Below are 56410 nucleotides of genomic sequence, written 5' to 3'. Positions count from 1 at the left end.
GCGCCATGTAGAGGACGGTGACGTCCATGGAGAGCAGGAGCGCGGGGAACGCGAGGACGGCGAGACCGATCCACTCGCGGGGGCCTGCGGGGGGCGGGGCGGACGGATCGGGCGCCGCCGAGGCAGGAGAAGCTGAGGAAGTAGACATGCCGTCAGGCTGGGCGGCAGGGGTTCCGGAAAGGTTCTGGAAGGGTTCCGGAGAGGGGCCGGCGGGGTTCCGGTGGAGAGCGGCCGACTCGGAAAGCAGAAATCCCGGAGTGATCAATTCCGGCCAGGCTGGACTACGTTGGGTGGCATGCGCTTCGCGATACTCGGCCCCCTGGAGGTGTGGTCGGCCGACGGCAGGCGGGTCCCCGTACCCGAGGCGAAGGTGCGCGCGCTCCTCGCCGACCTGCTGATCCGCGAGGGCCGCCCCGCCCCGGCCGACCGGCTCGTCGACGACCTCTGGGGCCGGGACCTGCCGGCCCGCCCCACCGGGGTCCTGCGCAGCAAGATCTCCCGCCTCCGCCGCGTCCTCGACGACGCGGAGCCCGGAGCCCGCGCGCTGATCACGCACCAGCCCGCCGGTTACGCCCTGAACGCCGCCCCCGGCACGGTCGACGCCCACCGTTTCCACGTACTGGTGGAGAGGGCGCGCGAGAGCGACGACCCGCGCGTACGCGTGGAGTTGCTGGACGAGGCGCTGGCGCTGTGGCGGGGGCCGGCGTACGCGGACGTGGCGGAGGAGGCGTTCGCCGAGGCCGCGGTCGCGCGCTGGGAGGAGGAGCGGCTGACGGCCTTGGAGGACCGTGCGGAAGCCCGCGCGGAGGCCCGCGCCGAAGAGGGCGACGACCGCAGACTCGCCGGTGACATAGCCGAGTTGGCGGACCTGGTGACACGCCACCCGCTCCGCGAACGCCTCCGTGCCGCACACCTGCGCGCGCTCTACCGCGCGGGCCGCCAGAGCGAGGCACTCGCCGCGTACCGCGAGCTGAGCGACCTGCTGCGGACGGAACTGGGCGTGGACCCGGGCCCGGCCCTGACCGCCCTGCACACGGCGATCCTTAACCACGCCCCGGAGCTGAGTCCGACCCCACCGACTCCACTGGCCGCAGCGGCCCCAGCGGCCCCAGCGGCCCCAGTGACCCCACCAGCCCTACCGGCCCCGTCGCCCCTGCTCACCACACCGATCCCGCCGAGGCGCCGTCGCCGTACCACCAACCTCCCCACCCCCCTCACCGACCTCATCGGCCGCACCCAGGCCGTGGAGGAGGCGCGGACGCACCTCAAGGACGGCCGGCTGCTCACGCTCACGGGCCCGGGCGGCGTCGGCAAGACGCGCCTGGCTCTTGAGGTCGCCGGACGCCTGTTGGACGAGACGGATGAGTACGGGGAGTACGAAGGGGTCCACCTGGTCGAGTTGTCCGCGCGCGGACAGACGCAGGCCGGGATCGTCGAGCTCGTGGCGGCGGCCCTGGACGTCCGCGACGACGTCACGACGACCGCTGCACCGCGGGGGGACCAGGCGACCCCGGCCGGCCTCCTGGACCGCATCACCGCGGCGCTCCGCACCCGCCGCGTCCTGCTCGTGCTCGACAACTGCGAACACGTGGTCGAAGAAGCGGCGGAGGTCGTGCAGTCGCTGCTGACGGCGGCCCCGGACCTGCGGATCCTGGCCACGAGCCGCGAACCACTGGCCGTACCGGGAGAAACCCTCCAGACGGTCCCCCCGCTGCAACTACCGCCACCCGAAGCCGAGCCGACGCCGGAAGAGCTGCAGGCGTCCAGCGCGGTCAGACTGTTCCTCGCCCGGGCCACCGCCACCGCCCCCGGCTTCGCACTCGACGCGGACAACGCCGCCCCGGTCGCGGCGATCTGCCGACGCCTGGACGGCCTGCCACTCGCCCTCGAACTCGCCGCAACGCGCGTCCGCGGCCTCGGCGTCCACGAACTGGCGGCCCGCCTCGACGACCGCTTCCGCGTCCTCACCGCGGGCCACCGCGGCGCCCCGCCCCGCCAGCAGACACTCCGCGCCGTGATCGACTGGAGCTGGGCCCTGCTCACGGAACCCGAACGCGTCGTCCTGCGCCGCCTGGCGGTCCACGCGGACGGCTGCACGCTGCGGGCGGCGGAGGCGGTGTGCGCGGACCCGGACGAGGCGGGACCCCGGGCGGCGGCCGTCCCCGCCGCCGACGTCCCCGACCTAGTCGCCCGCCTCGTCGACCGTTCCCTGGTCGCCACCGTCGACACGGCGGACGGCATCCGCTACCGCCTGCTCGAATCGGTGGCGGCGTACAGCCTGGAGCACCTGCGCGACGCGGGCGAGGACACCGACGTACGAGAACGCCACCGTCGCTACTACACCGACCTCGCCGAAGCGGCCGACCGCGACCTGCGCGGCCCCGCCCAGCGACGCGCCCTGCGCCTCCTGGACGCCGAGTCCGCCAACGTACGCGCGGCCATCCATGACGCGGCCCGGCACGGAGACGCCCACCGCGCGCTGCGCCTGGTCAACGCGACGACCTGGTTCTGCTACCTGCGCGGCCGCCTGGGCGGGGCGCGCCGCGCCCTCGACACGGCCCTGGCCGCGACGGGCGAGGCACCGCGGGGCGTACGCGCCGAGGCGCAGGCCTGGCGGCAGGCGGTCGGCACGCTGACCCGCACGGCGGAGGACGCGGGCCCGGGCACCCCGCCCGGACCACAGACAGCGCACGCCACACAGACCCCACCCACCACCATCGAGGACCCCGTACGACGGGCAAGGGTCCGCTGGTTCCAGGCCGCCGCGCTCCAGGGCTGCGGCGACCTCTCCGCGGGCGAAGACCTGATCACCCCCGTCCTCGCGGAACTGCGCGCCCTGGACGACCGCTGGGGGATCGCCGCCGCGCTCAGCACCCGCGCCCGGCAGGCGGCGACCCTCAGCGACCTGGCGACGCTCGGCGACGCGGGCGCGCAGAGCCTGCGCCTCTTCCGTGAACTGGGCGACGGCTGGGGCCAGTCGCAGGCCATGGCGCTGCTCGCCGTGCACGCCGAGGTCACCGGCGACCCCGAAAGGGCCGGCGCTCTGCACGGCGACGCGCTGCGCATCGCGGAGGACCTGCACCTCTGGATCGACGCCTCCCACGCCCTGTCGGGACTCGGCCGCGTCGCCCTGCTGACCGGCGACCACGACGGCGCCGACGCCCTGAACGAGCGGGCGCGCCGCCTCGCCGTCGAGCAGTCCGACGTCGTCGGCGAGTACTTCGCCGACCTGGGCCTCGGCCGCACGGCCCGCCGCCGGGGCAGGCCGGCAGACGCCGAGGCCCGCCTCCGCCCCTGGCTGGCCTGGACGCGGGCCATGGACTGGGGCCCCAAGACGGCCGCGCTCCTCACCGAGCTCGGCTTCCTCGCCGAGCAGCGGGGCGACGCGGAGGAGGCCCTGAGCCTGCACCGCGCGGGTTACGCGACCGCGCGCGCCACCGACAACCCCGGCTTGATCGCGCTGGCCCTCGAAGGGATGGCGGGCGCCCACACCCGCGCGGGCCGCCCGGCCCAGGCAGCCCACTTGCTCGCGGCCGCGGCCCACCTCCGCGCCACGACGTCCACCCCGATCCCCGCCACCGAACAGGCAGACGTAACACGCATAGAAACGGCGACACATAAGACCCTGAACGCCACATCCCCCGTCGCCCACCGACCGAACGAGGCCCCGCAGCGATGATGACCGTGATAGCGCACCTGAGCGACACCCACATAGACACGCGCGAAGAGGACGACGGCCGCAGCATCGCCCGCACCAAGGCGGTGATGACGTACCTGAACAGCCTTCCGTACGACTTGGACGCCATCATCGCCACCGGCGACATCGCCGACCACGCGACCCCGTCCGAGTACGAGACGGCCCGCAAACTCCTAGCCACCCGGCACCCCCTGCTGACCTGCCCGGGAAACCACGACGAACGCGCGGCGTACCGCGAACACTTCCTGGGCGAGCCCGCGAGCCGGGCACCCCTCAACAGCGCACTTGTCACAGCCCGCTTCACGCTGGCCCTGTGCGACACGTCGGTCCCCGGCGAGGACTACGGCCGCCTGGCGGACGAAACCCTGACGTGGCTGTCCACCCTCCTCGCCGACACCCCGCCCACGCACCCCGTCCTGATCGGCTTCCACCACCCGCCGGTCCCCCTGAACACCCCTTACGTGGACGACATCCGCCAGCACGACGAACACCGCCTGGCCGCCCTGACGTCACGCCACCCGAACATCACGGCCTTCCTCGCAGGCCACGCCCACACCCCCGCGGCCACCACCTTCGCGAACCGCCCCCTCCTGGTGGCCCCGGGCGTGGTCTCCACCCTCCGCCTCCCCTGGGAACCCCAGCCTCACCACGTACACCACGACCTGCCCCCGGCGGTCGCGTTCCACGTCCTGGACCCCACGAACCGCCTGACAACGCACTACCGCCCAATCCCCCTCACCACGTCCTGATCCCCCTACGGGACGCGGTACTGGTCGGCGTACTCCTCTCCGGCCGGGACGACGGTGATGACGTCGATCAACACCCCGTCGGGAGCGGCAACGATGAAGTGCCGCTGCCCGAACTCCTCGGTACGCAGCGGCAGTACCTCACTCAGCCCCGCCTCCACGACGAGTCGCTGATACTCGGAATCCACATCATCCACTTCGAAGTTGAGCAGCAGCCCGCCCCGAAGCGCGGCGCGATGCCCCTCAGGGACGGTCGGATGACCGGACTCCAGAAGAGCCAGCTCGTACTGCGGAGCATCGGCCCGCCGCAGACTGACGTACCAGTCCGCCTCGAAGGTCACCTCGAACCCGAGGTGACGGGTGTAGAAGTCACGGGCAGCGGCGACGTCCAGAGTCGCGAGCACCGGATAGAACCCGCTGAGCTTGGCAGTGGCCATGGCTGCACGTCCGTTCATCACGACGAAACCCCTCCCTCTTCACATACCCGAGGTATGTGAACGTTGGCCGCTAGCATACCCCCGGTACGCGAAATGAGAAGGGGCCAGTACGCCCGAGACGAAAGGACGGTGCGCGCGATGGCGGTCACCAGGGCGGAGCAACGGGCGGCCACGCGGCGGGCGCTGCTGGCCGAGGGGCGCCGCCAGTTCGCGGCGGACGGCTACCACCAGGTGGTCCTGGCCGAAGTGGCGCGGGCCGCCGGGGTCACCAAGGGGGCCGCCTACCACCACTTCGACAGCAAGGCGGGCCTGTTCCGGGCCGTCGTCGCCGAGGTCCAGCAGGAACTGGGCGAGCGGGTCGCGACGGCGGCCGAGCGCCACGAGGACCTCTGGGAGCAGTTCCGGGCCGGCTGCCGGGAGTTCCTCGCAGCGGGAACGGACCCGGCGGTACGCCAGATCCTGCTGGTCGACGGGCCGGCGGTGCTGGGCTGGGACGAATGGCGAACCCTGGACGAACAGTCCTCGGCCCGCCACCTCGCAGAGGCGCTGACAGCCCTCACCACAGCCGGCCTGATCGCCCCCGACCAGCCGGTGGAACCCCTGACCCGCCTCCTCTCGGGAGCAATGAACGAGGCGGCCCTCTGGATCGCCCGAGGCGGCACCCCCCAAACAGCAGAACAAACCCTGGACCGCCTCCTGACGGGCCTACGCGCCGATCCGCCCGCGCCGATGGCCTAGGGCGAATGCGAAGCAGAGCCCCAAGACCTCTGAAAACGAAGAGACCCCCACCTGAACCAGGCGGGGGTCTCTCCGATGCCCTGACGGACGGAATGGTCAGCCGGCGATGACCCCTGCACAGGGGCCACTTCGGCTCGGCCGAGCCGGTTCCTAGATGTCGAAGTAAAGGTCGACATTGCCTCCGACCTGTACGAATGCTCCTCTCAGAATTGTTCGGTGCACAACCGGTGCACTGGTGACATGCAGAGAACATGTGAGAGGTATCGGGCGTTCACTCGTTTTCAGTCCGCGCGGACGGCTCTACGTGAGTTTCACACCTGCAGGCCCTACCAACCGAACGCGCTGCTGCGGGACCGTATCCGACAACTCGAACATGCTCCTGCGAGGTCTCCCGGCATTCATGACCCGTGGGATTGTGCAGCTCGTCGCGTATTCGTCGCCAAGCGAGAATGATTGCAGGAAGCTTCGACAGCACCTCGCCTATTTGTGCCAGTACGAGCGTGAGGCAACCGAAAGAGGCAAGGATGATGAGGCTGAGGTTGTCCCAACTCATGGGGCGCGCTACCCGAACAGAGCCTGGCGAGAGATCCAGTCGAGGGCGTCCACCCCGAGCCGGTCGGGTGCCTCGAGCAAAGCAGCCTCCACCGCCTCGAGGTCCGTGAGCGACTCAGGTACCCCCGAGCGGTCCAGCACGGCGATTCGCTCCATCGCCGTGGCGACGGCATCCGGCCAGCCTGGCATACCGAAGTGATGGAGCGCCTTGAACGTGGCCGAAGCCGCCCTGTGCAGCAGCGCGGCGTGCCAGCCTTGCTCGCGCATCACCTCCGCGGTGAACCAGGTCCGATTGTCGACCTGTCGGACCAACTCCTCAACCAACTCCGACGGCGCCATCCGCAGTGTGAAGCGTGACCCTCCGGCCCAGGGGAGGTCCATGTCGGCGGCGACGCCCACAAACGCGAGCAGCGACTCGGGCCCATCGTCGCGCGAGGCTGTGAGAGCGGTATGGGCCCTGCGATACAGATCGACGCTCTGCGCGAAAATCTCCCCGTCACTCGGCTCGTCGGTCGCCTCGCGGATTTCGTCCAGCGGCCCCTCACGCCAGGTGTCGGCGACCAGACCGACAGCCGCCGCACTCACCAGGGCATCCGTGTCTTCTGCGGAGATACCGAAGTGCGCAAGGACCGCCGGTGCGTGCTCCTCGATGTCCGGGAGTGGTGTCTTCTCCTCGGCCGTGTCCTTCCTCAAGAGGGCGGCAAGACGCGGTGACAGAGGTTCGGGTTCCGGGGGCTCCACGGTGACTCCGTGCTCCGCCAGATCGTCGAAGACAGCGTCAGGGCCGCAGTCGATGTGCGAGGAATCATGGCGCCCTGAACAATCGTCGGCGCATTCCAATTCCCCGCACATATCAGGGTCCTCGGGCTGCGCCTCATTGATCAGGTGGTAGGCGAGCCGTTCCGCCACCGTCTCCCGCGCGGTAATCATGGCCAGGTCGAGCCGGAAAGCCTCGTCCTTCAGCTCCGTATCCGCAGGGTCCGCGGAAGCGGGTGGCTCCGGCGCTTCCGGGACCCAGGCGTACGCCGACTCCAGCGAGATGAGCAGCCAAGCGATGCGGAGAGCCTCGGTGTCCTCGTCTCCGGCCACCTCCGTCACGGCCTCAGCGGCTTCGCGTACACGGTTCAGCCGGGCAAGATGGCACTCACGCACCGGCAACCAAGCCGCGGACTCAGCGCGGGCCCGCTCGGCGTCTTGTGCCAGCGCGGCGTCCCGGGTTCTCCGCGCCCGGGTGACCAACCGGGTCAGGCAGGGGCGGCATCCGAACAGACCGGATGTAGGCGTCGGTCCGAGGGGTATGGCGGCGAGGTCATCCCCGAAGGACCTCCCGCACAGGCGGCACTCCAGGCCGCCCGCCTGCCGAGATGTAGGCACGCCGGATAGTACGGCAGCGCGGATCGTGTCATGGGCGTAGGAAGGGATGTGCATGTTCGGCGACTCCTTGGGCGAAGGCGCTCTGTTGGCGCCGTCTCCATGCTCACTTCGCCGAACGGCCGCGAGTCACGGTTTGGCGGGCGGGGAGGACAACTTGACGAATCCTGTCTCAGCCCTGGCCTGCGACTTCTACCGTATGGGCGGAACTTGACACTACAAGCCGGAGGAATCCCGTTGCCAGCTCCCGCCACCGCTCCTCAGCCCTCTGGCCCGCACAAGGAACTGACCGAAGCTCTGCAGGAACTGCACCGGGCCGCAGGCCGGTTGAGCTTCCGGAAAGTGAGCGAACTCATCGGTCGCCGGGAGGACCGGTTGTCGGCCGCGAGTCATGAGACCGTCCGCTCCGCGGTCAACGGGTTACGCGTGCCGCGCTGGGAGACCGTTCACGACATCGTCCTGGTGCTGGCGGGCCAGTGCAGTCCACCCCGCGACGAGACGTCGGAGACGGCCAGGTTTCTGCCGCTGTGGCGGGCGATCGGCGAAGGGGAGTCCGGAGCCCTGAAGTCGTTTCAGGAACTGCTCAATGGGGGCTGGGGAGGTGAGGACGGCCGCTGGACTCCGGAACTGTTCATGGGAACGCTGATCAACCCCTTCAGCGCCATCGAGATCCACCCCTCGCTGGCTGCACCGCACGAACCGCTGATCTCGGAAGACAACTGGGTCCACGGGATGCTGCGGATCATCGAGGAGCAGGGGGCCGAACACGCACTACGGATTCTGCTGCACCTGCTGAAGGGCGACTACGTCGGGGCGGACGAGGGCTCACCGTATGGATACCGCAACCCCGACCGGGAGGCATTGGAGGCGCAAGCGGCCTTTCAGTACGGCTGCCAGGAGATCCTCCGGCGCCTTAAGCGTGAGCCGAACCTCCTCGCGGAGTCGATCCGCGCGATGCGCGCCGACACGACGATGGACCGGGACGACAGGGCTGAGATGCTGGAGAACGAGTCCGATCCGAGCCTGATGCGCGAGGTGATGATCGTGACCCCCGACACCTGGAACGAGGTCTCAGAAGAGGCTCAGCACATGGTTTTCGGCTACCTGATCCAACAGATCAGCCCCGTACACCCGGTCGGCCCTCCGGGCTCGGACCGGTTCAGGATTGTCTGGAGGATCCCCGAACCGCTTGAAGAGTAGCCCGGCCACGCCGAAGGCCACCACCCTGGAGCAGGGCGGCGGCCTTCGTGCGGAATCCGTGATCTAGATGTCGAAGTAAAGCTCGAACTCGTGCGGGTGGGGGCGGAGCTGGATCGGGGCGATTTCGTTCGTGCGCTTGTAGTCGATCCACGTCTCGATCAGGTCGGACGTGAAGACGCCGCCCGCTTGGAGGTACTCGTTGTCCGCCTCGAGGGCGTCGAGAACCGCGGGGAGGGAGGTCGGGACCTGGGGGACGCCCGCGTGCTCCTCGGGGGCGAGCTCGTAGAGGTCCTTGTCGATCGGCTCGGCCGGCTCGATCTTGTTCTTGACGCCGTCGAGGCCCGCCAGGAGGAGCGCGGAGAAGGCGAGGTACGGGTTCGAGGACGGGTCCGGCGCGCGGAACTCGACGCGCTTGGCCTTCGGGTTCGAGCCCGTGATCGGGATACGCATGGCCGCCGAGCGGTTGCGCTGCGAGTAGACGAGGTTGACCGGGGCCTCGAAGCCGGGGACCAGGCGGTGGTAGGAGTTCACCGTCGGGTTGGTGAAGGCCAGCAGCGACGGGGCGTGCTTGAGGATGCCGCCGATGTAGTAGCGGGCGGTGTCCGAGAGGCCCGCGTAACCCTGCTCGTCGTAGAAGAGCGGGTCGCCGTTCGACCACAGCGACTGGTGGACGTGCATGCCCGAACCGTTGTCACCGAAGATCGGCTTCGGCATGAACGTCGCGGTCTTCTCGTTGCGCCAGGCGACGTTCTTCACGATGTACTTGAAGAGCATCAGGTCGTCAGCCGCCGCGAGCAGCGTGTTGAACTTGTAGTTGATCTCGGCCTGGCCCGCCGTGCCCACCTCGTGGTGCTGGCGCTCGACCTGGAGGCCGTTCTTGTCCAGCTCGAGGGAGATCTCGGCGCGCAGGTCGGCGAAGTGGTCGACCGGCGGGGCCGGGAAGTAACCACCCTTGTAGCGGACCTTGTAGCCGCGGTTGTTCTCGACCGCACCGGTGTTCCAGGCGCCGGCCTCGGAGTCGATGTGGTAGAAGCTCTCGTTCGCCGACGTCTGGAAGCGGACGTTGTCGAAGACGTAGAACTCGGCCTCCGGGCCGAAGTACGCCGTGTCGGCGATGCCGGTCGAGGCGAGGTACGCCTCCGCCTTCTTCGCCACGTTCCGCGGGTCACGGCTGTACTGCTCGCCCGTGATCGGGTCGTGGATGAAGAAGTTGATGTTGACGGTCTTGTCGCGGCGGAAGGGGTCCACGCGAGCCGTCGACAGGTCGGCGCGCAGCGCCATGTCGGACTCGTGGATGGCCTGGAAGCCACGGATCGACGAACCGTCGAAGGCCAGCTCCTCGTCCGGGTCGAACGCCGCCGCCGGGATCGTGAAGTGCTGCATCACACCGGGCAGGTCGCAGAAGCGGACGTCGATGAACTTGACGTCCTCGTCCGCGATGAACTTCTTCGCGTCGTCGGCGTTCTGGAACAACATCCAACTCCTCCTACTCCCGCCCGGGGCGGGACGGGGTTGCAGCTCGGGTTGCAGCTCGTCGTGCGGCCAGTGCGGTGGCACACGCTGGGACCCGACCATAAGGACGGGGGATTTCTCAAGCATGACCCATTTGTTTCGTCGAAGTTAACCGGAGGGCGGGGCATATCTGGCGGGCTCAGCTCCGTGTCCGGCGTATGCGGTCTTGTTTTCGGCCCCGCCCACCTCCGGGGAACACCCCGCCCACCTCCGGGGAACATCCCGCCCGTCCCCGGGGAACACCCCGCCCACCCCCGTGGAACAAGGGGCGCAGTACCTTTGACGGGTGGACAAGAGGCAAGCAATCGGATCGTGGCTGTCCGGCCCCCGCGCGGCCGCCGAGGAAGCCGGTGTCGACTTCGGATACCGGGGTCAGCAACTCGGCCTGCCCGAGGAGGGGCCTGGCTCGATCGCCCGTCCCGGCCGCCGCATCGGCGCCATCGCCGTCGACTGGGGCCTGTGCATGCTCATCGCATACGGTCTGTTCGCCGGCGGTGACCAGCAGGCGCTGGGCAACTGGGCCCTCGGGATCTTCTTCGTCATGAGCGTGCTGACCGTCGCCACGGTCGGCTGCACCCCGGGCAAGGCCCTCTTCCGGCTGCGCGTCATCGCCGAGGGCGGCGGGCGGCTCGCGCCGGGCTGGGTCCTGGTCCGCGGCATCCTGCTCTGCCTCGTCATCCCCGCCCTGATCTGGGACCGCGACGGCCGCGGCCTCCACGACCGCCTCTCCCGCGCCATCCAGATCCGCATCTGATCCAGGACCATCCTTTACGAGTGGTTCGTCCCGTGAAGGAATCGGGCTGCCACCCGTAGGTCTGACACAAGTCCCGCGTACGCCTCGTCCCTGTCCTTCGCGCGGAGCACCGCCGAAGGGTGCACGGTGGCGAGGAGGCGCCGGCCGTCCTCCTCCGCCTCCTCCCCGGCGGCCGCGAGCGGCAACTCCGGCTCCGGCCCCCTGTCCGTCGGAAGGGTGAGCAGCGCTCCCCGCGCCTCTGTCACCTTGAAAGAACTGCCCGGCAAGGACTTGCCCGCCGTCGCGCCGAGCGCCACGACCAGTTCCGGGTCCACCCGCCGCAGCTCGGCCGCCAGCCACGGGCGGCACGCGGTCAGCTCGCCGAGGCTGGGCGCCTTGTGGATACGGCGTTTGCGGCCCTTGGTGACCGGCGCGAACTTGAAGTGCTTGACCGCGTTGGTGAGGTACGCCTGGTCCTCCTCGATCCCCGCCTCGCCCAGCGCCGAACGGAGCAGGCGCCCGGCCGGGCCCACGAACGGCTCGCCGGCCCGATCCTCCTGGTCGCCCGGCTGCTCTCCGACCAGCATGAGGCGGGCATGGGCGGGGCCGGCGCCGAAGACGGTCTGCGTCGCGTCCGCGTACAACGGGCAGCCGCGGCAGTCGGCGGCCGCTCGGCGGAGCGCGGGGATCCCGCCCCGCGCGGGCACGTAGGCCGAAGCCCCGTCGGACCCCTTCCGTGCCCCGTCCGACCGGTTCCCGCCCGCCCGGTTCCTGTCCGACCGGTTCCCGCCCGTCTGGTTCCTGCTCGGCATGGCGCGCCTCCCTCCCGCCAGCGTCCCACCGGGCCCGCGCACCGGCCAACGGACGCACGAAGGCCCCGGAACCCATCGGTTCCGGGGCCTTCGTCCAGCGTAAGAAGGTGACGCCAGAAAGGGAGAAGCCGTCCGCTACTTCATCTTCGGGCCGCCGCGAGGCATCCGCATGCCCTTCGGCATCGGCCCCTTCGGCAACGGCATGTTCGACATGAGGTCCCCCATCGCCCGCAGACGGTCATTCGTCGCGGTGACCTGCGGGCCCGTGAGGACGCGCGGCAGCTTCAGGAGCGTCGTGCGCAGCTTCTTCAGCGAGACGGTGCCCTCGGTGGTGCCGACGATGACGTCGTGCACCGGGACGTCCGCCACGATGCGGGCCATCTTCTTCTTCTCGGCGGCCAGCAGGCCCTTCACGCGGTTCGGGTTGCCCTCCGCGACCAGGACGATGCCGGCCTTGCCGACGGTGCGGTGCACCACGTCCTGGCTGCGGTTCATCGCGACCGCGGGGGTCGTCGTCCAGCCGCGGCCGATCTTGTCGAGCACCGCGGCCGCCGCACCGGGCTGGCCCTCCATCTGCCCGAAGGCGGCGCGCTCGGCCCTGCGTCCGAAGACGATCGCCATCGCGAGGAAGGCGAGCAGGAAGCCGAGAATGCCCAGGTAGATCGGGTGACCCACCCAGAAGCCGATCGCGAGGAAGACGCCAAAGACGACGATTCCCACAGCCGCGATGATGAGACCGATCTTGGAGTCGGCCCGCCGGGTCATCTTGTAGGTCAGAGCGATCTGCTTGAGTCGCCCTGGCTCCGCGGCCGCATCCGCCGCGGTGGTTTCCTTCCTCGCCATGCCGAGAAGTCTACGTGGCCCCGGAGGCAACTACGACGTGCGGGTTGTCGTCACGGTCTCTTCGAGTACCCGCAGCGCCTCGACCCGGTCCTTGGCGCGGCGCCGGTCCTCCAGGACGGAAGTCCAGGCGTTGCGCCGTGCGGTGCGCTGGCCGCCGCTCATCAGCAGCGACTCGACGGCGCGCAGGGCGGTGGAGACGGACGGGATGGCGGTGGCGCGAACGGGCGCGGCCTGCATGATGGGGCCCTCCTGGAGAGCGGCTCGGGTGGGGGGAGCGGCTGGGGATGAGGCTGGGCTATGGGTAAGGCTCTACGTGCGGTAGTACCAGGGTCACTGATTGGTGTTACCAGGACGTGACCGACCGGTCAAACGCCGATGAAACCTTGATACGGGGGCCCAAAACGCTGACGCGGCCCATACGGTCCCGTTCACCTGCGGGGATCGTATGGGCCGCGTCATTACGGCCAGTACCGGGTGGTAGGCGCTTGTGCGCCGATTCACACAGTCGCTCCGTGCCCGGGCACGTGCCGGTGTCACACCGGTCCACGCCCGGCACGTGCCGGTGTCACACCGCCTGCGACGCCACGTACGCTCCGCGCTTCTCGATCGCCATCTGGTACAGGCGGCCCGCGCGGTACGAGGAGCGGACCAGCGGGCCCGACATCACGCCGGAGAAGCCGATCTGCTCGGCCTCCTCCTTCAGCTCCACGAACTCGGCGGGCTTCACCCAGCGCTCCACGGGGTGGTGGCGCGGCGTGGGACGCAGGTACTGGGTGATGGTGACGAGCTCGGTGCCCGCCTCGTGCAGCTGGCGCAGCGCCTCGCTGACCTCTTCGCGGGTCTCGCCCATGCCCAGGATCAGGTTGGACTTGGTGACCAGGCCGGCCTCGCGGGCCTTCGTGATGACCTCGAGGGACCGCTCGTAACGGAAGCCGGGGCGGATGCGCTTGAAGATGCGCGGCACCGTCTCGACGTTGTGCCCGAGGACCTCGGGGCGCGACGAGAAGACCTCGGCCAGCTGGTCCGGGTCGGCGTTGAAGTCGGGGATGAGGAGCTCGACCTTGGTGTAGCCCTCGGCGCGCTCCGCCGTCATGGCGTGGATCTGGCGCACCGTCTCGGCGTACAGCCAGGCACCGCCGTCCTCCAGGTCGTCGCGGGCGACGCCGGTGATCGTGGCGTAGTTCAGGTCCATCGTGACGACGGACTCGCCGACGCGGCGCGGCTCGTCGCGGTCGAGGGCCTGCGGCTTGCCGGTGTCGATCTGGCAGAAGTCACATCGCCGGGTGCACTGGTCGCCGCCGATGAGGAACGTGGCCTCGCGGTCCTCCCAGCACTCGTAGATGTTCGGACAGCCCGCCTCCTGGCAGACCGTGTGCAGACCCTCGCTCTTCACGAGTTTCTGGAGGGCGTTGTACTCAGGGCCCATCTTCGCCCGGGTCTTGATCCACTCGGGCTTGCGCTCAATGGGGGTCTGGGCGTTCCGGACCTCCAGGCGCAGCATCTTGCGTCCGTCGGGTGCGACTGCGGACACATCGGCTCCCTGTAGCTTCGATTCTTCGGCGTCCACCAGGGTACGCCCGTGATGTCATGGGGCTTACTTCCGGCCAACCTCTGGCCAACGGGGTGCATTCCCCGACGGCCGGAGCGGCCCTGTGCCGGGGTGCGTTCCCCGCGCCCGGGGCCGCCCTGTGCCCGGGATGCGTTCCCCGCGCCCGGGGCGTCCCTATGCGGAGGCGGGCTCCACGACGCGCGGCTTGAGCTCCGCGTTCTCCAGGACGTCCCGCAGGTGCCGCTCGGCGACCGGCAGCACGTCGGCGATGGTGATCTCGCGGTCCAGCTCGTACGCGAGGGACGTGACGCCCGCGTCGCGGATGCCGCACGGGATGATCCGGTCGAACCACGTGTTGTCCGGGTTCACGTTCAGCGAGAAGCCGTGCATCGTGACGCCCTTGGCGACCCGGATGCCGATGGCCGCGATCTTGCGGTCCTCGCGGCGCTGGCCCGCGTTGGACGGGGCGTACTCCGGGCCGTTGAACCGGGCGTCGAACTCGTCGTCCTGGAGGCGCGGGTCGAAGTCCAAGGAGAGCCCGCCGAGCGCGGGGCGCTGCTCCACCGGGTCGCCGAGGACCCACACGCCGCTGCGGCCCTCCACGCGCGTGGTCTCGAGGCCGAACTCCGCGCACGTCCGGATCAGCGCCTCTTCCAGGCGGCGCACGTGCGCCACGACGTCCACCGGGCGCGGCAGCTTCTGGATCGGATAGCCCACCAGCTGGCCGGGGCCGTGCCAGGTGATCTTGCCGCCGCGGTCCACGTCGATGACGGGAGTGCCGTCCAGCGGGCGCTCGCTGTCCTCGGTGCGGCGGCCCGCGGTGTAGACCGGCGGGTGCTCCAGGAGCAGGCAGGTGTCCGGGACCTCGTCGGCGAAGCGGGCGGCGTGCACACGGCGCTGCTCGTCCCACGCCTCCTGGTACTCCACGAAGTCCGGGCCGAAGCCCAGCCGGACGAACCGAAACTCACTCACGGCAGGTGCCTCCCTGAACATTCATCGTGCACATATCGCGCCCCTGCCACTGTACGGCCCCCCTCCGCCGGCAACCTCGGCCCGGGTTCCTCACACGATCGGATGAATGGCCGGAGAAGGCGCCTCCGCAGGCTGTGACGGCCGTTACATTCACGCCGTTCACGAGGCCATAAGGGCTGCTCAAGGCAGGCCCGAAAGGCAGGAGACCGCACAGCCGATGACGGAACGACCCCCGCAGCGCACTCCCAACCGCCAGCTAGCCGCTCTCATCTCGGAAGCCGGATTCTCCAATGCGGGCCTTGCCCGCCGCGTCGACCAACTGGGTCTCGAGCACGGCCTGGACCTGAGGTACGACAAGACATCCGTGACCCGCTGGCTCCGCGGCCAGCAGCCCAGGGGCACCACACCCGCGCTGATCGCCGAGGTCTTCACGAGACGCCTCGGCCGGCGCCTTTCCGCGCAGGACCTCGGGCTCGACGCGTGCGCTCCGGTGTACGCCGGTCTTGAATTCGCGGCCACCCCCGAGGAGGCCGTCGACATCGTCGGCGGACTGTGGCGCAAGGACTCCGGAAGCCACGCGGAGCTACGGAAGATCGCGTTCACCCCGGCCGGACTCGTGGTGCCGAGCCGGGACTGGCTGATCGGCCGCGCCGACGAACGCGTCGGACGCGGGGACGCCGACCCGTCCCACGCGCGCGTGCCCGCCCAGGGCCGCCCCGGAGTGCCCCGGCAGCGGCAGGGCCCCGAGCGCGGCCCGGGACAGCGGGTCAGCAGCGGCGACATCGCCGCGCTGCGCTCCGTGGGCGAGCTCTTCCGCGCGCTCGACCACGCGTACGGCGGCGGGCACGCCCGGCAGGCCCTCGTCCGCTATCTGGAGCACGAGGCCGAGCCGATGCTGCGCGGCGTCTACGGCGAACAGGCCGGGCGGCGGCTCTTCGCGGCCGCCGCCGACCTGACCCGCCTCGCGGGATGGACGTCGTACGACATCGCGGCCCACGGCCTCGCCCAGCGGTACTACGTCCAGGCGCTGCGCCTGGCGCAGGCCGCGGGCGACCGGGCGTACGGCTCGTACGTCCTGGTCACGATGAGCCGCCAGGCCGTCTACCTCGGCCACGGGCGCGAGGCCGTGCAGCTCGCGCGGGTCGCCCAGCAGGGCGTCGGCTCCGCGGCGCCGCACGTCGTGCAGGCCCTGCTGTACGCCGCCGAGGCGCGCGGGCACGGGGTGCTCGGCGAGGTGCGGGCCTGCACCGCGGCGCTCGGCCGGGCCGAGCGGTCCCTCGAGGCGGCGCGGCCCGGCGACGAGGTGCCGTACTGGGCGCGGTTCTTCGACGAGGCGCAGCTGGCGGACGAGCTGGGACACAGCTACCGCGACCTCCAGCAGTACCGCGCGGCGGCCCAGTACGCCGAGCGCTCCCTCCAGCTGCGCGCCCCCGCCTTCGCGCGCAGCCGGCTGTTCTGCCGGGTCGTCCTCGCCACCGCGCGGCTCGGCCTCGGCGAGCTGGAGGCCGCCTGCCAGCTGGGCGCCGAGGCGGCGCAGGCGGCGGGGGAGATGCGGTCCGCGCGGGCGCACGAGTACGTACGCGAATTCGAGCGCCGTCTTGAGCCCTACCGCGACGCGGCCCCCGTGCGGGGATACCGGGACAAGGTCGCCGCGCTGGGGTGAGGCGCACGGGGAGAAGCCCCCGCGTGGGGGGCGCGGGGGCTTCCGGGGGAGCGGGACCGGGGACCGGAGGGTCAGGCGGCGGTGGGCAGGGGCTCCTGGGTGTACGAGGAGTCGATGCCGAAGTCGGTGAGGACGGCGTGGGCCGCGCGCCGCCCCGAGTGCAGGGCGCCCTGGACGGTGCTGGTGTCGCGGTGGTCGCCGCAGACGTAGAGCCCGGAGAGCAGCCGCACCGGGCGCCGCACGTCGTGCGGGGGCGGCATCGCGGGTACGGCCTCGCGGGTGTGGTGGACGGCGAGCGTCTCCCAGCGGTCGGTCGGCGTCCCGTACAGCGTGGCGAGGTGCGCGCGGACGGCGGGCTCGTCCGGCGGCGGGCCGAGGACCGTCGAGGAGACGAGGACGCGGTCGGCGGGCGCGCGCGACGGGTCGACCCGGCTGATGACCGCGGTGTGGGCCACCGGGCCCGCACGGTCCGCGTCCAGGAGCAGCGCGGGCCCGTCGAGCGGCGGCTCGGGTGCCGTGTGGTGGACCACCGTCACCTCGTGGAAGGGCGGCACGCGCAGGCCGGGCAGGAGGTCGGCGGCGGCGCGCGCGTCAGTGGCGAGGAGGACGGCGCGGCAGGCGATCTCGCCGTGCTCGGCGGTCCTGACGGAGCTCGTGGAGACCGAGGTGACGCGGACGCCGGTGCGGACCACGCCGGGCGGCAGGGCCCCGGCGAGCAGCTCGGGCAGGACGTCCGCGCCGCCTTCCGGCAGGCAGAGGCGGCCGCGGGCGAAGGCGTGCAGGGCGAGGTCCGCGCACCGGCTCGACGTGGTCAGGCCCGGGTCGCAGAGGAGCGCGGAGAGCAGCGGGCGCAGGAAGCCGTCGATGGTGCGGGCGGGCAGCCCGCGCGCGGAGAGGGCGTCCGCCGCCGGGAGTTCGGGCCGGGCCAGGAGGCGCTCGACGGGGGTCGCGGCGATGCGGGCGAGGGCGGCGCCGAGCCGGGCCTGGTCCAGGGGGGCGCTCGTGAGGGCGCGCGCCGCCGTGAGTGCGCCCCTTGCGCTCCGTCCGGGCAGTCGCTCGACGGCGCGGTGCCTGCGGCCCTCGCTGTGCACGAGGAGGCCGGGCGCGAAGGGGCGCAGGACGAGGGAGTCGAGTCCCGGGGTCCTGCGCAGTTCCGGATACGAGGTGGTGAGGAGTTGGCCGATTCTGTCGAGCCGGAATCCGTCGATCTTCTCGGTCGACATCCGGCCGCCGACGTAAGGGGCGGCCTCCAGGACCACGGTCATGACACCGGCGCTGGTCAGCCGGTGCGCTGCCGAGAGCCCGGCGGCCCCGGCTCCCACGATGACGACATCCGCATGGTGCGCATGCTCTGGCACGTGCCCCTCCCGAGGTCGCGCGGCTGCTGGGGTGCTGATGCCCCCAACAGGGCTCCGGAATACCCGAGTTCGGCACGAGGGTAGGAGCGGTTCCGGTCAGAAGGAGTCGCGCATCGACCGGGCACGGTCGCACGCCGGTCGCACAGTGGTCACGTCCGGAGGCCTTCGGTCCCTTTCCGTCAGGGGCGTACGCCGGAGACATCCCCGTCGGCACCCGCCCCGGAGCGGCCGCGTCCGGTCACCGCGGCCGGCCAGGGCGCCTCACCTCAGCGCCGCCCGGATCGACTCCTCGATGCCGGGGAACGCGAAGGTGAAGCCCGACTCCAGGAGCCGCGTCGGGAGCACCCGCTGGCTGCCGAGGACGTCCCCCGCCATCTCACCGAGCACCACACGCAGCGCGGGCGCGGGCGCGGTGAAGAGGGTGGGCCTGCGCAGCACCCGCCCCATCGCCGCCGTCACCTCGCGGTTGGTGCGCGGCTCGGGCGCCGTGAGGTTGAACGGACCCGACAGCGTCTCCGTGTCGATCAGGTGCCGCAGCGCGGCCACCTCGTCGTGCAGGGAGATGTGGCTCCAGTACTGCCGGCCGTCGCCGAGGCGCCCGCCGAGCCCCGCCTTGAAGAGCGGGAAGAGCCGGCCCCAGGCGCCGCCCCCGCGGCCGACCACGAGGCCGTTGCGGGCGAAGACGGTACGGATGCCGGCCTCCTGGGCCGCGGCCGCGGCGGCCTCCCACTCGACGCACAGCGACGGCAGGAAGCCCCTCCCGGCCGGGGCGCTCTCGTCCACCGCCCGCGAGCCGGTGTCTCCGTAGTAGCCGATCGCGCTGGCGTTCACGAACACCCGCGGCGGCTCGTCCAGCGAGGCCACGGCGGCGGCGAGCGTGCCGGTGCCGAGCACCCTGCTGTCCCTGAGCTCCCGCTTGTAGGCGGCCGTCCAGCGGTGGTCCCCGATGCCCGCGCCCGCCAGATTGACGACCGCGGTGCAGCCCGCGAGCCCGGCCTTGTCGACGAACCCCTCCTGGGGGTCCCAGCGCACCTCGTCCTTGCCCCGCGGCGCCCTGCGCACCAACCGCACCACGTCGTGCCCGTCGGCGGTCAGGGAGCGCGTGAGCGCCGTACCGATGAGCCCGGAGGCGCCGGTCACGGCGACGCGCGAGTGTGTGGTTTCCATGCGTTCCATCCTGCCCCGGGAAACCGCGCGGGCGCCCGCTCCGCGCGGCCGACGTGGCGGCGATCCGGCCGCCGTACAGTGGCGTCATGCCGGACATGCACATACGTACCGCACGGCCCGAGGACGACGACGCGCTCGCCCGTCTCGACCGTGCCACCTGGTCCACGCTGCACGCGGTCCAGCCCCGCCCCGAGCCGCCCTACGAACCCTTCTTCAACGACCGCTTCGGGCCCCGCGACCACCTGGTCGGCGAGGTGGACGGGCGGATCGTCGGCTATGTGAAGCTCGGCTTCCCCACCCCGCTGCTCGTCAACGCGCACGTGCGCCAGATCCAGGGCTTCGTCGTCGCCGAGGAGGTGCGCGGCCGGGGCGTCGGCAGACGGCTGCTCCGGGCGGCCATGGACGAGGCCCGCCGTCAGGGCGCGGTGCGCATCACCCTGCGGGTCCTCGGCCACAACACCCCCGCCCGCAAGCTCTACGAGGCGGAGGGCTTCGTCATCGAGGGCGTGCTGCCCGGCGAGTTCCTGCTGGACGGCGCGTACGTCGACGACGTCCTCATGGGCCGTCCCCTCTGACCGGCGAATGACCCGACGGACCTGCCCGGCGTGCGGGGGCGCCGCGGTCGTAGGAGCGTGAAGGGATGATCAGGGCTGCGGCCAGACGGCGAGACGCGGAACAGCGCGACTGGCTGCTGCGTGGCACACCGCCCCCGCCCTGGGTGCGCTGGCCCCCGCCGCTGCTCCTCCTCGCGATCGTCCTCGTCCAGCTGGTCACCCCGAAGACGCTCGACCTCAGCTTCCTGGTCGCGGCCGTCCCGCCGCTGGCCGCCCTGTCGTACGGGCCCGCCGCGACGGCCCTCGTCGGGGGCGTCGTGGTCCTGCTGCTCTCCCTGCCGCACTTCGGCCTCGGCCACCCGGGCAACAGCGACGCGCTGACGATCACCTTCATCGCGGTGCTCAGCGTGCTCTTCGCCTGGGTGCGCAGCCGCCGCGAGGCCCAGCTCGTGACCGTCCGCACGGTCGCCGAGGCGGCCCAGTTCGCGGTCCTCCCACCGCTGCCGGAACGGGTCGGCAGGGTGCGGTTCGCGGGCCTGTACCAGGCGGCGGAGCACGAGTCGCTGGTCGGCGGCGACTTCTTCGACGTACGCAGAGGGCCGCACGGGGTGCGCGCCCTCATCGGCGACGTGCGGGGCCACGGCCTGGAGGCGGTCGGCACGGTCGCCGCGCTGCTCGGCGCGTTCCGCGAGGCGGTCATCGACAAGGCGGACCTGGAAGGGGTCGCCGCCCAGCTCGACCGCAGGCTCGTCGTGGACTCCGAGGGCGAGGAGCACGCCGAACTGTTCGCGACGGCGGTGCTCCTGGAGTTCCCCGACGACGCCTCCGTCGTACGCGTCGTCTCCTGCGGACACCCGCCGCCCCTGCTGCTGCGCGGCCCCGAGGTCACCGAGCTGGACGTGACCGCCGGCGCGCCGCTCGGCCTGGGCATCGCGGGCGTCGCCCCGCCCGAGGGACTGACCGTGCCGCTGCTCGCCGGTGACCTGCTGTTCGGCCTGACCGACGGCGTGAGCGAGGCACGGGACGCGTCCGGCGCGTTCTACCCCCTGGACGAGCGCCTCACCGCGCTGCTCAAGGCGGACCCGGCGCTGCTGGACGACCCGGCGGGGCTCGTGGAGCAGGTGTGGGCGGACGTGGTGCGGTACGCGGGGCGCGTACGGGACGACGTGACGATGATGGTGTTCGCGCCGGGCCCGCTCACCTCCGCGCAGCAGGCGTGACGGTCAGCGGTCCCAGCCGCCCATCAGCCCCCGCAGGCACCGCACCGCGAGCTCCGCGGGGCAGCCCGGGCCCGTGACGTCCGCGTCCGACTCGGCCCACACCTCCAGGGCGATCCGGATCGCGTCGGTCGCCGCGGCGGCCGCGACGCGGACCTCCAGCGGCCGCACCCCCTCGCCCGCGAGCTCCGCGACGACGGGCCGCAGCCGTTCCTCCGACTCCTGGTTCACGCGGTACCAGACCGCGCGCAGCGCCGGGTCGCCGGCGGCCGCGCGGAGCAGCCCGCGGACCTGCCGCAGCCCGGCCGCGGCGGCCTCGTCCCGGGCGGCGAGCGCCTCGGCGATCGCGCCCCGAAGGGCCTCGGGAAGTGCCACGCCCGGCTCGCTCCCCGCCAGCAGCGCACGCCACCGTTCCCCGCCGACGGCGAGCAGCGGGCCCACCGCGTCCTGCTTGGTGCGGAAGTACCGGTAGAAGGTGCGCAGCGCGACCCCGGCCCGGCCCGCGATGGCCTCGGCCGTGGTGCCGTCGGTCCCGTGCGCGGTGAAGAGCTCGGCCGCGGCGTGCGCGATCTCCAGCTGGGTGGCCAGCTTGCGGCGCTCCGTGAGGGAGAGGGGCGGGGGCGGCGACTGGTTGCTCACGCGCCGAAGCCTACGCCGAACGCGCCAGAAAGGCTTGGATAGGCAATGTGGCACAACGTGCCACCTGGGCGTACCGTGTATCGGGAAAGCACCACAGTCGCGAGAGCGGGAGTACGCCATGCAGAGCGCCACGCAGACCCTGAACCGTTACGAGGGGCGCCGCGCCCTGGTCACCGGCGGTGGCTCCGGCATCGGCCAGGCGACCGTCCTGCGCATGCTGGCCGAGGGCGGCAGCGTCGTCGCCGCCGACGTCAGCGAGGACGGCCTCAAGGACACCGTGACCAAGGCGGGAACGAACGCGGAGCGCCTCACCACCGTGGTCGTGAACATCGCCGACGAGGCCTCGGTCCACGCGGGCGTCGCCGCCGCCACGGCCGCGCTCGGCGGTCTGGACGTCCTCGTCAACGCCGCGGGCATCCTGCGCTCCTCGCACACCCACGAGACCACCCTCGACGCCTTCAACCAGGTCATAGGCGTCAACCTCACCGGCACCTTCCTGATGATCCGGGAGGCGATCCCCGCCCTGCTCGAGGGCGACAACGCCGCCGTCGTGAACTTCAGCTCCACGTCCGCGATGTTCGCCCACCCGTACATGGCGGCGTACGCGGCGAGCAAGGGCGGCATCCAGTCCATGACGCACGCGCTGGCCGCCGAGTACGGCAAGCAGGGCATCCGCTTCACCGCCGTGCAGCCCGGCTCCATCTCCTCCGGCATGACGGACGGCTCCGGCGCCAGCAGGCAGAGCGTCGGCCCCGGCCTGCCCGAGGACGCCGACATGAGCCTGTTCGTGAAGCTCGCGCCCGCCCTCGGCCAGGGCTTCGCAGGCCCCGAGACCGTCGCCTCCGTCGTCGCCATGCTCGCCTCGGACGACGGCCGCTTCATCACCGGCACGGAGATCCGCATCGACGGCGGCACGCACTTCTGACGGCTGGACCCCGAGCAGGCCTCAGTCGGCCATGAAGCGGTCCCACAGCTTCGGGTACCGCTCCGCGAGCACCGCCTCGTTCTCGAGGTCGAGCGGGGTGCCCTCCGGTTCGGCGGGGGCGGGCGGGATGCCGAGGTCCGGGGTGTCGAGGCCGGTGAGCTGCTCGTACGCCTCGTCCGCGGCGTACCCGAGCTCCTCGCCGTCCCCGTCGAGCTCCTCGTCGAACTCGTCCAGGAGGTCGGCGAGCGCGTCCGGATCGTGCACCGCGCCCTCGTAGACCGCCCTACCCTGCCCGATCAGCCAGCACCGGAAGTAGTCGAAGGCGTCGTCGCTTGCGCCGCCGAGCAGCACCGAGGCCGCGCCCCACAGATCCCAGCGGTAGGCGCGGTTGTAGCGGGCCTCGAAGTGACGGGCGAAGTCGAGGACCGAGTCCGGGTCGGACTGCAGCAGTCTCTCGACGAGCAGCTCGGCGTGGTCCTCGGGGTCGCCGTCGGCGGCCTCGCGGGTGCTGTCCACGATCTCCCAGAACTCCGTCTCGTCCATCACGGGTCCAGCATCGGTCCTGGGGAGTGGGGGCGCACGCGGAGTGCGCCGGAATGCGGCTGTGTCGTTATGCGCGCACATGCCCGTGGAAAGACCGACAGGAGATGTCCCCTTTTGGTGGCAGCCTCGCGGGCATGGACACCACCCAGACCCTGACCGGGAAGATCGCCCTCGTCGCGGGCGCCACCCGCGGCGCGGGCCGCGCCATGGCCGTGGAGCTCGGCCGCGCCGGAGCCACCGTGTACGTGACGGGCCGCACCACCCGCGAGCACGCCAGCGAGAGCGGCCGGACCACCGAGACCATCGAGGAGACCGCCGAACTCGTCGACGCGGCCGGCGGCAAGGGCGTCGCCGTGCCCACCGACCACCTGGAGCCGGAGCAGGTGAAGGCCCTCGCCGACCGGATCGACGAGGAACAGGGCCGCCTGGACATCCTCGTCAACGACATCTGGGGCGGCGACATCCACGTCGAGTGGGACAAGAAGATGTGGGAGCACGACCTCGACAAGGGACTGCGCATCCTGCGCCTCGGCATCGAGACCCACATCGTCACCAGCCGGTACGCGCTGCCGCTCCTCATCAGGAACCCCGGCGGCCTCGTCGTCGAGGTCACCGACGGCACCGCGGAGTACAACGGCCCCCACTACCGCAAGCCCTTCTACTACGACCTCGCCAAGGCCGCCCCGCTGCGCATGGCGCGCGACCTCGCCGAGGAGGTCGAGGAGTACGGCTGCACGGCGCTCTGTCTGACCCCCGGCTGGCTGCGCTCCGAAGCGATGCTCGACACCCACTTCAAGGTCACCGAGGAGGACTGGCGGGCGGGCTGCGAGCAGAACCCGCACTTCGCGACTCCGAGACGCCGACGTTCGTCGGCCGGGCCCTCGTCGCGCTCGCCGCCGACCCCGAGGTGGCCCGCCACAACGGCGCGTCGCTCTCCAGCGGCGGCCTCGCCAAGGAGTACGGCTTCACGGACGTGGACGGCTCGCGGCCCGACGCCTGGCGGTACATCACGGAGGTCGACCAGGAGAGCCCCACGGCGGACGTCACCGGCTACCGGTAGGGCCCCGGCAGGAGAGCGTCAGCGGTAGAGCGCCGCCGTCCGCGCCGCCGCGTCCGCGAAGCGGGCGCGCAGGCTCAGCGGCTCCAGCACCTCCACCTCCGGGCCGAGCGCCATGAGCTGCGTGTACGCCACGTCCTCGTTCTCGACGGGCAGGGTGACCGTCACCCGGCCCGCCGCGTCCGGCTCGCCCGCCGACTCCATCCCCTCGCGGGCGACGACGCGGTCGGTGGCGTACGGCAGCTGCCGCACGCCCGCCTCGGAGAGCCGCACCACGACCTCGGCCCGCAGGATCGCCCGCGCGAACTGCGCCGCCCGCTCCTCCCAGAACCCCGGCAGGTCGAACTCCTCGTCCCGCACGAACCGCTCCTCGCCGGCCTCCACCGCGGTGAACCGGTCGATGCGGTACACGCGGTACGCCCCGGAGTCGGGCACCCGCGCGCACAAGTACCAGACGCCCGCCTTGAGCACGAGGCCGTACGGCTCCAACTCCCGCTCCACCTCGGCCTCCTGGCGGCGGTAGCGGGCCGTCACGCACCGGTCGTCCCAGACCGCGTCCGCCACCGCGGGCAGCAGCTCCGGGGCGGGCGTCTCCTTGAACCAGCCAGGCGCGTCCAGGTGGAACCGCTGCGAGGCGTTCTGCGAGGCGTCCCGCAGCGACGGCATGAGCGCCGCCGACACCTTGAGCCGGGCCGCGGACGCCGCGTCCGCGAGCCCCATCTCGCGCAGCGCGCCCGGCACCCCGGAGAGGAAGAGCGCCTCGGCCTCGCTGCGGCCGAGCCCGGTCAGGCGGGTGCGGTAGCCGCCGACCAGCCGGTAGCCCCCGGTGCGCCCCCGGTCGGCGTAGACGGGCACGCCCGCCTCGGACAGCGCCTGCGCGTCGCGCGTGATGGTCCGCTCGGACACCTCGAGCTCCGCGGCCAGCTCGGCGGCGGTCATGGAGGGCCGTGCCTGGAGCAGGAGCACCATCTTGATGAGGCGGGCAGCGCGCATGGGTCCATGATGCCGCCCACGCAAACACCCGCCCGCCCGTTCACCGCGAAGCGGGCGAACGGGCGGGCGGGTGGGGGACATCCGCCGCGAAGCGGCGGGTCAGTGCTCCCGAAGACTCACAGACCGTACTTGGCCCGTGCCTCCTTCACCGCGGACGCGGGCACCTCGCCGCGGCGGGCGAGCTGCGCCAGCGCGGCGACGACGATCGACTCGGCGTCGACACCGAAGTGGCGGCGCGCGGCCTCACGCGTGTCGGAGAGGCCGAAGCCGTCCGCGCCGAGCGAGGAGTAGTCCTGCTCGACCCACTGCGCGATCTGGTCGGGGACCTGACGCATGTAGTCGGAGACGGCGAGCACGGGGCCCTGCGCACCCTCGAGTGCCTTGCGCACGTAGGGGACGCGCTCCTCGCCGCGCAGCAGCGCCTCGTCCGCCTCCAGGGCGTCACGGCGCAGCTCGGTCCAGGACGTCGCGGACCACACGTCGGCGGCCACGCCCCACTCCTCGGCGAGCATCTTCTGGGCCTTGAGGGTCCAGTGGATGGCCGTGCCGGAGCCGAGCAGCTGGATGCGCGCGGCGTTGGCGGCGGGGGAGAGGCCGGCGGACTCCGCCGTGTTGAAGCGGTAGAGGCCGCGCACGATGCCTTCGTCGACACCCGCAGGCTTCGCGGGCTGCGGCATGGGCTCGTTGTAGACGGTGAGGTAGTAGAAGACGTTCTGGTCCTCGCCGGGGGCCGCCTCGCCGTACATGCGGCGCAGGCCGTCCTTGACGATCGCCGCGATCTCGTACGCGAACGCCGGGTCGTACGTCAGCGCGGCCGGGTTCGTCGCGGCGATCACCGGTGAGTGACCGTCCGCGTGCTGCAGACCCTCACCCGTCAGCGTCGTACGGCCGGCGGTGGCGCCGACGAGGAAGCCGCGGCCGAGCTGGTCGCCGAGCTGCCACATCTGGTCGGCCGTGCGCTGCCAGCCGAACATCGAGTAGAAGATGTAGAAGGGGATCATCGCTTCGCCGTGCGTCGCGTACGACGTGGACGCGGCGATGAAGTCCGCCATCGAACCGGCCTCGGTGATCCCCTCGTTGAGGATCTGGCCGTCCTTGGCCTCCTTGTAGTACATCAGCTGGTCGCGGTCGACCGGCTCGTACGTCTGGCCCTTCGGCGAGTAGATGCCGAGCGACGGGAAGAGCGACTCCATGCCGAAGGTGCGCGCCTCGTCGGGGACGATCGGCACCCAGCGCTTGCCGGTCTGCTTGTCGCGTACCAGATCCTTGACCAGGCGTACGAACGCCATGGTCGTCGCCACCGACTGCGAGCCGGAGCCCTTGTCGAAGGAGGCGAACGTCTTGTCCGCGGCGGCCGGCAGCGGGGCCAGCGGCTGCGTGCGGCGGGCCGGGGCCGGGCCGCCGAGGGCCGCGCGGCGCTCCTGGAGGTAACGGACCTCGGGGGAGTCGGCGCCGGGGTGGCCGTAGGGCACCTGGCCGTCGACGAAGGCGCTGTCGGGGATCGGCAGACCCAGCAGGTCCCGCATGTCCTTGAACTCGTCCACCGTCAGCTTCTTCATCTGGTGGTTGGCGTTCTTGGACTCGAAGCCCTTGCCGAGGGTGAAGCCCTTGACCGTCTGCGCGAGGATCACGGTCGGCGCGCCCTTGTGGGTGAGCGCCGCACGGTAGGCCGCGTACACCTTGCGGGCCTCGTGGCCGCCGCGCGAGAGGTGGAAGCACTCGCTGATCTTGTCGTCCGTGAGCAGCTTGCCCAGCTCGACGAGCGCGGGCTCGGAGCCGAAGAAGTGCTCGCGGATGTAGGCGGCGTCGCGCGTCGCGTACGTCTGGAACTGCGCGTCCGGCACCTCGCGGAGGCGGCGGACCAGCGCGCCCGTGGTGTCGAGCTGGAACAGCTCGTCCCAGGCGTTGCCCCACAGGACCTTGATGACGTTCCAGCCGGCGCCGCGGAACTGCGCCTCCAGCTCCTGCACCACGCGGAAGTTGGCGCGGACCGGGCCGTCGAGGCGCTGCAGGTTGCAGTTGATGACGTACGTGAGGTTGTCGAGGCCCTCACGCGCGGCCAGTGCGAGGGCCGCCGTCGACTCGGGCTCGTCCATCTCGCCGTCACCCAGGAACGCCCACACGTGCGAGGCGGAGACGTCCTTGATGCCGCGGTTGGTGAGGTACCGGTTGAAGCGCGCCTGGTAGATGGCGGAGAGCGGGCCCAGACCCATGGAGACGGTCGGGAACTCCCACAGCCAGGGCAGGCGGCGCGGGTGCGGGTACGACGGGAGGCCGTTGCCGCCGGCCTCCTGGCGGAAGTTGTCGAGCTGCGCCTCGTTCAGGCGGCCGTCGAGGAAGGCGCGGGCGTAGATGCCGGGGGAGGCGTGGCCCTGGATGTAGAGCTGGTCACCGGAGCCGGGGGCGTCCTGGGATTCCTTGCCCTTGAAGAAGTGGTTGAAGCCGGTCTCGTACAGCCAGGCCGCGGACGCGAAGGTCGCTATGTGGCCGCCGACGCCGTGCTTCGAACCGCGGGTGACCATCGCGGCCGCGTTCCAGCGGTTCCACGCGGTGATCTTCCGCTCCATCTCCTCGTCACCGTCGATGGACGGCTCCGCGGAGGTGGGGATCGTGTTGACGTAGTCCGTCTCGAGGAGCTTGGGCAGCGCCAGGCCCGCGCCCTCGGCACGCTCCAGCGTGCGGCGCATCAGGTACGCGGCACGGTGCGGCCCGGCCGCCTGAGTAACGGCGTCCAGGGAGGCCTGCCATTCGGCGGTCTCCTCGGGGTCGCGGTCCGGGAGCTGGTCGAGCTCGCTCGGCTGGATTGCGGAGGGGTCGGTCATTGCGCCGCCTTCCTGAGTCGGAGGGGGTCCCCTGTTTCGGTAAGGGGTGGGGGTGCCCGATGTCTTTGGCAGGACAGGGCGTGAGGCTCTGGTGCGGAATCGTTTGTGTGGCTCCGCCACAGGGCCATCGACGACTGTAAGCCCGTGATCGATGATCGATCAAAGCGTTGAGCGAAAAACTTCCCCAGATCGCGAAAGTCGGCATCCGGTGCCAGCAAAGCGGGCACGCGGTGCCTTCGATTTGAAGGGTTTACGCAGGTGGGAGCACGTCTGCGGACCTGCGCCCACGGATGAGCGCGGGCTCAGGCCCGCGGCGCGCAGCCGAGCACGTGCGCCTTCACCAGGTCGGCGATGGCGGGGTCGCGGCGGCGGAAGGCGGAGACCAGTTCCTCGTGCTCCTCCGCGTACGACTGCTGGACCGTGCCCAGCCAGCGGATGGACAGCGCCGTGAAGACCTCGATGCCGAGCCCCTCCCAGGTGTGCAGGAGGACCGAGTTGTCCGCGGCCCGCACCAGCTCCCGGTGGAAGGCGACGGTGTGCCGCACCTGCCCGGTGCCGTCCGACGCGCGGTCCGCCTCGTAGAGGGCCGCGACGTGGGGCTCCAGGGCCGAGCAGTCCGCGGCGAGCCGCTCCGCCGCCAGCTCGGCCGCGATGGCCTCGAGACCGGCCCGGACGGGGTAGCTCTCCTCCAGGTCGGCGGCCGTCAGATTGCGTACGCGTACACCCTTGTTGGGCGCCGATTCGATGAGCCGCAGCGTCTCCAGCTCGCGCAGCGCCTCGCGGACCGGGGTCTGCGAGACCTCCAGCTCCACCGCGATCCGGCGCTCCACGATGCGCTCGCCCGGCTTCCAGCGCCCGCTGACGATCCCCTCCACGATGTGCTCGCGGATCTGTTCGCGCAGCGAGTGAACGACGGGCGCGGTCATGAGAGCTCCTCCGGCAGGGGCTGCGGGCCCCAAGGGCGTGTGACCCCTAGACAATACGGCGACGCCCCCGCCCGGATAACTCCGGACGGGGGCGTACGCGCTGATGAGACGAGTGTTACAGCCTCACGCGGAGGGCGGACTACAGGCCGAGCTCGACCTCGAACTCGCCCGCCTCCAGGATCGCCTTGACCGCGGTCAGGTAGCGGGCGGCGTCGGCGCCGTCCACCAGACGGTGGTCGTAGGAGAGCGACAGGTACGTCATGTCACGGACGGCGATGGTCTCGCCGAGGTCCGGGTGGTTGATGACGACCGGACGCTTCACCGTGGCACCGATGCCGAGGATCGCGGCCTGGTTCGGCGGCACGATGACCGTGTCGAACAGGGCGCCGCGCGAACCGGTGTTGGAGATCGTGAAGGTGGCGCCGGACATGTCGTCCGGGGTGAGGCCACCGCCACGGGCCTTGCCGGCCAGCTCGGCGGTCTTCTTGGAGATGCCGGCGATGTTCAGGTCGCCGGCGCCCTTGATGACCGGCGTCATCAGACCCTTCTCGGCGTCCACGGCGATGCCGATGTTCTCCGAGTCGAAGTACGTGATGGTGCCTTCGTCGTCGTTGATCCGGGCGTTGATGACCGGGTGGGCCTTCAGCGCCTGGGCGGCGGCCTTGACGAAGAACGGCATCGGCGAGAGCTTGACGCCCTCACGGGCCGCGAAGGAGTCCTTCGCCTTGGCGCGCAGCTTCATCAGCTTGGTGATGTCGACCTCGACGACCGAGGTCAGCTGGGCCTGCGAGTGCAGCGCCTTCATCATGTTGTCGCCGATGACCTTGCGCATGCGGGTCATCTTGACGGTCTGGCCGCGGAGCGGGGAGACCTCCAGGGCCGGGGCCTTCGGCGCGGCGGCCGGCGCGGCGGCGGCCGGAGCCGGAGCCGACTTCTTGGCCTCGGCGGCGGCGATGACGTCCTGCTTGCGGATGCGACCGCCGACACCGGAACCGGTGACCTCGGAGAGGTTCACGCCGTTCTCGGAGGCGAGCTTACGGACCAGCGGGGTCACGTAGGCACCGTCGTCGGCCGGGGTGGCCTGCGCCGGGGCGGCCGGGGCCGCGGGCTGCGCCGGAGCGGGAGCCGGAGCAGCGGGCTTGGCCGGAGCCGGGGCCGGAGCCTGAGCCGCGGGCTGGGCCGGAGCGGCCGGGGCCTGGGCGGCGGGCTGCGCGGGAGCCGGGGCGGCCTCCTGCTTCGGGGCCTCCTGCTTGGGGGCCTCCTGCTGCGCGGGGGCGGCCGGGGCCTCCTCCTTGGCCGGGGCCGGAGCGGCACCGGGCGCACCGATGACGGCGAGCTTGGCGCCGACCTCGGCGGTCTCGTCCTCACCGACGACGATCTCGAGCAGCACGCCCGCGACCGGCGAGGGGATCTCGGTGTCGACCTTGTCCGTCGAGACCTCCAGGAGGGGCTCGTCGGCCGCGACCTCCTCGCCGACCTCCTTCAGCCAGCGGGTGACGGTGCCCTCGGTGACGGACTCGCCGAGCGCGGGCAGGGTGACCTCGGTGCCCTCGGCGGCGCCGCCGCCGGACGGGGCGGGGGCCTCCTGCTTCGGGGCCTCCTCCTGCGCGGGGGCGGCCGGGGCCTCCTCCTGGGCAGGGGCGGCCGGGGCCTCGGCCTGCGCCGGGGCGGCCGAACCGCCCGCGTCGCCCGAGCCGTCGTCGATGACGGCGAGCTCGGCGCCGACCTCGACGGTCTCGTCCTCGGCGACCTTGATGGAGGCCAGGATGCCGGCGGCGGGGGAGGGGATCTCGGTGTCGACCTTGTCGGTCGAGACCTCGAGCAGCGGCTCGTCGGCCTCGACGCGCTCGCCCTCGGCCTTCAGCCAACGGGTGACAGTGCCCTCGGTGACGCTCTCGCCGAGCGCCGGAAGGGATACGGAAACCGCCATGGTTTCAGTTGCTCCTTACGAAAATTGCGGAAAGTCTGGTCGTCGCGCCCGAGTGACCGAAGGTCAGTCGTGGGAGTGCAGCGGCTTGCCCGCCAGTGCCAGGTGGGCCTCGCCGAGCGCCTCGTTCTGCGTCGGGTGGGCGTGGATGAGCTGGGCGACCTCGGCCGGCAGCGCCTCCCAGTTGTAGATCAGCTGGGCTTCGCCGACCTGCTCACCCATGCGGTCGCCGACCATGTGGACGCCGACCACGGCACCGTCCTTGACCTGGACGAGCTTGATCTCGCCCGCGGTCTTCAGGATCTTGCTCTTGCCGTTGCCCGCGAGGTTGTACTTGAGGGCGACGACCTTGTCCGCGCCGTAGATCTCCTTGGCCTTGGCCTCGGTGATGCCCACGGAGGCGACCTCGGGGTGGCAGTACGTCACCCGGGGCACGCCGTCGTAGTCGACCGGGACGGTCTTGAGGCCGGCCAGGCGCTCCGCCACCAGCATGCCCTCGGCGAAGCCGACGTGCGCGAGCTGGAGGGTCGGCACCAGGTCGCCCACGGCCGAGATGGTCGGGACGTTGGTCTGCATGTACTCGTCGACGAGGACGTAGCCGCGGTCCATCGCGACGCCCTGCTCCTCGTAGCCGAGGCCCTGCGAGACCGGGCCGCGGCCGATGGCGACCAGGAGGACCTCGGCCTCGAAGGTCTTGCCGTCGGCGAGAGTGACGCGCACGCCGTTCTCGGTGTACTCGGCCTTCTCGAAGAACGTGCCGAGGTTGAATTTGATGCCGCGCTTGCGGAAGGCGCGCTCAAGAAGCTTGGAGCTGTTCTCGTCCTCGACGGGCACGAGGTGCTTGAGGCCCTCGATGACCGTGACGTCGGTCCCGAAGGACTTCCACGCCGAGGCGAACTCGACGCCGATGACGCCGCCGCCCAGGATGATCGCGGACTCCGGGACGCGGTCCAGGGTCAGCGCGTGGTCCGAGGAGATGATGCGGTTGCCGTCGATCTCCAGGCCCGGCAGCGACTTCGGCACGGAGCCGGTCGCGAGGAGCACGTGACGGCCCTGGACGCGCTGGCCGTTCACATCCACCGAGGTCGGCGACGAGAGCTTGCCCTCGCCCTCGATGTACGTCACCTTGCGGGAGGCGACGAGGCCCTGGAGGCCCTTGTACAGGCCGGAGATCACGTCGTCCTTGTACTTGTGGACGGCCGCGATGTCGATGCCCTCGAAGGTGGCCTTCACGCCGAACTGGTCGGCCTCGCGCGCCTGGTCGGCGATCTCGCCGGCGTGCAGCAGCGCCTTCGTGGGGATGCAGCCGTTGTGCAGGCAGGTGCCGCCGAGCTTGTTCTTCTCGATCAGGGCGACGTCCAGGCCCAGCTGCGCTCCGCGCAGCGCCGCGGCGTAACCGCCGCTACCACCGCCGAGGATCACTAGGTCGAAAACGGTGCTGGCGTCGTTCGCCACGTCACGTCCTCCATGCATGTGCGCCGGACGCCGGACCCCTTTTCGCTGGGGACGACCGGTCGGTCGGCTGGTATTCGGCCGCTCTTGTTTCGGCCCTTTGGTGGGGGCCCTGTCCTGCCGAGAACCCATCTTCGCACTTGTCGCCGACAGACGGGACGCCGGGCCAGGCTGTGAGACGTCGGATCGACCGTCTCCAGGGCCTTGTGTTGCGTACGAACGTACGGATTTCGTTCAGGGCGAAATCGCCGAGGGCCCCGGACACCAGACGGGTCCGGGGCCCTCGGCACGTACGGATCAGCCCAGGTCGCCCGCGGCGGTGTGCTCGGCGAGCCGGACCAGGGTGCGGACCGCGGAGCCGGTGCCGCCCTTGGGGGTGTAGCCGTAGGGGGCGCCCTCGTGGAAGGCCGGGCCCGCGATGTCCAGGTGGGCCCAGGTGATGCCCTCGCCGACGAACTCCTGGAGGAAGAGGCCGGCGACCAGGCCGCCGCCCATGCGCTCGCCCATGTTGGCGATGTCGGCGGTGGGGGAGTCCATGCCCTTGCGCAGGTCGGCGGGGAGCGGCATCGGCCAGGAGGGCTCGCCGACCTCCTCGGCGACCTCGTGGACCGACGTACGGAAGGCGTCGTCGTTCGACATGATGCCGAAGGTGCGGTTGCCGAGCGCCATCATCATGGCGCCGGTCAGCGTCGCCACGTCGACGATCGCGTCGGGCTCCTCCTCGGAGGCCTTGGCGATCGCGTCGGCGAGGACCAGGCGGCCCTCGGCGTCGGTGTTGAGGACCTCGACGGTCTTGCCGCTGTACATGCGCAGGACGTCGCCGGGGCGGGTCGCGGAGCCGGACGGCATGTTCTCGGCGAGCGCCAGCCAGCCGGTGACGTTCACCTCCAGGCCGAGGCGCGCGGCGGCGACGACGGCGGCGAAGACCGCGGCGGCACCGGCCATGTCGCACTTCATGGTCTCGTTGTGACCGGCGGGCTTCAGCGAGATGCCGCCCGAGTCGTACGTGATGCCCTTGCCGACGTAGGCGAGGTGCTTCTTCGCCTTGGAGTGCGTGTACGACAGCTTCACCAGGCGCGGCGGGGCGTCCGAGCCCGCGCCGACGCCGAGGATGCCGCCGTAGCCGCCCTTGGCGAGGGCCTTCTCGTCGAGCACCTGGACCTTGATGCCGTGCTCCTTGGCCGCGGCCTGGGCGACGGCGGCGAAGGCCTCGGGGCTGAGGTCGTTCGGCGGGGTGTTGACCAGGTCGCGGGCGCGGTTCAGCTCCTGGGCGACGGCGGTGGCGCGCTCGATCGCGGCCTTGTACGCCTTGTCGCGGGGCTTGGCGCCGAGCAGCACGGCCTCGGCCAGCGGGGCCTTGGCGTCCTTGCCGTTCTTCTTCGTGGCCTTGGTGTCGGCCTGGTCCTTGTACGCGTCGAAGGAGTACGAGCCGAGGAGGGCGCCCTCCGCGACGGCGCCTGCGTCGTCGGCGTCCTCGACGGGCAGCGCGAACGCGGCCTTCTTCGCACCGGTCAGCGCGCGGGCGGCGGCACCCGCGGCGCGGCGCAGCGCGTCCGTGCCGTACGTCTCGTCCTTCTCCGGGACCCCGCCGAGACCGACCGCGACGACGACCGGCGCCTTGAAACCGGACGGCGCGGGGAGCTTCGTCACCTCGCCCTCACCGCCCGAGGCGCCGAGGGTCTCCAGGACGGACGCGAGCTTGCCGTCGTACGCCTTGTCCACGGCCTCGGCGCCGGGGGCGACGACCAGGCCCCCCTTGGATCCAGCGCCCTTCGCGACACCGACGACGATCGCGTCGGCGCGCAGGCCGGTCGCGGCGGCGGTGCTGAGAGTCAGAGCAGTCACGGTGGTGAGGTCCTCTTTCAGTGAGTTTCGTCGGGCTGTGGGGTGGTGAGCCCGTCGCGAGCCTACGCCCGTGAGCGCTGCGGTGCGCCTCACTGTGTGTGTTCGGCGCGGTGCCGACTCGGGGCGAGGCGGTGTCAGCCGAGGGCGAGCACGACCAGGGCACCGGTCGCCGCCGTCTCCGCGAGGCCGCCGAACACGTCTCCGGTGACCCCGCCGAACCGTCGTACGCAGTGCCGGAGCAGCAACTCCGCGGTGCCGAGCGCGAGGACGACGGCCGCCGCGCCCCGCACGGCGTCGGCCGTCCCGAGCGGCAGTCCGGCGGCCGCCGCCCCGCACGCGACGACGGCGGCGACGGCCCACGCGCGGCCGCGCGGAACCACCCCGGCGACGGCGGCGCCGAGCCCCTCGGGGCGGGCCGGCGGCACCCCGTCGCGGGCGGCCAGGGTCAGGGCGACGCGCGCGGTGGTCGCCGAGACGACGGCGGCGACGGCGCCGCGGGCCCACGAGGTCTCGTACAGCTGGAAGAACACGGCGACCTGGGCGAGCAGCACGAAGAGCAGGGTGATGACGCCGAAGGGGCCGATGTCGGACTGCTTCATGATGCGCAGCGCGTCGTCGGCGGGCTTGGCGCTGCCGAGGCCGTCGGCGGTGTCGGCGAGGCCGTCCAGGTGCAGGCCGCGGGTGAGGGCGGCGGGGGTCGCGACGGTCGCGGTGGCGGCGAGGAGCGGCCCCGCGCCGAGCGCCGTCAGGACGCCGCCGGCGCCCGCGGCGCAGAGGCCGACCACCAGACCGGCGAGGGGCGCGCACTGCATGCCGCCGCGCGCGGCCCCGCGGTCCCAGCGGGTGACCCTGACGGGGAGCGCGGTGAGGGTGCCGAAGGCGAAGCGGACGCCGTCGGACAGGGGGGTTCTTGGCACCGGCGAAGGTTACCCGGGGGTGCCGCACCGCCGGTCGGCACCCGGGTGCGGTGCGGTCGGCGGCCGCCGAGGATGGGGGCATGAACGACTGGTGGTACCGGAACGTCGTCGAGCCGGGGAAGCTGCCGCTGCTGCTCGCGCTGCTCTCCTTCGTGGCGTCGTTCCTGGTCACCAGGACGATCACGCGGCTCATCCGGGCGGGCAAGGGGCCGTTCCGGAACATCCGCACGGGCGACGTGCACGTCCACCACGTCGTGCCGGGGATCTTCCTCATGCTGGTCGGCGGGTTCTGGGCGGTGGCGGCGGGACGGCACGGCGCGGGGCCGCTGTACGCCGCCGTCATCTTCGGGCTCGGCGCGGGCCTCGTGCTCGACGAGTTCGCGCTGATCCTCCACCTCGACGACGTGTACTGGAGCGAGCAGGGCCGCAAGAGCGTGGAGGTCGTGATGCTCACGGCCGCCCTGGTCGTCCTCGTGCTCACCGGCTTCACGCCGCTCGGTGTCAACGACCTGACGCCCGTCGAGCGGCAGAACCGCGCCCTGTTCGCGCTGAACGTCGGCGTCAACTGCGCCTTCGCCGTGATCGCGCTCCTCAAGGGCAAGCTGCGCACGGCCCTGATCGGCATGGTGGTCCCGTTCGTCGCGCTGGTCGGCGCGGTCCGCCTCGCCCGGCCGGGGTCGGCGTGGGCGCGGCGCTTCTACCGCAACCGGCACCGGGCACGCGCGCGTGCGGGGCTGCGGGCCTTCCACCACGACCGCCGCTGGTCCGGTCCGCGCCGCAGGCTTCAGGACTGGATCGGCGGCTTCACGCCGGGTCCCTCGCCCTCCGAGCCCGACCCGCCGGAGCGGGTGCCGCCGCGCCGGTGACGTACCGCCGAGAGCGCGCACAGCACGACCACCGCGGCGATGGCGGCCAGGTGCTCCTTGCCGGCGAGGTTGTTCTTGACCAGTACCTCGACGACCATCAGGGCGGTGACCAGGGCCGCCGTGAAGTACGCCCGGTAGCGCCAGCACACGAAGACGGCGAGGCCGACCACGGCCGCCGACGGGCCGGTGTCGACGACCCGCGCGTCGGACGCGGGGAGCCCGAAGGGGTTTCCGGGACCCCACTCGATGGCCACGCGCGCGTAGAGCGTGCCGGCGAGTGTGGCCGCGTACGCGATGACGAGCGTCCGCCACCGGCCCAGGCAGATCTCCGCGATCCCGAAGACGATCAGGAGCTGCGCGAGCGCGCCCCACACCGGCAGGTCGAGGGCGGGCACGAAGAGGGAGAGCGGGGTGCGGAGCAGGGCCAGCCAGAGCGGGTCCTCGGCACGCACGCAGCCGATGTTCTGGACGAACTGATAGCCCCAGGGCTGGTTCTGCACGTACTGGAAGAGCGCCGTGAGACAGACGGCCGCCAGCGTCATGGGAACGGCCCGCCACCGCCGGGCGGCCAGCGCGTCGCGCACGGTGGAGAAGAGCGGCCCCCACTCGGCGCGTGCGGAGCGGGCCAGGGCACTCATCGTCTCGACTCCAGATGTTTGCGGTGCAGCCACTTCGGGAGCCCCGGCGCTTCGAGGAACCCCTCCGCCCGGGCGGCCGCGATGCCGATGCGCGGCAGATCGGAGCTCGTCTCGAAGAGGAGGAAGCGGGGCTCCCAGATCGGCCGGTACTTGGCGTTGGCCCGGTAGAGGGACTCGATCTGCCACCACCGCGAGAAGAAGCTGAGCAGCGACCGCCACAGGCGAAGGACCGGGCCCGCGCCGAGCCGCGCGCCGCGTTCGAAGACCGACCTGAACATCGCGAAGTTCAGCGACACCTGAGTGATCTTGATCTCGGGGGCGTACTGCAGGAGTTCGATGACCATGAACTCCATCAGGCCGTTCTCGGAGTCGCGGTCACGCCGCATCAGGTCGAGGGAGAGCCCGTGCGGCCCCCACGGGACGAAGGAGAGCACCGCCCGCAACACGCCGTCGCCGTCCCGGCATTCGAGCATCACGCACCGCCCGTCCGCCGGATCGCCCAGCCGCCCCAGAGCCATGGAGAAGCCGCGCTCGGTCGCTCCGTCGCGCCAGTCGTCGGCGCGCTCCAGGAGGGTCGCCATCTCGTCCGCGGGGATGTCCTCGTGCCGGCGGATGCGGACCGTGTACCCGGCGCGCTTCACGCGGTTGTACGCCTGCCGGACGGTCCGCATGGCCCGCCCCTCAAGGGTGAAGTCGGCGATTTCCACGATGGCTTCGTCGCCCAGCTCCAGGGCGTCGAGGCCGTGCCGCGCGTAGATCGTGCCCGCCTCCTCTCTCGCGCCCATCACGGCGGGGATCCAGCCGTGCTCGCGGGCCTCGGCGAGCCACGGCCCGATCGCGCCGGGCCAGGCCTCCGGGTCGCCGATGGGATCGCCGGAGGCCAGCGAGACACCGCCGACGACGCGGTACGCGACCGCCGCCTTGCCGGTCGGGGACCACACGACGCTCTTCTCGCGGCGCAGCGAGAAGTACCCGAGGGAGTCCCGGTCGCCGTGCCGGTCGAGCAGCGCGCGCAGCCTCTCCTCGTCGTCCTCGGTGAGCGGGTCCACGGCCCTGCGGGAGCGGAACGCCGCGTACAGCACCGCGCAGACCAGCAGCGCGCTGAGGACGTTGATGACGACGTCGACCCAGCCGGGCGTGGCGATGCCCTCGAAGCGCCGGTCGTCGGCGGCCAGCGAGACGAGGCGCATGGTGCCGTAGCGCCAGCGTTCAAGGAAGGTCGAACGGTGGTCGTCGTGGGCGTTGTTGGTGACGGTGACCAGCAGCGCCGCGAGCAGCGAGGTGACCAGGAGCCCGCCGACGGCGACGGCCGAAGCCAGCTTCGGGTTGGCGCGGTCGCCCTTGGCGTAGAACTCGCGGCGGCCGGCGACCAGGGCCGCGACGAACGCGGCGGTCAGGGCCAGGGAGATCCAGTTCTGCGCGTGCCGGCGGATCTCCGGGAAGACCATCGCGAAGGCGAAGAGCAGCAGGAAGAGGCCGCCGAGCACGAGGTTGAGGATCCACGCGGCGCGTTTGCGGCGCCGCATGGTGATCGCCAGGAACAGCGTGAACGCCCCGGAGGCGAAGCCCGCGGTCAGCATGTACGGGGTGAAGTAGTCCTCCGTGTTGTGCTGCCGCAGGTCCTGCCCGAGGGACACCCAGACCGCGCTCAGGAAGTTGATGAAGGCGACGGCCCGGAGGTACCAGACCGCGAACCCCGCGGCGCGGCGCTGTATGACGGTGCGTGACTTCTGCCGTCCGGTGACGGCCTGTTCGGCTCCCTGCTCATCTCCCATGAAAAGGGATCATATGGGCAAGATCGGTGCGGTCTCCTCCGCCGCCGGGCGCCTAGGCGGTGGGCGGCACCGAAGGTTCCGCTTCGCTCTCCGCCGCGTTGCCCGTTTCGGCCCCCGTCTCGTCCTCCGTCTTGTCCTCCGCGGCGGCGGGCCGCTCGGGGAGCTCCGCCGAGAGCGCCGCGGCGGCCTGCACCAGCGGCAGGGCCAGGAGCGCTCCGGCGCCCTCGCCGACCTTGACCCCGTGCGTCAGGAGCGGTTCGAGCGCCATCCGGTCGAGCGCCTTGGCCTGGGCCGGCTCCCCGCTGTCGTGCCCCGCAAGCCACCAGTCCGGCGCCCGGAAGGCCACCCGCTGGGCGACCAGCGCCGCGGCCGACGCCACGACGCCGTCGAGGATCACCGGCGTACGCCGTACCGCGCACTGCAACAGGAAGCCCGTCATCGCCGCCACGTCCGCGCCGCCCACCGCGGCGAGCAGCTCCAGCTGGTCGCCGAGCACGGGCCGGGCCCGCCGCAGCGCGTCCCGCACCGCCGCGCACTTGCGCATCCACGCCAGGTCGTCGATGGGCTCGCCGCCGCGCCCCGTCACGACGGACGCGTCGGTCCCGCACAGCGCGGCGACCAGCGTCGCCGCGGGCGTCGTACCGCCCACGCTCACATCGCCGAGCACGACCAGATCGGTGCCGGAGTCCGCCTCCTCGTCGGCGACGGCCATGCCCGCGCGCAGCGCCTGCTCCGCCTCTTCGACGGTCAGCGCGTCCTCGATGTCGATACGCCCCGAGCCGCGCCGCACCCGGTGTCCCGCGACCTCGGCGGGCAGCTCGCCCGGGTCGCAGTCGAGCGCCATGTCGACGACGCGGACGGGCACGTCGAGGCGGCGGGCGAGGATCGCCGCCGGGCTCTCGCCGGCCAGCACGGAACGCACGAGATCGGCGGCGCTCCCGGCGGGCCGCGCGGAGACGCCGAGTTCGGCGACCCCGTGGTCGCCCGCGAACAGCACCACGCGCGGCCGCTCGACCGGCCGCACCGGCACCGACGACTGGGCCGCCGCGAGCCACTCGCCGAGTTCGTCGAGGCGGCCCAGCGAGCCGGGCGGCACGGTCTGCCGCTCCCTGCGTTCCTCGGCGTCGCGGCGGACCCCGCCGTCGGGCCGCTCGATCAGGTCGGTGAAGTCGTCGAGATTCAGCGAGCTCATTCGCCGAACAGTACCGGGAGCGGCGGCGGTGCCGCTCGAACGCCCCTGCGGTCGGCACGATGCGTAGCGTCACTACTTGTGGGGGAGTGTCCCTTTACGTTCCCGTTTGTATCGGCTTCCTCCAGGAGTACGACCATGACCACGGATGCCGCCCGACAGGTCGCCGCCCGGCGCCCCGTCTACCTCGCCGAACTCGCCCAGGGCACCGAGCGGTTCCACGAGCCCCGCCGCACCGACTGCCCCTGGTGCGGCTCCGGGCGGCTGCGGACGAGGCTGCGCACCACCGACCTCATCCAGCGCAAGCCGGGCAGCTTCCGGGTCGACCGGTGCGGCGACTGCGGCCACTGCTTCCAGAACCCCCGCCTCACCGCCGAGGGCCGGGACTTCTACCGCAGGGACCTGCGCGGCAGGCAGCTGCTCGGCGCGGCCGCGTGGGCGGGCACGAAGCGCCGTCTCGCCGGCGTCCGCGCGGTGCGGGCCTTCGACGAGCCCGAGTGCTGGCTCGACGTCGACACCGGCGCCGCGCACTTCCCGGCCCTGGCCAAGCAGGTCCTGCCGTACACGTCCTTCGACGGCATCGACCGGGGCCGCGGCGTCGCGGAGGGCGTGCGGCGCGGCCGCATCGAGGAGGGCCACCGGGGCACGCTCACGGGGCTCGCGGGCTCCCTCGCCGGCCGCTACGACGCGATGAGCATGTTCCACTGCCTGCAACGCGGCCCGGACCCCCGCGCGGAACTCAGAGCCGCGAGAACCGTGCTGCGCCCCGGCGGCCACCTCCTGATCGAGGCCACCGACCCCGAGTGCCGCTACGCCGGGCTGCTCGGCCGATGGTGGATCTCGTACGGCCAGCCACAGCACCTGCACCTCATGCCGCTCGCCAACCTCCGGCGGGAACTGGAGCGGCTCGGCTTCACGGTCGTCGCCGTCGAGCGGCGCGCGGCGCACGTACCGGTCGACCTGAGCGCGGCGGTCGCGCTCTTCCTCACCGCCCGCCTCCCCGAGCCCGACGTCCCGTGGCGCGCCAGACCCGCCTCCCCGCTCCAGCTGACGCTGCGGCGGGCCGCACGGTGGGCGTCCGTCCCGCCGGTGGCACTCGCCCGCGCCCTCGACGTACTCCTGTCGCCCCTGCTCACCCGCGTCGGCTTCGCCAACACCTACCGGGTCGTCGCGCGCCGGGGCGCGGCGTAGGCGTCAGCCGCGCAAGGTGAGGGCCTGGCCCGCCACGACGAGCAGCACGTGCTCGCACTCGGCGGCGAACGCCGTGTTGAGGCGGCCCAGTTCGTCGCGGTAGCGGCGGCCCGACGCGGTCGCGGGGACGATCCCGGAGCCGACCTCGTTCGAGACGGCGACGACCGTGCGCCGGGTGGCCCGCACCGCCGCCGCGAGCTCGGTGACCCGGTCCCGCAGCGCCCGCTCCCCGCCGCCCGCCCACTCGGCGTCGTCCCACGCCTTCACCTCGTCCATGACGTGGGTCAGCCACAGCGACAGACAGTCGATGAGCAGCGGCGGCCCGTCCTGCGCGAGCAGCGGCACCAGGTCGCAGGTCTCGGCGGTCCGCCAGGAGCCGGGGCGCCGCTCGCGGTGCAGACTCACCCTCCGGGCCCACTCGGAGTCACCGCTCCTTGTCCCGCCGGTCGCCACGTACAGCACGTCGGGGAAGGCCTCCAGGCGCCGCTCGGCCTCCACCGACTTGCCCGACCGCGCGCCGCCCAGGACGAGGGTGCGGCGCGGCACGTCAGGGACGTCCTCGTAGGCGCCGACCGCCAGCGTCGAGCCGTCCGGCACGGCCCGCGCCCCCACGGCGGCGAGCCGGCGCGCCAGCTCACCGCCCGGCGGCGCCTCGTGGCCGATATGCACCGCGATCACGTCGGTGGTGGGACCGACGGCCCCGGCCGCACGCAGCCGGGCGAGCCCGTCGGGACGCCCGAGGACATCGCCGACGACCATCTCGTACGTCACCTGCCCGCCGTTCCCGTTCCCGTCGGCGAGCCCCGCGGGCGCCCCGCCCGGCGGCAGATACAGCAGCCGCTCCCCGTCCGGCCCCGCCACCTCGTACCCGGTGCCCGGCGCGTCCAGCGCCACCGCACGCACCCGGTGCCCGGTGAGCAGCGCCAGCTCCCGCCCGTCCGCGACCCGCCCGGGCTGCGGCAGCCCCGCGGGGACCTCGACGGGGGGACCGTCGTGCGGGTGGGAGAGCAGCACCTGACGGACTCCGCCGAGCGAGTGCCCGGCCCGGGCCGCCGCGAAGGCCGCCCCAGGGGTGAGGTCGAGGAGCAGTACACCGTCCACGAGGAGCGCGGTCGCGGCACGCGCCGCGTCGCCGAGCGCGGTCGCGCAGGCCGCGCAGGGGCAGTCGGGGAGGGGCAGTCCACCGGGGGCGCCGGTGCCGAGCAGAGTCAGTTCCACACGAAGATCCTCCCGCGTCGGGTCGAGCGCCGCGCGCCCGGCTAGGCTTCAAGCGGATTCAGGCGGTTCCACACCGCCACGGACCTCGGGAGGCTGACATGGCGGCATGGACGTGGCTGTTCGAGAAGGCGGACGGGACGGAGGTCCAGCCCGCGGTGCAGCCCGAGGAGTTCACCACGCAGGGCGACGCGGAGTCCTGGGTCGGCGAGTACTGGAAGGAACTCGCCGAGGGCGGCGCCGACCAGGTGACCCTCTTCGAGGACACGAACAAGATCTACGGCCCGATGAGCCTGCACATGGAGGCCGAGGGGGAGGACGCGGAGGCCTCGGCCTAGGCCCCGGCCCCCGGGGGCGGGAGGAAGCGGCGCCGCGATTCGGGCGCCGCCTCCGACGGGGGCGCGCTTCCCGGCCCCGGTGGGACTCGGCCGCTACATCTCCCCGAGTGTGACGTCCGCCGTCTTCTCGGCGCCGTCGCGGACGTACGTGACCCGCGTCTTCTGGCCCGGTTCGGCCGAGGCCAGCGTCTCGGAGAGGGAGTTGATCGTGGTGATCTCGTCGTCGCCGAGCCGGGTGATGATGTCCCCGGCCGTCATGCCCGCCTTCGCCGCCGCGCCGTCCTTCTGGGTCTCGACGACGGCGACGCCCGCCGGCCGGTAGTCGTCGCCGAGGACGGTGCGGCCGGTGATGCCGAGCGCGGCCCGGCCCGAGTCGGTGACCCTGCCGCTCTCGACGATCTGGTCGGCGACGGTCTTCACCATCGAGGACGGGATCGCGAAGCCGATGCCGGGTGCGGCGCTGTCGCCCATGTCCGGGTCGCTCGCGGCCAGCGTCGGGATGCCGATGACCTGCCCGTCGAGGTCGACGAGCGCGCCGCCGCTGTTGCCGGGGTTGATCGCGGCCGAGGTCTGCACCATGTTGGCGATGGTGGCCCCGGTCCCTCCGCCGGAGCGGCCCTCGCTGACCGTGCGCCCGGTCGCCGACACGATGCCCTGGGTGACGCTGGAGGACAGGCCGAGCGGGGACCCCATGGCCAGCACGATCTGCCCGACCTCGGCCTTGGTGGAGTCGCCGAACTTCGCGGCCTTCAGCCCCTTCGGCACGTCGCCCAGCTTGATGACGGCGAGGTCCTGCTCCGGGTAGGCGGCCACAAGATCGGCGGTCAGGGCCTCCTCGCCGGTCGCCGTCGTCACCTTGAAACGCTTGCCCTTGCCCACGACGTGGGCGTTGGTGACGATGTGGCCCTTGTCGTCGTAGACGACCCCGGAGCCGAGACCGTCGGCGGCGCCGATCTGGACGACGGACGGCAGGACGTCCTTGATCACCTTCTGGTAGTCCTCCTGCAGATCGTTCGCGGCGGCGGGCGCGGCCTGCGTGGTGGATCTGTCGGAGTCACCGGAGCCCGAGCCGGACCCCGCGGAGGAGCAGCCGCCGACGAGCGCGACGGTGATCAGGACGGCAGCGGACGGCACGGCACGCGTACGAGGAAGACTCATGTTCCGAGTCTCGGTTCGGCCGTACGGCGCCGCCCTGACTTAGGGGGCCGAACAGGGGCTCAGGGGGCCGATCAGGGACTCAGGGGGCCGATCAGGCGTCACCACCTCGTCGGCCACCGTCGGCCACCCGGACCCGCCGGGTCCTAGTCCCGCACCCCGCAGAGATGCAGCAACGCGGCGACCCGCCGGTAAGGATCGGTCCGCCCTGCCCGCTCCTCCGCGGCGAGCAGCGCCTCCAGCTCCCACTCCGGAGGAATCGCCGCTCCGTCGGCCACGGTGTCCGTGAAGACCCGCACGCCGTACCAGACCTGGAGCGGCGCCGCGAGCCCCGCAAGCGAGGAGGTCAGCGCGTCGAGCCGGTCCGCGCGGGCGTCGACCCCGATCCGGTTGCGGTACGTGACGGAGTCGAAGGCGGCGAGCGCCCCCGCCCAGTCGCCGGCGATGCCCGGCCGCATGGCCAGCGCCTCCGCGTTGCGCACGAGCAGCGAGAGCAGCCCGCCGGGCGCCAGCATCCGGGCGAGCCCGGCGAGGAGCGCGTCGGGCTCCTCCACGTACATCAGTACGCCGTGGCACAGCACCACGTCGAAGCTGCCGGGCATGAAGTGCACCCCGGTCTGGTGTCCGTCGCCCTCGACGATCCGCACCCGCCCCTGGATGCCCTCGGGCTCCTCGGCGAGCGCCGCGCGCGCGGCGGCGATCATGGCGGGGTCCTGCTCGACGCCCGTCACCTTGTGTCCGGCTCGGGCGAGCCGCAGCGCCTGCGTGCCCTGCCCCATGCCGACGTCGAGCACGCGGAGCCGCTGCCCCACCGGGAAGCGCCCCGCTATCTGCTCGTCGAGCTGGCGGGCCACCAGTTCCTGTCGCACGGCGTTGCGCAGGCCGCCCAGCTTCTCCAGCCAGGCCCCGGCTCCGCCGGTGAATCCGCTCAGGGTCGCTCTCCGCGCTTGACCTGCGGCTTGGGCAGCCGGAGACGGCGCATCTGGAGCGTGCGCATCAGGGCGTACGCGACGGCGCCCTTCGTGTTCTCGCCCGGGAACCGCTCCTTGAGGCGCTTCTTCAGGCGGAACGCGGTGGCGACCGAGTCGACGATGATGAGCACGATCACGCAGAGCCAGAGCAGCAGCGAGATGTTCTGCAGCTGCGGGATCTGCACGATGCTCATGACCAGGATGATCACCGCGATCGGCAGGAAGAACTCGGCGACGCAGAAACGCGAGTCCACGAAGTCGCGCGCGAACTTGCGCACGGGCCCCTTGTCACGGGCGGGCAGGTACCGCTCGTCACCGCTCGCCAGCGCCTCGCGCTGCTTCGCCATCTGGGTGCGGCGCTCGTCGCGCTGCCGCTTGGCGGCCTCCTTGCGCGACGTCGGCGTGTTCGTCACGCTGCGACGCTGCGACTGCGCCATGGCGCGCTTGGGGGTGGGGCGGCCCTTCGGGGCCTGCGGGTCACGGGGCTGGTTGGAGTCGGTCACCGGCGCCTGGGCGGCCGGGGCCTTCTCTTCCTTGGATCGGCTACGGAACACAAAAGCCAAGGGTACGGGGTGCGGGGGCATGGACGTCGGTCAGGCCGGGAACGATCCGGCAACACCAGGCGTCTTGATTTATGTGCCTAAGGGGACGTAGCGGGCGGTATGCGCCGGAGCCGGCCCCAGGGGTGCACCTACTCCTTACGCCGGAGTGGCGCGGGACGCAGTCGTCCTTGGGGATGAGCGCATCCGCCCGCGAACAGTGCGGTAATGGATGCAGGGCCCGTACTGTGGGTTCTGAGCAGTACCTGGAGCTGGAAGTCCGTCAGAAGGGGGCGCGCGAAGCCCATGAGCGGTGTCATGAAGCGTATGGGGATGATCTTCCGCGCGAAGGCGAACAAGGCCCTTGACCGGGCCGAGGACCCGCGCGAAACCCTCGATTATTCGTACCAGAAGCAGTTGGAGCTGCTGCAGAAGGTGCGCCGCGGCGTCGCCGACGTGGCGACCTCCCGCAAGCGCCTCGAGCTGCAGCTCACCCAGCTCCAGAAGCAGTCGTCGACCCTGGAGGACCAGGGGCGCAAGGCGCTGGCGCTCGGCCGCGAGGACCTGGCCCGCGAGGCCCTGTCCCGCCGCGCCGCGCTCCAGCAGCAGGTGACGGACCTGGAGACGCAGCACCAGACCCTCCAGGGCGAGGAGGAGAAGCTCACCCTCGCGGCGCAGCGCCTCCAGGCCAAGGTCGACGCCTTCCGTACGAAGAAGGAGACGATCAAGGCCACGTACACCGCCGCGCAGGCGCAGACCCGCATCGGCGAGGCCTTCTCCGGCATCTCCGAGGAGATGGGCGACGTCGGCATGGCCATCCAGCGCGCCGAGGACAAGACCGCGCAGCTCCAGGCGCGGGCCGGCGCGATCGACGAACTGCTCGCCTCCGGTGCCCTCGACGACTCCTCCGGACTGGCCAAGGACGACATCCAGACCGAGCTGGACCGCCTCTCCGGTGGTACAGATGTAGAGCTGGAACTGCAGCGCATGAAGGCGGAGCTCGCCGGAGGTTCCAGCGGCGGACAGCAGGCGATCGAGGGCGGCCAGGGCCGGCCGCAGTCGCAGCAGCAGCCGCAGGACACCCCGCGCTTCGACAAGCAGTAGCAACAGCCCTACACACGTCCGAGGAGGGCGACATGATCGTACGGATCATGGGGGAGGGGCAGGTGAAGCTGGCCGACAGCCACTTCGCCGAACTCAACAAGCTGGACGACGAACTCCTCGAGGAGATGGAGGGCGGCGACTCAGCCGGCTTCCGCCGCACGCTGCACGCGCTCCTGGACAAGGTCCGGGAGCTCGGCGACCCCCTCCCGGACGACGCCCTGGAACCCTCCGAGCTGATCCTCCCGTCCCCGGACGCCACCCTGGACGACGTCCGCACCATGCTGAACGACGACGGCCTGATCCCCGGCTGACATGCGGGCGCCCCTGGACGGGCGCCCGTCCAGGGGCGCCCGTCCAGGGGCGCGGGGAACTGCGCGCCCAGCCACACCAAACCCGCAGATGACCCGATACGACAGATCTGGTCAAGGCCTCCGGCCAGCCCCCGTAACGTTTGGCGAGTGACCACTCTCGTACGAGGCCGCGGCTGGGCCAGAACACACCCGCTGGCGGTGGACGCGGTGCTCGCCTCCGCCGTCCTCGTCTGCATGGTCGTCGGCTCCTTCGCCGAGCCCTATGGAGAGCACGGCCCCACCTGGGGCACCCGCACCCCCGACGTCCCGAGCCTGCTCCTGATGGCGCTCGGCGCGCTCGCCCTGGTCTTCCGCCGCCGCGCCCCTTGGTCCGTGCTGGCCGCGACCTGCGCCGCCTCCCTCGTCGAACTGCTCACCGGCGAGCCCCGCGCGCCCGTCGTGATGTGCGCCGTCATCGCGCTGTTCACCGTCGCCGCCACCACCGACCGCTCCACGACGTGGCGGATCGGCCTCGTCACCATGACGGGCCTGACCGGCGTCGCGATGCTCTCGGGCCCCCTGCCCTGGTACGCGCAGGAAAACCTCGGCATCTTCGCCTGGACCGGCATGGCCGCCGCCGCGGGCGACGCGGTGCGCAGCCGCCGCGCCTTCGTGGACGCCATAAGGGAGCGCGCCGAGCGGGCCGAGCGCACGCGGGAGGAGGAGGCCAGGCGCCGCGTCGCCGAGGAGCGGCTGCGCATCGCCCGCGATCTGCACGACGTGGTCGCCCACCACATCGCCCTGGTCAACGTGCAGGCCGGGGTCGCCGCGCACGTCATGGACAAGCGGCCCGACCAGGCCAAGGAAGCCCTCTCGCACGTACGGGACGCCAGCCGCTCCGCGCTCAACGAACTGCGGGCCACCGTTGGGTTGTTGCGGCAGACGGGCGATCCCGAGGCGCCCACCGAGCCGGCGCCGGGCCTGCACCGGCTCGACGAGCTCGTCGAGACGTTCCGCAACGCCGGTCTGCCCGTGGAGGTGGCGCTCGGCCAGGTCGGTCTCGATCTGGCGGCCGCCGTCGACCTCGCCGCGTTCCGCATCATCCAGGAGGCACTGACCAACGTGCAGAAGCACGCGGGCAAGGACGCCAAGGCGGAGGTGAGCGTGGTCCGCGTCGGCCCGAACGTGGAGGTCACCGTCATCGACGACGGCCCGGGACCCGGCAAGGGCGACGCCCAGAACACCGACGGCGGCGGCCACGGCCTGCTCGGCATGCGCGAACGCGTCACCGCCCTCGGCGGCAGCTGCTCGGCGGGACCCCGCTACGGCGGCGGCTTCCGCGTCCATGCGATCCTGCCCGTCACCACGGCAAAGGGAGGGACCGCGTGACGATCCGCGTACTGCTCGCCGACGACCAGGCGTTGCTGCGCAGCGCGTTCAAGGTGCTCGTCGACTCCGAACCCGACATGGAGGTGGTCGGCGAGGCGTCCGACGGAGCGGAGGCGGTCGAACTCGCCAGGTCGGAGCGGGCCGACGTGGTCCTGATGGACATCCGGATGCCCGGCACGGACGGACTGGCCGCCACCCGCCTGATCAGCGCCGACCCGGCGCTGGCCCATGTGCGCGTGGTGATGCTGACGACGTTCGAGGTCGACGAGTACGTGGTGCAGTCGCTGCGCGCGGGCGCCTCCGGGTTCCTCGGCAAGGGCGCGGAGCCCGACGAGCTGCTGGGCGCCATCCGTATCGCGGCGGCGGGGGAGGCGCTGCTCTCGCCGGTGGCCACCAAGGGGCTGATCGCGAAGTTCCTCGCGCAGGGCGAGGGCCTGGACGGTGACGTGCCGGTGCGCGGCGAGCGGCTCGACGCGCTCACCGGACGCGAGCGCGAGGTCCTGGTGCAGGTCGCGGGCGGCCACTCGAACGACGAGATCGCCGAGCGCCTGGAGGTCAGCCCGCTCACCGTGAAGACCCATGTGAACCGGGCGATGGCGAAGCTCGGCGCCCGCGACCGGGCCCAACTCGTCGTCATTGCCTACGAGTCGGGCCTGGTGCGGCCGAGAGCGGAGTAACGCCTGAGTGGTGCCGGGGCCTACGGAAGCGCGAGCATCCGCTCAAGCGCCAGCTTCGCGAACTGCTCGGTCTCCCGGTCCACCTCGATCTGGTTGACGAGGTTGCCCTCGGCGAGGGACTCCAGGGTCCAGACCAGGTGCGGCAGGTCGATGCGGTTCATGGTCGAGCAGAAGCAGACCGTCTTGTCGAGGAAGACGATCTCCTTGTCCTCGGCGGCGAAACGGTTCGCCAGTCGGCGTACGAGATTCAGCTCGGTGCCGATGGCCCACTTGGAGCCGGCCGGCGCCGCCTCCAGGGTCTTGATGATGTGCTCGGTGGAGCCCACGTAGTCGGCGGCGGCGACGACCTCGTGCTTGCACTCCGGGTGCACCAGGACGTTCACGCCCGGGATGCGCGCCCGCACGTCCTCCACGCTCTCCAGCGAGAAGCGTCCGTGCACCGAGCAGTGCCCGCGCCACAGGATCATCTTCGCGTCGCGCAGCTGCTCGGCGGTCAGGCCGCCGTTCGGCTTGTGCGGGTTGTAGACGACGCAGTCGTCCAGGGACATCCCCATGTCGCGCACGGCGGTGTTGCGGCCCAGGTGCTGGTCGGGCAGGAAGAGGATCTTCTCGCCCTGCTCGAAGGCCCACTCCAGCGCGCGCTTCGCGTTCGACGACGTGCAGATCGTGCCGCCGTGCTTGCCGGTGAACGCCTTGATGTCCGCCGAGGAGTTCATGTACGAGACGGGGACGACCTGCTCGGCTATCCCGGCCTCGGTCAGCACGTCCCAGCACTCGGCGACCTGCTCGGCGGTGGCCATGTCGGCCATCGAGCAGCCGGCGGCCAGGTCGGGGAGCACGACCTTCTGGTCGTCCGTCGTCAGGATGTCCGCGGACTCGGCCATGAAGTGCACGCCGCAGAAGACGATGTACTCGGCGTCCGGCCGGGCGGCGGCGTCGCGCGCCAGCTTGAAGGAGTCGCCGGTGACGTCCGCGAACTGGATGACCTCGTCGCGCTGGTAGTGGTGGCCGAGCACGAAGACCTTGTCGCCGAGCTTCTCCTTGGCGGCGCGGGCGCGCTCCACCAGGTCCGGGTCGGAGGGGGAGGGCAGGTCGCCGGGGCACTCCACGCCGCGCTCGCTCTTCGGGTCGGCCTCGCGGCCGAGCAGCAGCAGCGCGAGGGGCGTGGGCTGGACGTCGAGGTCCACGGGGGACTGGGCGGTGGTCACGACGACACCTACCGTTTCTGTTCTGCAGACGAGCCTTTTCGTCTAATTGACGTTATCTATCATATCCGCTTCACGTCAGTTTGACGATGGCCATAGTGTCGATGTGACGCATTCGCCGTTCCCCGCTCCGCCCTGCCGCCCGGCGCCATGTGCGAGCATGAAGGGGTAAGGACGTAAGCGCTCGGCCCGGAATGAATCCGCGGCCCCGCCGGTTGCAACCGTCGGCAAGCAGTCTCCGTACAACCCGGGAGAGAAGCAGATGTCCGTATCGGACGAGACCACCACCGTGAGCGACGGCATCCTCCTGTCGGACGCCGCCGCGGCCAAGGTGAAGGCCCTCCTTGAGCAGGAGGGCCGGGACGACCTGGCGCTGCGCGTCGCCGTGCAGCCCGGCGGCTGCTCGGGCCTGCGCTACCAGCTGTTCTTCGACGAGCGCTCGCTCGACGGCGACGTCGTCAAGGACTTCGACGGCGTGAAGGTCGTCACCGACCGGATGAGCGCTCCTTACCTGGGCGGCGCCTCCATCGACTTCGTGGACACCATCGAGAAGCAGGGCTTCACGATCGACAACCCGAACGCCACCGGTTCCTGCGCCTGCGGCGACTCCTTCAGCTAAGCCCGTAGGCGGGTGAGCCTGTAGGCACCCACGCACAAAGGCGGCGGCCCCCCGAGATCTCGGGGGGCCGCCGCCTTCGCGCGTACGCGCTACTTCCGCCGCACCGTCTCGCCCGAGGCGTCGACGACCTCGCGGTCGCCCAGCGGCTTGTCGAGGGTGACCGTCTCCTTGAGCTCCTTGGCCACCATGATGCAGACGTCGCCCTTGCGGCCGGTCTCGGTGACCGTGACCGTGACGCGGTCGCCGTCCTCGCGCGCGGACGCGGAGTACTCACTGCACGCGCCGCCCCAGAAGTGCACGGTCAGCGACTTCCCGTCGGCGCTGTAGGACTCGACGCGGGCCTGGTCCGTGCCGCTCCTGTCGCCCTTGCCCGGCTTCTCGGTGGGCGTGGGCGTGCCCGGGGTGCTCGGCGACGTCAGGTACTTGGGCGCGACCGCCGGGTGCGTCACCGTGAAGGTGTCCCGTGCGCCCTGCGGCTTCATGTCGAACAGCCAGGACGGTACGAGGGTCTGCTTGCCGCCCACGTAGTGCGTCGCGAGGCCGAACGTGGCGCCCTCGACGGCGACCGGCCGCGGCTTCGGAGGCGTCGACGACGGCTCGCACGGCGCCTGCTTCGATCCGCCGCCGCCCTCCGTCTTCGTGCTGTCGTCCATGTGCGGCACCGGGGTCGCGCAGCCGCCGATGCCGATGCGGCCGTGGCCGTCGCTCGACGCGTTCAGCCGGTCCAGGGTCTCCCGCGCGCTGATCACCGGGTACGTCGCACCCTTGACCGGCGCCTTCAACTGGCCGCTGCCGCCGACCACTTCGCCGCCCGCGCCGACCTGGATGCCGGTCGACCAGCCGTAGGTCGGCAGGCCGTCGACCTTCGGGTCGGCGTTCACGACGCGCACGGCACCCATGAGCTGGCGTGCGTCCAGCTTCGCGTCGTCCTGGCCGAGCGCCTTCAGGACGGGAGCGGCGGCCTCCTTGGCGGCCTTCTCGCCCACCGCGTCGCCCAGCTCGCCGTTCGGCGCGGTGGAGGTGCTGGAACAGGGCTTGCCCTTGGGGCAGTTGTCGGTGCCGCCGATGCCGTGCCTGGCGTAGGTCCAGGTGCCGGGCGCCTGCTTGTTCACCTGGAGCGAGGGCCCCGACCCGTCGTTGTCCTGGCCGACCCGCCAGGCACCGTCCCGCGACGTCGGCGTCCCGGTCACTCCGAGCGCCTTGGCCAGCTTGGCCACTTCGCCCCGGGTGACCTCGCCGCGCGCGTGGTAGACGGCGGCCGACTCCGGGCCCTTGGGCAGCTCGCCGGTCGCCCGGTACGTGGCGCCGCTCGGGTCGGGCTCGCCCGGCGCGATGCCGGGCTTGCCACCGGTGCCGCCGGTGCCGGTCCCGCCGTCGTTCTGCCGGTCGCCGGCCGGGTAGCCGTCCAGCGCGAGCGGCGGCGGGTCGCCGCCGTCCGCCGCGGGGGCTCCTTCGCCGCTGCCGCCGCCGGACGCGCCCGACGCGAGGTACGCGCCACCGCCGCCGACCAGCAGCACGGTGGCCGCGACCGAGACGACGGCCAGACGGGACCGTCGCCGCCGCGGCTCGGCCGCCTCATGAACGGATCGCTCGGTGCTCACCGCATCGCTCCTTCGCTGTGCCGCTGTCCCAGGAATCCCACAGGTGACTGCCACCGGCGGGCTTGTCGTATCCCAGTTCCCCTATACGGGGGACGGCGATGGGACGCAGCGGGGGAGCGCACGGTTCCCTTACACGCGCCGGACCTCCGGCGCCGGTCTCCCTCAGTCCCCGTACTCGGACATCTCGGAGAGCAGGCGGGCGGAGGCGGGCGGGACGCTGACGCCGTGGATCAGCGAGGGCGGCACGGGAGCGGTCGCGGCGACGGCGGGCACCACCCAGTGCGGCGCCATGCGGGCACAGTCCCCGCGCAGCGTCTCCATGCTCTCCGGGGCCTCCGCCGTGGACGCGGCGCGACGCCGCAGGACGACATCCTTCGGGATAACGGTCATAACGGCACCGTATGCATCCGACCGCCCACGAAAAAAGCCCTACTATCGGGTAGTTTTGCCACTTCAGGCCACTTCAGGGACGGTGCCTCGACAGCACCTCGACCCGGTAGCGTGAACTGTCAATCCCCGCCTCCCTCCACAGGAGCATCCAGCCGTGCGTATTGCAGTCACCGGCTCCATCGCCACCGACCACCTGATGACCTTCCCCGGCCGCTTCGCCGACCAGCTGGTCGCCGATCAGTTGCACACGGTCTCCCTCTCCTTCCTCGTCGACGCCCTCGACGTCCGCAGGGGCGGCGTCGCCGCCAACATCACCTTCGGCATGGGGCAGCTCGGCACCCACCCGATCCTGGTCGGCGCCGCCGGCTCCGACTTCGACGAGTACCGGGCCTGGCTCGACCGGCACGGCGTGGACACCGCATCGGTCCGGATCTCCGAGACCCTGCACACCGCGCGCTTCGTCTGCACCACGGACGCCGACCACAACCAGATCGGCTCCTTCTACACGGGCGCGATGAGCGAGGCCCGCCTCATCGAGCTGAAGACGGTGGCCGACCGCGTCGGCGGCCTCGACCTCGTCCTGATCGGCGCCGACGACCCCGAGGCGATGCTCCGGCACACCGAGGAGTGCCGTACCCGCAAGATCCCCTTCGCCGCGGACTTCTCCCAGCAGATCGCGCGCATGGAGGGCGAGGAGATCCGCACGCTCCTCGACGGCGCGACGTACCTCTTCTCGAACGAGTACGAGAAGGGGCTCATCGAGTCCAAGACGGGCTGGACCGACGCCGAGATCCTCTCCAAGGTCGGCCACCGCGTGACGACCCTCGGCTCGCGCGGCGTCCGCATAGAGTCCGTCGGCCAGGACCCGATCGAGGTCGGCGTCCCTGAGGAGGAGGCGAAGGTCGAGCCGACCGGCGTCGGCGACGCGTTCCGCGCGGGCTTCCTCTCGGGCCTCGCCTGGGGCGTCTCCCACGAGCGCGCGGCGCAGGTCGGCTGCATGCTCGCCACCCTCGTCATCGAGACCGTCGGCACGCAGGAGTACGAGCTGCGCCGCAGCAACTTCATGGACCGCTTCACCAAGGCGTACGGCCACGCCGCCGCCGCGGAGGTCCAGCCGCACCTCGCCTGAGGCTCACGAGCTCCGGCGGACCACATACGCCACGCCGTGGTCCGCCGGCCGCTCACCCACGTACTCCTGGCCCCGCGTCCAGCACCACGCCGGGATGTCGACCGCCGCGACCTCGTCGTCGGCGAGCACGGTGACGGTGCCGCCCACCCGCACCCCGCCGATCGCCTTGGCCAGCTCGATGACCGGCAGCGGACAGCTCATCCCGAGCGCGTCGACCGTCACGGCCTCGGCCTCCCCGCTGCCGCCCCCCACCGGCGCCCCCAGGGTCTCCCGCACCCCGCGCACCACCCCGGGCAGCACATCGAGGAACCGCTCGACGTCCGCCTCCTGCGCCCCGACCGGCAACGAGACCCGTACGTTCCCCTCGCTGACCACCCCCATGGCGCGCAGCACATGGCTCGGCGTCAGCGTCGAGCTGGTGCACGAGGACCCCGACGACACGGAGAAACCGGCCCGGTCGAGCTCGTGCAGCAGAGTCTCCCCGTCGACATAGAGACAGGAGAAGGTGACGAGGTGCGGAAGGCGCCGCACCGGGTCGCCCACCACTTCCACATCCGGCACGAGCCCGGGGACCCGCGCCCGGATCCGCTCCGTCAGCTCCCGCAGCCGCGCCGCCTCGGCGACGGCCTCGGCCCGCACCGCCCGCAGCGAAGCCGCAGCCGCGACGATCGCCGGGATGTTCTCGAACCCTGCGGCGCGCCCGGACTCCCGCTCGTCGACGGGCCCCCGCACGGCGAACCGCACCCCTTTGCGTACGACAAGAAGCCCGACACCCGCGGGGCCACCCCATTTATGGGCGCTCCCGGTCAGCAGCGACCAGTCCCCGTCGACGGCCCCCCAGGCCAGCGACTGCGCCGCGTCCACGAGCAGCGGCACCCCGGCGGCCCGGCAGACCGCCGCCACCTCCGCGACCGGCTGCTCGGTGCCGACCTCGTGGTTGGCGGACTGCAGACAGGCGAGCGCGGTGTCCTCGCGCAGCGCGGCGGCGTACGCGTCCGGGCGCACCGTCCCGCCCCGGTCCACCGCCACCTCGGTCACCGTCCCGCCGTCGGACTCGTGGGCCGCCGCCGAATGGAGCACCGACGAGTGTTCGACGGCCGACACGATCAGGTGGCGTCCGACGCGCCGACGAGCGGCGAGCGCCCCCGCGATCCCCGCGTGCACGGCACGGGTGCCGGAGGAGGTGAAGACGAGCTCGTCGGGCCGGCAGCCCACCGCGTCGGCGGCCGCCTCCCGCGCCGCGTCGAGCAGCAGCCGGGCCCGCCGCCCCTCCCGGTAGAGCCGCGCCGGATCGGCCCACCCCTCATCGAGCGAGGCCTGCAGCGCCTGCCGGGCAACGGGATGAAGGGGAGCAGCGGAAGCAACATCAAAGTAGGCCACACGCCAACGCTAAGCCGCCTCCCCGTGAGCCGACCGCAAGGGGCAGCCCCGAAGGGGCACCCCTCCAGGGGCGCGGGGAACTGCGCGCCCAGCCACGACGGACCCGCAGCCGCACCCCAAGAAGCCGGGCCGAGCCGGTGGGCGCCCGGACCGGGGCATTCCGCCGAGCTCCGAGGCGTCCCGACCCTCCGTCAGAAAGGGCCCGACGGCGCCCCGTCCCACCCTTCGGAGTGACCCGCGGCGCGTTAGGCACCCTCCCCGCGCGACCCCAAATAGCGTCCAGTAGGGTTTGGTCCGCATAAACATCCAAACCCCTGCCCGACGCAGGGCGGCGACCTACCAGCGTGAAGGCCGCAGCCGACCGCGCGGGCGAGACTCTCGGGAAGGCGCTACGTGAGTCCCAACGGCTCCGACCGCTCGTCGCGGCGCCCGATGCGGCGGAAGCTGCCGCAGGTGCTGACTGCGGGCCTGATCCTGGCGACCGCCACCGGTTGCACATACAAGGATTTCCCCCGCCTTGGAATGCCCACCCCGGTAACGGAAGAGGCTCCGCGGATTCTCTCCCTCTGGCAGGGCTCGTGGGCGGCAGCGCTCGCCACGGGCGTCCTGGTCTGGGGCCTGATCCTGTGGAGCGTCATCTTCCACCGGCGCAGCCGCACCAAGGTGGAAGTACCGGCGCAGACGCGTTACAACATGCCCATCGAGGCGCTGTACACCGTGGTGCCTCTCATCATCGTCTCGGTGCTCTTCTACTTCACGGCACGTGACGAGTCGAAGCTCCTCGAGCTCGAAGACAAGCCTGCCCACACGGTCAACGTGGTCGGCTATCAGTGGAGCTGGGGCTTCAACTACATCGAGGACGTCCCGGGTTCCGACAAGGACGACGCCAAGACGTCCAAGGACCTGGAAGCCATTCCGGACCGTTTCCGCAAGGACTTCCCGGCCAACGCCGGCGGTGTCTACGAGGTCGGCACGCCCGGCGAGCGGAACCCCCAGAACGGCAACCCCGGACCGACCCTCTGGCTCCCCAAGGGCGAGAAGGTCCGTTTCGTTCTGACTTCGCGTGACGTCATCCACTCCTTCTGGGTGGTGCCGTTCCTCATGAAGCAGGACGTCATCCCGGGCCACACCAACGCCTTCGAGGTGACTCCGAACAAGGAGGGCACCTTCATGGGCAAGTGCGCCGAGCTCTGCGGCGTCGACCACTCCCGGATGCTCTTCAACGTCAAGGTCGTCTCTCCCGAGCGCTACAAGCAGCACCTCGAGGACCTCGCGAAGAAGAACCAGACCGGTTACATCCCGGCCGGCATTGAGCAGACGGGCCCTGAGAAGAACCGGGAGACGAACAACCTGTGAGCATCCTCAACGAACCCCAGGGTGCCGCGGCAGCACCAACCGACTCGTACGAGAACGAGCTGCCCGTTCGGCGCAAGCAGCCGGGAAACGTCGTGATCAAGTGGCTGACCACCACTGACCACAAGACGATCGGCACGCTCTATCTGGTCACGTCGTTCGCGTTCTTCTGCATCGGCGGTGTGATGGCGCTCTTCATGCGCGCCGAGCTCGCCCGTCCGGGTACGCA

The 56410-nt window shown here is 71.7% G+C and carries 50 protein-coding genes and 2 pseudogenes (1 of these 52 cut by a window edge); 21 read left to right on the top strand and 31 right to left on the bottom strand.

Going from position 1 to position 56410, the window contains the following annotated elements; genetic code table 11:
* A protein-coding gene (locus tag ACH4D5_RS00260; protein ID WP_398296980.1) for an MFS transporter crosses the window boundary here: on the bottom strand, positions 1-148 show its 5' portion. 1427 nt of this gene lie to the left of the window's left edge; only the first 148 of its 1575 coding nucleotides appear in the window; it begins with the start codon at positions 146-148; its stop codon lies off the left edge, out of view.
* Positions 149-295: 147 nt separating this feature from the next.
* On the opposite strand from ACH4D5_RS00260, the gene ACH4D5_RS00255 reads away from it, so the two are divergent.
* On the top strand, positions 296-3679 hold the full coding sequence (locus ACH4D5_RS00255) for an AfsR/SARP family transcriptional regulator (protein ID WP_398296978.1): 3384 nt from the start codon (positions 296-298) through the stop codon (positions 3677-3679).
* Complete coding sequence (locus tag ACH4D5_RS00250; protein ID WP_398296976.1) at positions 3676-4446, top strand: metallophosphoesterase; 771 nt, start codon at positions 3676-3678, stop codon at positions 4444-4446. The genes ACH4D5_RS00255 and ACH4D5_RS00250 overlap by 4 nt, the downstream gene beginning before the upstream one ends.
* Positions 4447-4451: 5 nt before the next feature.
* Here ACH4D5_RS00250 and ACH4D5_RS00245 read toward each other — a convergent pair whose 3' ends face one another.
* Entirely contained in the window at positions 4452-4898 is a 447-nt protein-coding gene (locus ACH4D5_RS00245; RefSeq protein WP_398296974.1) for a VOC family protein, read from the bottom strand.
* A 120-nt stretch (positions 4899-5018) separates the two neighbouring features.
* Between ACH4D5_RS00245 and ACH4D5_RS00240 the strand changes: the two genes are divergently transcribed.
* Positions 5019-5618: a TetR/AcrR family transcriptional regulator gene (locus tag ACH4D5_RS00240; RefSeq protein ID WP_398296972.1), complete on the top strand. Its 600-nt coding sequence runs from the start codon at positions 5019-5021 to the stop codon at positions 5616-5618.
* Between the two features lie 561 nt (positions 5619-6179).
* Here ACH4D5_RS00240 and ACH4D5_RS00235 read toward each other — a convergent pair.
* Positions 6180-7598, bottom strand: a complete 1419-nt coding sequence (locus tag ACH4D5_RS00235) for a hypothetical protein (protein ID WP_398296970.1) — start codon at positions 7596-7598, stop codon at positions 6180-6182.
* Positions 7599-7883: 285 nt separating this feature from the next.
* Here ACH4D5_RS00235 and ACH4D5_RS00230 point away from each other — a divergent pair, with 285 nt between their 5' ends.
* Positions 7884-8741 carry a hypothetical protein gene (locus ACH4D5_RS00230; protein WP_398296968.1) on the top strand — a complete coding sequence of 286 codons (858 nt, stop codon included), beginning with the start codon at positions 7884-7886 and terminating at the stop codon, positions 8739-8741.
* Between the two features lie 63 nt (positions 8742-8804).
* Here the strand turns inward: ACH4D5_RS00230 and glnA are convergent, their stop codons facing one another.
* Positions 8805-10214 (bottom strand): type I glutamate--ammonia ligase, encoded by a 1410-nt coding sequence (glnA, locus tag ACH4D5_RS00225; RefSeq protein WP_398298442.1) that lies wholly within the window; start codon positions 10212-10214, stop codon positions 8805-8807.
* Positions 10215-10539: 325 nt separating this feature from the next.
* Between glnA and ACH4D5_RS00220 the strand changes: the two genes are divergently transcribed.
* On the top strand, positions 10540-11007 hold the full coding sequence (locus ACH4D5_RS00220) for an RDD family protein (RefSeq protein WP_398296966.1): 468 nt from the start codon (positions 10540-10542) through the stop codon (positions 11005-11007).
* A gap of 14 nt (positions 11008-11021) precedes the next feature.
* On the opposite strand, the gene ACH4D5_RS00215 is transcribed toward ACH4D5_RS00220, so the two are convergent.
* The 5 genes from ACH4D5_RS00215 to lipB all read right to left on the bottom strand — a co-directional run bounded on the left by ACH4D5_RS00215 (position 11022) and on the right by lipB (position 15162).
* The gene (locus ACH4D5_RS00215; RefSeq protein ID WP_398296964.1) at positions 11022-11798 is read right to left on the bottom strand and encodes a UdgX family uracil-DNA binding protein; all 777 of its coding nucleotides are present in this window, start codon (positions 11796-11798) and stop codon (positions 11022-11024) included.
* A 135-nt stretch (positions 11799-11933) separates the two neighbouring features.
* The gene (locus tag ACH4D5_RS00210; protein WP_398296962.1) at positions 11934-12641 is read right to left on the bottom strand and encodes a DUF4191 domain-containing protein; all 708 of its coding nucleotides are present in this window, start codon (positions 12639-12641) and stop codon (positions 11934-11936) included.
* Between the two features lie 30 nt (positions 12642-12671).
* Positions 12672-12878, bottom strand: coding sequence for a hypothetical protein (locus tag ACH4D5_RS00205; RefSeq protein WP_365367177.1), 207 nt, complete (start codon positions 12876-12878; stop codon positions 12672-12674).
* 328 nt (positions 12879-13206) lie between these two features.
* Positions 13207-14172, bottom strand: coding sequence for a lipoyl synthase (locus ACH4D5_RS00200; protein WP_398296960.1), 966 nt, complete (start codon positions 14170-14172; stop codon positions 13207-13209).
* 192 nt (positions 14173-14364) lie between these two features.
* The gene (lipB, locus tag ACH4D5_RS00195) at positions 14365-15162 is read right to left on the bottom strand and encodes a lipoyl(octanoyl) transferase LipB (protein WP_398296958.1); all 798 of its coding nucleotides are present in this window, start codon (positions 15160-15162) and stop codon (positions 14365-14367) included.
* 217 nt (positions 15163-15379) lie between these two features.
* Here lipB and ACH4D5_RS00190 point away from each other — a divergent pair, with 217 nt between their 5' ends.
* Positions 15380-16825 (top strand): regulator, encoded by a 1446-nt coding sequence (locus tag ACH4D5_RS00190; protein ID WP_398296956.1) that lies wholly within the window; start codon positions 15380-15382, stop codon positions 16823-16825.
* A 71-nt stretch (positions 16826-16896) separates the two neighbouring features.
* Here the strand turns inward: ACH4D5_RS00190 and ACH4D5_RS00185 are convergent, their stop codons facing one another.
* Positions 16897-18183, bottom strand: a complete 1287-nt coding sequence (locus ACH4D5_RS00185; RefSeq protein WP_398296954.1) for an NAD(P)/FAD-dependent oxidoreductase — start codon at positions 18181-18183, stop codon at positions 16897-16899.
* Positions 18184-18444: 261 nt separating this feature from the next.
* The gene (locus ACH4D5_RS00180) at positions 18445-19359 is read right to left on the bottom strand and encodes a TIGR01777 family oxidoreductase (protein ID WP_398296952.1); all 915 of its coding nucleotides are present in this window, start codon (positions 19357-19359) and stop codon (positions 18445-18447) included.
* Positions 19360-19436: 77 nt separating this feature from the next.
* Here ACH4D5_RS00180 and ACH4D5_RS00175 point away from each other — a divergent pair, with 77 nt between their 5' ends.
* Both ACH4D5_RS00175 and ACH4D5_RS00170 read left to right on the top strand, forming a co-directional pair.
* Positions 19437-19925, top strand: coding sequence for a GNAT family N-acetyltransferase (locus tag ACH4D5_RS00175; RefSeq protein WP_398296950.1), 489 nt, complete (start codon positions 19437-19439; stop codon positions 19923-19925).
* A gap of 65 nt (positions 19926-19990) precedes the next feature.
* Positions 19991-21124 carry a PP2C family protein-serine/threonine phosphatase gene (locus ACH4D5_RS00170; RefSeq protein ID WP_398296948.1) on the top strand — a complete coding sequence of 378 codons (1134 nt, stop codon included), beginning with the start codon at positions 19991-19993 and terminating at the stop codon, positions 21122-21124.
* A gap of 3 nt (positions 21125-21127) precedes the next feature.
* Here the strand turns inward: ACH4D5_RS00170 and ACH4D5_RS00165 are convergent, their stop codons facing one another.
* Positions 21128-21760, bottom strand: coding sequence for a TetR family transcriptional regulator (locus ACH4D5_RS00165; protein ID WP_398296946.1), 633 nt, complete (start codon positions 21758-21760; stop codon positions 21128-21130).
* A 118-nt stretch (positions 21761-21878) separates the two neighbouring features.
* On the opposite strand from ACH4D5_RS00165, the gene ACH4D5_RS00160 reads away from it, so the two are divergent.
* Positions 21879-22685 (top strand): SDR family NAD(P)-dependent oxidoreductase, encoded by an 807-nt coding sequence (locus ACH4D5_RS00160; RefSeq protein WP_398296944.1) that lies wholly within the window; start codon positions 21879-21881, stop codon positions 22683-22685.
* A gap of 21 nt (positions 22686-22706) precedes the next feature.
* On the opposite strand, the gene ACH4D5_RS00155 is transcribed toward ACH4D5_RS00160, so the two are convergent.
* The gene (locus tag ACH4D5_RS00155) at positions 22707-23228 is read right to left on the bottom strand and encodes a DUF4240 domain-containing protein (protein WP_398298440.1); all 522 of its coding nucleotides are present in this window, start codon (positions 23226-23228) and stop codon (positions 22707-22709) included.
* A 134-nt stretch (positions 23229-23362) separates the two neighbouring features.
* On the opposite strand from ACH4D5_RS00155, the pseudogene ACH4D5_RS00150 reads away from it, so the two are divergent.
* Positions 23363-24288: pseudogene (locus ACH4D5_RS00150) on the top strand (SDR family oxidoreductase).
* Positions 24289-24306: 18 nt separating this feature from the next.
* Here the strand turns inward: ACH4D5_RS00150 and ACH4D5_RS00145 are convergent.
* The 7 genes from ACH4D5_RS00145 to ACH4D5_RS00115 all read right to left on the bottom strand — a co-directional run bounded on the left by ACH4D5_RS00145 (position 24307) and on the right by ACH4D5_RS00115 (position 35167).
* Entirely contained in the window at positions 24307-25278 is a 972-nt protein-coding gene (locus ACH4D5_RS00145) for a helix-turn-helix transcriptional regulator (protein WP_398296942.1), read from the bottom strand.
* 116 nt (positions 25279-25394) lie between these two features.
* On the bottom strand, positions 25395-28100 hold the full coding sequence (aceE, locus tag ACH4D5_RS00140; RefSeq protein WP_398296940.1) for a pyruvate dehydrogenase (acetyl-transferring), homodimeric type: 2706 nt from the start codon (positions 28098-28100) through the stop codon (positions 25395-25397).
* A 302-nt stretch (positions 28101-28402) separates the two neighbouring features.
* Entirely contained in the window at positions 28403-29026 is a 624-nt protein-coding gene (locus ACH4D5_RS00135) for a GntR family transcriptional regulator (RefSeq protein WP_398296938.1), read from the bottom strand.
* Positions 29027-29165: 139 nt separating this feature from the next.
* Positions 29166-30956, bottom strand: a complete 1791-nt coding sequence (gene sucB / locus ACH4D5_RS00130; RefSeq protein ID WP_398296936.1) for a 2-oxoglutarate dehydrogenase, E2 component, dihydrolipoamide succinyltransferase — start codon at positions 30954-30956, stop codon at positions 29166-29168.
* 63 nt (positions 30957-31019) lie between these two features.
* Positions 31020-32408: a dihydrolipoyl dehydrogenase gene (gene lpdA / locus ACH4D5_RS00125; RefSeq protein ID WP_398296934.1), complete on the bottom strand. Its 1389-nt coding sequence runs from the start codon at positions 32406-32408 to the stop codon at positions 31020-31022.
* A 294-nt stretch (positions 32409-32702) separates the two neighbouring features.
* Positions 32703-34250, bottom strand: a complete 1548-nt coding sequence (locus ACH4D5_RS00120; RefSeq protein ID WP_398296932.1) for a leucyl aminopeptidase — start codon at positions 34248-34250, stop codon at positions 32703-32705.
* A 134-nt stretch (positions 34251-34384) separates the two neighbouring features.
* Positions 34385-35167, bottom strand: coding sequence for an adenosylcobinamide-GDP ribazoletransferase (locus ACH4D5_RS00115; RefSeq protein ID WP_398296930.1), 783 nt, complete (start codon positions 35165-35167; stop codon positions 34385-34387).
* An 80-nt stretch (positions 35168-35247) separates the two neighbouring features.
* Between ACH4D5_RS00115 and ACH4D5_RS00110 the strand changes: the two genes are divergently transcribed.
* Positions 35248-36033 carry a hypothetical protein gene (locus ACH4D5_RS00110; protein WP_398296928.1) on the top strand — a complete coding sequence of 262 codons (786 nt, stop codon included), beginning with the start codon at positions 35248-35250 and terminating at the stop codon, positions 36031-36033.
* Here the strand turns inward: ACH4D5_RS00110 and ACH4D5_RS00105 are convergent.
* The 3 genes from ACH4D5_RS00105 to cobT are packed head-to-tail and all read right to left on the bottom strand — an operon-like array spanning position 35952 to position 39638.
* Positions 35952-36671, bottom strand: coding sequence for a hypothetical protein (locus ACH4D5_RS00105; protein ID WP_398296926.1), 720 nt, complete (start codon positions 36669-36671; stop codon positions 35952-35954). The genes ACH4D5_RS00110 and ACH4D5_RS00105 overlap by 82 nt on opposite strands.
* Entirely contained in the window at positions 36668-38446 is a 1779-nt protein-coding gene (locus ACH4D5_RS00100; RefSeq protein WP_398296924.1) for a phosphatidylglycerol lysyltransferase domain-containing protein, read from the bottom strand. Before ACH4D5_RS00100 ends, ACH4D5_RS00105 begins: the two co-directional genes overlap by 4 nt.
* 52 nt (positions 38447-38498) lie before the next feature.
* Positions 38499-39638 (bottom strand): nicotinate-nucleotide--dimethylbenzimidazole phosphoribosyltransferase, encoded by a 1140-nt coding sequence (cobT, locus tag ACH4D5_RS00095; protein WP_398296922.1) that lies wholly within the window; start codon positions 39636-39638, stop codon positions 38499-38501.
* Between the two features lie 135 nt (positions 39639-39773).
* Here cobT and ACH4D5_RS00090 point away from each other — a divergent pair, with 135 nt between their 5' ends.
* Positions 39774-40826 carry a class I SAM-dependent methyltransferase gene (locus ACH4D5_RS00090; RefSeq protein WP_398296920.1) on the top strand — a complete coding sequence of 351 codons (1053 nt, stop codon included), beginning with the start codon at positions 39774-39776 and terminating at the stop codon, positions 40824-40826.
* Positions 40827-40829: 3 nt separating this feature from the next.
* On the opposite strand, the gene ACH4D5_RS00085 is transcribed toward ACH4D5_RS00090, so the two are convergent.
* Positions 40830-42044 carry a bifunctional adenosylcobinamide kinase/adenosylcobinamide-phosphate guanylyltransferase gene (locus ACH4D5_RS00085; protein ID WP_398296918.1) on the bottom strand — a complete coding sequence of 405 codons (1215 nt, stop codon included), beginning with the start codon at positions 42042-42044 and terminating at the stop codon, positions 40830-40832.
* A gap of 98 nt (positions 42045-42142) precedes the next feature.
* Between ACH4D5_RS00085 and ACH4D5_RS00080 the strand changes: the two genes are divergently transcribed.
* The gene (locus ACH4D5_RS00080; RefSeq protein WP_398296916.1) at positions 42143-42379 is read left to right on the top strand and encodes a hypothetical protein; all 237 of its coding nucleotides are present in this window, start codon (positions 42143-42145) and stop codon (positions 42377-42379) included.
* 93 nt (positions 42380-42472) lie between these two features.
* Here the strand turns inward: ACH4D5_RS00080 and ACH4D5_RS00075 are convergent, their stop codons facing one another.
* The 3 genes from ACH4D5_RS00075 to ACH4D5_RS00065 all read right to left on the bottom strand — a co-directional run bounded on the left by ACH4D5_RS00075 (position 42473) and on the right by ACH4D5_RS00065 (position 45089).
* On the bottom strand, positions 42473-43537 hold the full coding sequence (locus ACH4D5_RS00075) for a S1C family serine protease (protein WP_398296914.1): 1065 nt from the start codon (positions 43535-43537) through the stop codon (positions 42473-42475).
* A gap of 143 nt (positions 43538-43680) precedes the next feature.
* A complete protein-coding gene (locus tag ACH4D5_RS00070) occupies positions 43681-44388 on the bottom strand; it encodes a class I SAM-dependent methyltransferase (RefSeq protein ID WP_398298438.1) in 708 nt (235 codons plus the stop codon).
* Between the two features lie 74 nt (positions 44389-44462).
* Positions 44463-45089, bottom strand: coding sequence for a DUF3043 domain-containing protein (locus tag ACH4D5_RS00065; protein ID WP_398296912.1), 627 nt, complete (start codon positions 45087-45089; stop codon positions 44463-44465).
* 261 nt (positions 45090-45350) lie between these two features.
* Between ACH4D5_RS00065 and ACH4D5_RS00060 the strand changes: the two genes are divergently transcribed.
* The 4 genes from ACH4D5_RS00060 (at position 45351) to ACH4D5_RS00045 (ending at position 48504) form a co-directional block, all read left to right on the top strand.
* Positions 45351-46148 (top strand): PspA/IM30 family protein, encoded by a 798-nt coding sequence (locus ACH4D5_RS00060; protein ID WP_398296910.1) that lies wholly within the window; start codon positions 45351-45353, stop codon positions 46146-46148.
* A gap of 32 nt (positions 46149-46180) precedes the next feature.
* Positions 46181-46459, top strand: coding sequence for a hypothetical protein (locus ACH4D5_RS00055; RefSeq protein WP_398296908.1), 279 nt, complete (start codon positions 46181-46183; stop codon positions 46457-46459).
* 147 nt (positions 46460-46606) lie between these two features.
* Positions 46607-47827 (top strand): sensor histidine kinase, encoded by a 1221-nt coding sequence (locus tag ACH4D5_RS00050; protein WP_398296906.1) that lies wholly within the window; start codon positions 46607-46609, stop codon positions 47825-47827.
* The gene (locus ACH4D5_RS00045) at positions 47824-48504 is read left to right on the top strand and encodes a response regulator (protein WP_398296904.1); all 681 of its coding nucleotides are present in this window, start codon (positions 47824-47826) and stop codon (positions 48502-48504) included. The genes ACH4D5_RS00050 and ACH4D5_RS00045 overlap by 4 nt, the downstream gene beginning before the upstream one ends.
* Positions 48505-48524: 20 nt before the next feature.
* Here the strand turns inward: ACH4D5_RS00045 and nadA are convergent, their stop codons facing one another.
* Positions 48525-49712 carry a quinolinate synthase NadA gene (gene nadA / locus ACH4D5_RS00040; RefSeq protein ID WP_398296902.1) on the bottom strand — a complete coding sequence of 396 codons (1188 nt, stop codon included), beginning with the start codon at positions 49710-49712 and terminating at the stop codon, positions 48525-48527.
* Positions 49713-49971: 259 nt separating this feature from the next.
* Between nadA and ACH4D5_RS00035 the strand changes: the two genes are divergently transcribed.
* Positions 49972-50328, top strand: a complete 357-nt coding sequence (locus ACH4D5_RS00035; RefSeq protein WP_398296900.1) for a HesB/IscA family protein — start codon at positions 49972-49974, stop codon at positions 50326-50328.
* A gap of 89 nt (positions 50329-50417) precedes the next feature.
* On the opposite strand, the gene ACH4D5_RS00030 is transcribed toward ACH4D5_RS00035, so the two are convergent.
* Both ACH4D5_RS00030 and ACH4D5_RS00025 read right to left on the bottom strand, forming a co-directional pair.
* Positions 50418-51929, bottom strand: coding sequence for a hypothetical protein (locus ACH4D5_RS00030; protein ID WP_398296898.1), 1512 nt, complete (start codon positions 51927-51929; stop codon positions 50418-50420).
* Positions 51930-52091: 162 nt separating this feature from the next.
* Positions 52092-52319 carry a hypothetical protein gene (locus ACH4D5_RS00025; RefSeq protein ID WP_398298554.1) on the bottom strand — a complete coding sequence of 76 codons (228 nt, stop codon included), beginning with the start codon at positions 52317-52319 and terminating at the stop codon, positions 52092-52094.
* Positions 52320-52473: 154 nt separating this feature from the next.
* On the opposite strand from ACH4D5_RS00025, the gene ACH4D5_RS00020 reads away from it, so the two are divergent.
* Positions 52474-53448, top strand: coding sequence for a carbohydrate kinase family protein (locus tag ACH4D5_RS00020; protein WP_398296896.1), 975 nt, complete (start codon positions 52474-52476; stop codon positions 53446-53448).
* Between the two features lie 3 nt (positions 53449-53451).
* Here ACH4D5_RS00020 and ACH4D5_RS00015 read toward each other — a convergent pair whose 3' ends face one another.
* The gene (locus ACH4D5_RS00015; RefSeq protein WP_398296894.1) at positions 53452-54828 is read right to left on the bottom strand and encodes a cysteine desulfurase/sulfurtransferase TusA family protein; all 1377 of its coding nucleotides are present in this window, start codon (positions 54826-54828) and stop codon (positions 53452-53454) included.
* Between the two features lie 393 nt (positions 54829-55221).
* Between ACH4D5_RS00015 and coxB the strand changes: the two genes are divergently transcribed.
* Together coxB and ACH4D5_RS00005 are read left to right on the top strand one after the other, a co-directional pair.
* Positions 55222-56184 (top strand): cytochrome c oxidase subunit II, encoded by a 963-nt coding sequence (gene coxB / locus ACH4D5_RS00010; RefSeq protein WP_398296892.1) that lies wholly within the window; start codon positions 55222-55224, stop codon positions 56182-56184.
* Positions 56181-56410 (top strand): annotated as a pseudogene (locus tag ACH4D5_RS00005) (cytochrome ubiquinol oxidase subunit I); the annotation flags it as partial. The gene coxB and the pseudogene ACH4D5_RS00005, both read left to right, overlap by 4 nt.

The sequence above is a fragment of the Streptomyces sp. NPDC018029 genome (genome assembly GCF_044327655.1).
Lineage (GTDB): Bacteria > Actinomycetota > Actinomycetes > Streptomycetales > Streptomycetaceae > Streptomyces.
The sequence above is the reverse complement of the archived record's forward strand: the minus strand, read 5'-3'. Positions and strand labels throughout refer to the sequence as shown.

Bases quoted from the DNA above. Each gene is read 5' to 3' on its own strand.
- ACH4D5_RS00170 (WP_398296948.1), top strand. From the start codon at position 19,991: ATGATCAGGGCTGCGGCCAGACGGCGAGACGCGGAACAGCGCGACTGG.
- ACH4D5_RS00175 (WP_398296950.1), top strand. From the start codon at position 19,437: ATGCCGGACATGCACATACGTACCGCACGGCCCGAGGACGACGACGCG.
- ACH4D5_RS00035 (WP_398296900.1), top strand. From the start codon at position 49,972: ATGTCCGTATCGGACGAGACCACCACCGTGAGCGACGGCATCCTCCTG.
- ACH4D5_RS00180 (WP_398296952.1), bottom strand. From the start codon at position 19,359: ATGGAACGCATGGAAACCACACACTCGCGCGTCGCCGTGACCGGCGCC.
- ACH4D5_RS00205 (WP_365367177.1), bottom strand. From the start codon at position 12,878: ATGCAGGCCGCGCCCGTTCGCGCCACCGCCATCCCGTCCGTCTCCACC.
- ACH4D5_RS00190 (WP_398296956.1), top strand. From the start codon at position 15,380: ATGACGGAACGACCCCCGCAGCGCACTCCCAACCGCCAGCTAGCCGCT.
- ACH4D5_RS00060 (WP_398296910.1), top strand. From the start codon at position 45,351: ATGAGCGGTGTCATGAAGCGTATGGGGATGATCTTCCGCGCGAAGGCG.
- ACH4D5_RS00160 (WP_398296944.1), top strand. From the start codon at position 21,879: ATGCAGAGCGCCACGCAGACCCTGAACCGTTACGAGGGGCGCCGCGCC.
- ACH4D5_RS00065 (WP_398296912.1), bottom strand. From the start codon at position 45,089: ATGCCCCCGCACCCCGTACCCTTGGCTTTTGTGTTCCGTAGCCGATCC.
- ACH4D5_RS00055 (WP_398296908.1), top strand. From the start codon at position 46,181: ATGATCGTACGGATCATGGGGGAGGGGCAGGTGAAGCTGGCCGACAGC.
- ACH4D5_RS00240 (WP_398296972.1), top strand. From the start codon at position 5,019: ATGGCGGTCACCAGGGCGGAGCAACGGGCGGCCACGCGGCGGGCGCTG.
- ACH4D5_RS00100 (WP_398296924.1), bottom strand. From the start codon at position 38,446: ATGGGAGATGAGCAGGGAGCCGAACAGGCCGTCACCGGACGGCAGAAG.
- ACH4D5_RS00080 (WP_398296916.1), top strand. From the start codon at position 42,143: ATGGCGGCATGGACGTGGCTGTTCGAGAAGGCGGACGGGACGGAGGTC.
- ACH4D5_RS00135 (WP_398296938.1), bottom strand. From the start codon at position 29,026: ATGACCGCGCCCGTCGTTCACTCGCTGCGCGAACAGATCCGCGAGCAC.
- ACH4D5_RS00235 (WP_398296970.1), bottom strand. From the start codon at position 7,598: ATGCACATCCCTTCCTACGCCCATGACACGATCCGCGCTGCCGTACTA.
- ACH4D5_RS00110 (WP_398296928.1), top strand. From the start codon at position 35,248: ATGAACGACTGGTGGTACCGGAACGTCGTCGAGCCGGGGAAGCTGCCG.
- ACH4D5_RS00215 (WP_398296964.1), bottom strand. From the start codon at position 11,798: ATGCCGAGCAGGAACCAGACGGGCGGGAACCGGTCGGACAGGAACCGG.
- ACH4D5_RS00155 (WP_398298440.1), bottom strand. From the start codon at position 23,228: ATGGACGAGACGGAGTTCTGGGAGATCGTGGACAGCACCCGCGAGGCC.
- ACH4D5_RS00255 (WP_398296978.1), top strand. From the start codon at position 296: ATGCGCTTCGCGATACTCGGCCCCCTGGAGGTGTGGTCGGCCGACGGC.
- aceE (WP_398296940.1), bottom strand. From the start codon at position 28,100: ATGACCGACCCCTCCGCAATCCAGCCGAGCGAGCTCGACCAGCTCCCG.
- ACH4D5_RS00105 (WP_398296926.1), bottom strand. From the start codon at position 36,671: ATGAGTGCCCTGGCCCGCTCCGCACGCGCCGAGTGGGGGCCGCTCTTC.
- ACH4D5_RS00145 (WP_398296942.1), bottom strand. From the start codon at position 25,278: ATGCGCGCTGCCCGCCTCATCAAGATGGTGCTCCTGCTCCAGGCACGG.
- ACH4D5_RS00245 (WP_398296974.1), bottom strand. From the start codon at position 4,898: ATGAACGGACGTGCAGCCATGGCCACTGCCAAGCTCAGCGGGTTCTAT.
- cobT (WP_398296922.1), bottom strand. From the start codon at position 39,638: ATGAGCTCGCTGAATCTCGACGACTTCACCGACCTGATCGAGCGGCCC.
- sucB (WP_398296936.1), bottom strand. From the start codon at position 30,956: ATGGCGGTTTCCGTATCCCTTCCGGCGCTCGGCGAGAGCGTCACCGAG.
- ACH4D5_RS00250 (WP_398296976.1), top strand. From the start codon at position 3,676: ATGATGACCGTGATAGCGCACCTGAGCGACACCCACATAGACACGCGC.
- ACH4D5_RS00210 (WP_398296962.1), bottom strand. From the start codon at position 12,641: ATGGCGAGGAAGGAAACCACCGCGGCGGATGCGGCCGCGGAGCCAGGG.
- ACH4D5_RS00025 (WP_398298554.1), bottom strand. From the start codon at position 52,319: ATGACCGTTATCCCGAAGGATGTCGTCCTGCGGCGTCGCGCCGCGTCC.
- ACH4D5_RS00075 (WP_398296914.1), bottom strand. From the start codon at position 43,537: ATGAGTCTTCCTCGTACGCGTGCCGTGCCGTCCGCTGCCGTCCTGATC.
- ACH4D5_RS00090 (WP_398296920.1), top strand. From the start codon at position 39,774: ATGACCACGGATGCCGCCCGACAGGTCGCCGCCCGGCGCCCCGTCTAC.